Source organism: Rhodoferax sp. RT4P68 (genome assembly GCF_056521305.1).
Map to the genome: position 1 here is coordinate 1 of NZ_JBWMBB010000016.1, position 57,465 is coordinate 57,465.

A 57,465-nucleotide genomic window follows, 5' to 3' on the forward strand; every position below is an offset into this window, starting at 1 on the left:
GGTCTTGCCCTCTTCGCGCGCCAGCAGCGTGCCCAGCTCTTCCTTGCGCGCCAGGATTTCGTTGCCGATCTTGTCCAGCGCGTCGCTGCGCGCCTGGATGCCGCCCGTCGCCCAGGCTGGGAACGCAGCCGTGGCGGCGGCGACTGCAGCGTCCACCTGCGACGCGTCGCCCTGGGTGTACTGGCCCAGCACATCGGCCAGGTTGCTGGGGTTCACATTGGGGCTGTAGCTCTTGCCGGCGACCCATTCGCCGTTGATCAGGTTGTCATGGTTCTGCATCGAGAAAACTCCAGGTTCAGCGGACCATACAGGGCCGCTTGTTGTCGAACTTCCAGTTCGGAATGAGGTACTGCATCGCCACGCCGTCGTCGCGCGCGCCCAGACCGTGCTGCAGGTACAGCTGGTGCGCCTTCTCCACCTCGGCCATGTCCAGCTCCACGCCCAGGCCCGGCTTCTTTGGCACCTGCACGTAGCCGCCTTCGATCTTGAGCGGCTCCTTGGTCAGGCGCTGGCCGTCCTGCCAGATCCAGTGCGTGTCGATGGCGGTGACCTTGCCCGGTGCGGCCGCGCCCACGTGCGTGAACATGGCCAGCGAGATGTCGAAGTGGTTGTTCGAATGCGAGCCCCAGGTCAGCCCGAAGGCCTGGCACAGCTGCGCCACACGCACGCTGCCGGCCATGGTCCAGAAGTGCGGGTCGGCCAGTGGAATGTCGACCGACTGCAGCGACAGGCTGTGCACCATCTCGCGCCAGTCGGTGGCCACCATGTTGGTGGCCGTCGGCAAACCGGTGGCACGGCGGAACTCGGCCATCACCTCGCGCCCGCTGAACACGCCTTCGGCACCGCAGGGGTCTTCGGCATAGGCGACGACGCCGCGCATGCGCTGGCCCAGGCGGATCGCGTCTTTCAGCAGCCAACCGCCGTTCGGGTCCAGCGTGACGCGGGCCTCGGGGAAGCGCTCGTGCAGCGCGGTGACGGCGTCGACCTCTTCGTCGCCACGCAGCACGCCGCCCTTGAGCTTGAAGTCCTGGAAGCCGTAACGCTCCTGCGCGGCTTCGGCCAGGCGGACCACGCCCTCGGGCGTCATGGCCATCTCATGGCGCACGCGGAACCAGGCGTTGTCGGCATCGGGCTCGGTGCGGTAGGCCAGGCCGGTCTTCTTGGTATCGCCGACGTAGAACAGGTAGCCCAGCATCTGCACGGCATCGCGCTGCTGGCCTTCGCCGAGCAGGGCCGCCACCGGCACTTCCAGGTGCTGGCCCAGCAGGTCGAGCAGCGCCGCTTCAGCAGCCGTGACCGCGTGGATGGCCACGCGCAGGTCGAAGGTCTGTGTGCCGCGTCCGCCGCTGTCACGCTCGGCGAACTGGGTGCGCATCGCGTTCAGGATGGCTTGCCAGTTGCCGATGGACTGGCCGACGATCAACGCGCGCGCATCGTCCAGCGTCTGGCGGATCTTCTCGCCACCGGGCACTTCGCCCACGCCGGTGTTGCCGGCGTTGTCTTTGAGGATCAGGATGTTGCGGGTGAAGAACGGGCCGTGTGCGCCCGAGAGGTTCATCAGCATGTCGTCGTGGCCGGCGACGGGCACGACACGCAGTTCGGTGACGATGGGGGTGGACATCGGAGTCTCCTGAATTGGCGCAGGGCCCGCGGCAGCGGCGGGCCCCGAAGGACTGCAAGCTTAAGCTTACTGGGGGCCGAGCTTTTGGATCAGCACCGCCAGTGCTTCCATCTCGTTCGGCTTCAGATCGGTCAACGGTGCGCGCACCGGGCCGCCGTCGTGGCCGACGATCTTGGCACCGGCCTTGATGATGCTGACGCCGTAGCCTTCCACCCGGTTGCGGATGTCCAGGTAGGGCATGAAGAAATCCTTCAGCAAGCGGTGTTGCGTCGCCATGTCGTCGGCGGCCACGGCGTTGTAGAAGTCCATCGCCGTCTTCGGGATGAAGTTGAACACGGCCGATGAATACACCGGCGTGCCCAGCGCCTTGTAGGCCGCTGCATAGACCTCGGCGGTCGGCAGGCCGCCCAGGTAGGCGAAGCGGTCGCCCATCTTCATGAAGATGGAAGACATGGTCTCGATGTTGCCCACGCCGTCCTTGAAGCCCACCAGGTTCGGGCAGCGCTCGGCCAGGATGGCCAGCGAGTTCGGCGTCAGCTTGCAGCGGTCGCGGTTGTAGACGATCACGCCGAACTTCACGCTGGCGCAGACTTGGGCGACATGCTCGATCAGGCCTTCCTGCCCGGCTTCGGTCAGGTAGTGCGGCAGCAGCAGGATGCCGTGAGCACCCAGGCGCTCGGCTTCCTGGGCATGGGCGATGGCGGTGCGGGTCGGGCCGCCGGCGCCGGCAATGATCGGCACCTTGCCGCGGCAGGTGTCCACGGCCGTCTTGACGACCTGGCTGTATTCCTCGCCGGCCAGCGAGAAGTATTCACCTGTGCCACCAGCGGCGAACAGCGCGCTGGCGCCGTAAGGGGCCAGCCATTCCAGGCGTTCGATGTACGTGCCGGGGCGGAACTCGCCCTGCGCGTCGAAGTCGGTGATCGGGAACGACAGCAGGCCGGAGCCCATGATGGATTTCAGTTCTTGCGGGTTCATGCGAAACGCTCAGTCAGTGGTGAGGGGTTGAACAAAGTGGGAGGAACCGGTCAGTCCAGGCGGATGTTGGCGGCCTGCACCACGGTGGCCCAGCGGGCACGCTCCTTGGCGAAGAACTGCTCTTCCTCAGCCGGCGTCATGGTCACGACCTCGGCGCCCTGCCCGGCCAGGCGCGAGCGGATGTCGGCCGAGCGGATGACGGTGATCAGCGCCTGGTTCAGGCGCTGCACGGTCGCCTCCGGCGTGCCGCGCGCCACGCGCACGCCCTGCCAGGTGCCGGACTGATAGCCAGGCACGCCCTGCTCCGCAATCGTCGGCGTCTCGCCGATCAGCGGCATGCGGGTGGACTTGGACACGCCCAGCAGCTTGAGCTTGCCGCTCTGCACGTGCGGCAAGGTGGCCAGCATGCCGTTCATCAGCACATCGGTCTGGCCACCCACGGTGTCCTGGATGGCCTGCACGCCGCCCTTGTAGGGCACGTACACCCACTTGGCACCGCTGGCACGCTCCAGCGCCACGCCGGCCAGGTGCGGCGCACTGCCGGTGGCGGTCACCGCGAAGTTCAGGTCCTTGGTCTTGGACAGCGCGATCAGCTCCTGCAGGTTGTTCGCCTTGACCGAGGGATGCACCACCAGGAGGTGCGGGGAGTACGCCAGCATGGTCACGCCACGCAAATCCTTGGAGGGGTCGAACGGCAGCTTGGTGTAGACCGATGGGCTGATGGCCAGCGCGCCCACGTCGCACAGCAGCAGCGTGTAGCCCTCGGGCGCGGACTTGGCCACGAAATCGGCCCCCAGGTTGCCGTTGGCGCCGGGCTTGTTCTCCACGATCACGCTCTGCTTCAGCGCTTCGGACAGCGGCTGGCTGATGGCGCGCGCAATGATGTCTGACGAGCCACCGGGTGGGTACGGCACGATGATGCGGATCGGCTTGCTCGGCCATTTGTCGGCCTGGGCCAAGGCGGGGGCCGCCACGGCGGCGGCAGCAGCAGCGGCGCCGGCAAGAAGTTCGCGTCGGGTCACGGTCATGTGGGAGTCTCCTGGAGTCGAAATCCACTCGTCGGTCACGAGGTCAGTCATCGTACAACTAAACCCGGGGCGATGCAATGTGAATCGTGTGGGTGCCGTCAGGCCTGCGCGGGTGGCAGGCCGGCGGCTTCGCGTTGCGCCGCTTCCTGCGCCAGCCGCAGGCGTTCGCGGCTGTTCGTCAGGTGCAGGCGCATGGCAGCGCGGGCCGCATCGGGATCACGCCGGGCGATGGCCGCGTAGATCTCTTCGTGCTCGCGGTTCACGCGCACCAGGTATTCGCCGCGCCGATCGTGGTTGCGGATGGCGTTGACGCGGGTGCGCGGGATCAGATTGGTGCCCAGATGGCCCAGGATGTCGGCGAAATACGGGTTGCCCGTGGCCTGCGCGATGGTCAGGTGGAAGCGGAAATCCAGCCCCACTGTCTCGGCGCCAGTCGTCACGTTGCGCTCGAACGCGTCGAGCGCCTCACGCATGGCACGCAGGTGCTCATCGCTGCGGCGCAGCGCCGCGAGACCGGCCGATTCCGACTCCAGGCTGATGCGCAGTTCCAGCACCGCCAACACGTCGACGGTGGTGGCGATGTCGGTTGCGTCCAGGCGGAACATGCCGGCCGCGCGCGGTGGCAGCACAAAGGTGCCGACACCGTGCCGCGTCTCCACCAGCCCCGACGCCTGCAACTTGGACAAAGCCTCGCGCACCACCGTGCGGCTGACGCCGTAGGCCTGCATGATGGCCGACTCGGTCGGCAGCTTGTCGCCGGTGCGCAGCTTCTGGCTGCGGATCTTCTCGCCCAGGTCGTCCACCAATCCGTGGGCCAGGCCGCGGCCACGTTGGCGCGGTGCCAGCGTGGCGAACGGGGCCGCCGCCTCGGGTTCGGGCACGTCTTTGGAAAGCGTGGACAGGATCGCCATGCGGCCATCATAGTCCGCACCGTCGTTGTACGACAACTCACGACAAAACGACACACGCTGCGGCGTAAGGCGCGGCGCCACACGTCGGTCTGTGGCATCGTCGCGCCCTACGCTTATTTCCATGCACCGAACCTCATGACTGTCCAGCGCAAACGCGCCGCCACCATCCGCGATGTCGCCGAGGCCGCCCAGGTCTCCACCGCCACCGTGTCCAAATTCGTCAACGGCAACCAGCGCTTCACGGCCGAGGTCGAAGCCCGCATCTCGCTGGCCGTGCGCACGCTCGGCTATTCGCTGAACCCGATGGCGCGCGGCATGATCACCGGGCTGACGGGCAATGTCGGCATCATCATCCTGGACATCCGCAACCCCTACTTCACCAGCCTGGTGAAAGGTGCCTCGCGCATGGCTGCCAGCGCCGGGCTGAACCTGATCATCGCGGACGCGGCCGAAAGCACCTCGCCCGAACTCGGCGTGCTGCAGTCGCTGTGCCGCCGCGTCGATGGCCTGATCGTCAGCGCGCGCCTGCCGGCACCGGTGATCGAGGCGCTGTTCGAGATCGGCACGCCGGTGGTGTTCTATGGCCGGCCTTCGGCCTATGAGAAGAACCACAACGTGGGTTGCGACAACCACACCGCCGGCCTGATGCTGGGCCGCCATCTGCGCGAACTGGGCCACCGGCGCATCAGCTACCTGGGCTTTCCCGGTGCGCGCTGGAGCATCGAGCGCGAACGCGGCCTGCGCGATGCGTTTGCCGGCGTGGACGCCAGCTTTCGCCGTTTCGACGCCGCCGCACCCTCGACCGAGGAAGGCGAGCGCCTGGCTTCCACCATCCTGCTGTCGCAGGACATGGACGACGCCATCGTCGCCTACAACGACCTGCTGGCCATGGGCCTGCTGCTGGAGGCCAAGGCCCTGGGCATCCGCGTGCCGGAGCAGATCTCGGTGGCCGGTTTCGACAACATCGCCTACGGCCGCCTGGTGAGCCCGGCGCTGACCAGCGTGGACATGATGGGCGAGGCCACGGGCGAACTGGCCATGCGCAAGCTCGTCAGCGAGATCAAGGGCGAGCCGACCAGCTTCGACGACGACGTGGTGCACAGCCGGGTCGTCGCGCGAGAGTCCACCGGCGTGCGCCGACCTAGGGTAAACGATTAGCTCACGGGGATTGACGGCCTGGCCACCCTGCCCGACCATCACCCCTGTTCGCCTAGCGGCGTATTTTTTTCCAGATCAGTTAAACGTTTACCTTGTTTCGTGATGACAGGCGATGCCTGGAAACCCCTGGCACTGGCATTCAGATCAACACCTAAAACTCCTTGCTGCCCATGTCCACTCCAACGTCTCCCAGCGCCCCGGCGCCCCGCGTGCAACGCCTGCTCCTGACCGGCGCCGCCGGCGGCCTGGGCAAGGTACTGCGCGAACGGCTCATTCCCGTCGCCGGCACGCTGCGCGTGTCCGACATCGCCGCGCTGGGCGATCCGCAGGGCCCGCACGAAGAGGTCGTGCTGTGCAACCTGGCCGACAAGGCGGCGGTGGATGCACTGGTGGCCGGCTGCGACGCCATCGTCCACCTCGGTGGCGTCTCGGTCGAGCGGCCGTTCGAGGAGATCCTGGAGGGCAACATCAAGGGCGTCTACAACATCTACGAAGCGGCCCGCCGCCATGGCGCGCGCCGCGTGATCTTCGCCAGCTCCAACCACGTGATCGGCTTCTACAAGCAGGACGAGACGCTGGACGCGCATGTGCTGCGCCGGCCCGATGGCTACTACGGCCTGTCCAAATCCTTCGGCGAAGACGTGGCGCAGTTCTACTTCGACCGCTACGGCATCGAGACCGTCAGCATCCGCATCGGCTCGTCATTCCCCGAGCCCCTGAACCGCCGCATGATGAGCACCTGGCTCAGCTATGACGATCTGGTGCAGCTGATCGAGAAGTCGCTATTCACCCCGGGCGTGGGCCACACCGTCGTCTACGGCATGTCGGCCAACCAGAACGTCTGGTGGGACAACAGCGCCGCCGCCGTGCTGGGCTATGCGCCCAAGGACAACTCGGAAATCTTCCGCGGCAAGGTCGAGGCGCAGCCGCCCGTCGCGCCGGCCGACCCGAACGCCATCTACCAGGGCGGCGCCTTCACGGCCCAAGGCCCGTTCGGGGATTGATGACATGGCCCAAGCCGAGTTGATCCTCGACGCCCGCAACGGCACCGGCGAAAGCCCGGTCTGGCACGTGGGCGAGCAGGCTCTGTACTGGGTCGACATCCCGGGCAAGGCCATTCACCGCTGGTCGCCCGCAGAGGGCCACCGCCACTGGGCCACTCAGGAAATGCCGGCCTGCATCGCCGCCACGGCCACGCCCGGCCGCTGGATCGCCGGCATGGAGAGCGGCCTCTTCGCGCTGCAGCTGCACGACGACGGCACCGTGGCGAACACATGCCTGGCCGCCGTCGACCACGCCGCGCCGGCCATGCGCTTCAACGATGGCCGCTGCGACCGCCAGGGCCGCTTCTGGGCCGGCACCATGTGCCTGGACATGGCGGCCGCCATGCGCGCCGGCGCGCTTTACCGATTCGGCGAGGGCGACACCGCCCTGCCCGCGCAGCTGGGCGATCTGATTGTGCCCAACGGCCTGGCCTTCAGCCCGGATGGCAAGACCATGTACCTCTCGGACTCGCACCCCACGGTGCAGACCATCTGGGCCTTCGACTACGACACCGCGAGCGGCACGCCCTCCAACCGCCGTGTGTTCGTGGACATGAACCCCCTGCCCGGCCGCCCCGATGGCGCCGCCATCGACGTGGACGGCTGCTACTGGATCTGCGGCAACGACGCCGGCCTGGTGCACCGCTTCACGCCCGACGGCCGACTCGACAAATCGCTCTCCGTGCCGGTCAAGAAGCCCGCCATGTGCGCGTTCGGCGGGCCGCAGCTCGACATCTTGTACGTGACTTCGATCCGCCCCGGCGGCGATCTGTCCGACCAGCCGCTGGCCGGCGGCGTGTTTGCGTTGCGGCCCGGCACCCAGGGTCTGCAAGAACCATCGTTTTCATCCCTTTCCCCCACCCACCTCTGACCAACCCAAGGAGACACGCCATGTCCATGAACCTGCGCACCACCATCCTCTCGGCCGCCGTGACGGCCGCCGCACTGGCCACCAGCCTGAACGCCCAGGCGCAGACCGTCCTGAAGGCTGCCGACGTGCACCCGCCCGGCTACCCCACCGTCGTCGCCACCGAGAACATGGGCAAGAAGCTCGAAGCCGCAACCAACGGCAAGTTCAAGATGCAGATGTTCCCCAGCAGCGTGCTGGGTGACGAGAAGACCATGATCGAGCAGACCCAGATCGGCGCGATCCAGGTTCTGCGCACCTCGCTCGGCCCGGTCGGCACCGTGGTGCCCGAAGTGAACGTCTTCAACATGCCCTTCGTGTTCCGCAACGAAGCCCACATGCGCGCCGTGATCGACGGCCCCATCGGCCAGGAACTGCTGGACAAGGTCACCAACAGCCCGGCCCGTCTGGTAGGCCTGGCCTGGCAGGACGGCGGCTCGCGCAGCGTCTACACCAAGAAGCCGGTGCGCAGCATCGCCGATCTGAAGGGCCAGAAGATCCGCATGATGGGCAACCCGCTGTTCGTGGACACCATGAACGCGCTGGGCGGCAACGGCATCGCCATGGGCTACGGCGAGGTCTACAGCGCCCTGCAGACCGGCGTGATCGACGGCGCGGAGAACAACGCGCCCAGCATGTTCACGTCCAATCACTTCACCACCGGCGCGAAGTACTACACGCAGACCAACCACCTGATCATTCCCGAGATGCTGGTCATGTCCAAGGTCACCTGGAACAAGCTCACCCCTGAAGAGCAGACCCTGGTGAAGAAGCTGGGCCGCGAAGCGCAGCTGGAACAGCGCGCCCTGTGGGACAAGAGCGTGGCCGACAACAGCGCCAAGCTGAAGGCTGCCGGCGTGGAGTTCATCGAGGTCGACCAGAAGCCGTTCTACGACGCCACCGAAGCCGTGCGCGCCAAGTACGGTGCGGCGTACAAGGACCTGATGGCCCGCATCGCCGCAGTGAAGTAAGCGGCCGCAACCCCTGCCACCTCAAGCAACGATTCGATCGCCTCCCATGCGCTCCCCGCTGAACCGTGCCCTCGACGGGCTGTACCTTGCCTGCATCTGGATTGCAGGCCTGTCGATCCTGGCCATGAGCCTGATCATTCCTGCTGGCGTGTTCGCCCGCTACGTGTTCGGTGTGGGCGCGCAGTGGCCGGAACCGATCGCCATCCTGCTGATGGTGGTGTTCACCTTCATCGGCGCGGCGGCCGCCTACCGCGCCGGCGCCCACATCGCCGTGGCGATGCTGACCGACCGGCTGTCGCCACCGCTGCAGTGGCTGTGCGCCCGCCTGGTCGATCTGCTGATGCTGGCAGCCAGCGTGTTCATGCTGGTCTGGGGCGGCAAGCTGGCCATGGAGACCATGGGCCAGACCCTGGCCGAACTGCCCTGGCTGGCCGTGGGCTACACCTATCTGCCGGTGCCGCTGTCTGGCCTCATCACGATGCTCTTCGTGCTGGAGCAGATGTTCACAGGCCACCAGCACAACAGTGCCACGTCCACGTTCGACCACACCGTAGAAGAAGGGAGCGCCTGACATGGACGCCCTGGTACTGCTGGGCAGCTTCGGGCTGCTCATCCTGATCGGCATGCCGGTCGCCTATTCGCTGGGTGCTGCGGCGCTGATCGGCGCCCTGTGGATCGACCTGCCGATCGAGGCCGTGATGATCCAGATCGTCAGCGGCGTCAACAAGTTCTCGCTGCTGGCCATCCCGTTCTTCGTGCTGGCCGGGGCCATCATGGCCGAGGGCGGCATGTCGCGGCGACTGGTCGCCTTCGCCGGCGTGCTGGTGGGCTTCGTGCGCGGCGGGCTGTCGCTGGTCAACATCCTGGCGTCCACCTTCTTCGGTGCCATCTCCGGCTCTGCCGTGGCGGACACCGCGTCGATCGGCTCGGTGATGATCCCCGAGATGGTCCGCAAGGGCTACCCGCGTGCGTTCGCCACCTCGCTGACGATCAGCGGCTCGATCCAGGCGGCGCTGATTCCGCCCAGCCACAACGCCGTCATCTACTCGATGGCAGCGGGCGGTTCGATCTCGATTGCAGCGCTGTTCATGGCCGGCGTGTTCCCCGGCCTGCTGCTCGGCCTGACGCTGGCCATCTACTGCCTGTTCATCGCCAAGAAGCGCAACTTTCCCACCGGCGAATCCATCCCGCTGCGCCAGGCACTGAAGATCGCGGCCGATGCCATGTGGGGCCTGATGACCATGGTCATCATCCTTGGCGGCATTCTGAGCGGCGTCTTCACCGCCACGGAATCGGCCTCGGTCGCCGTGGTGTGGGCGTTCTTCGTCACGATGTTCATCTACCGCGACTACAAGTGGCGCGATCTGCCCAAGCTGATGCACCGCACCGTCAAGACGGTGTCCATCGTGATGATCCTGATCGGCTTCGCCGCCGCGTTCGGCTACATCATGACGCTGATGCAGATCCCGATGAAGATCACCACCGCGCTGACGGAATTCACCAGCAGCAAGATCGTGATCCTGCTGTGCGTGAACCTGCTGCTGCTGGTGCTGGGCACGCTGATGGACATGGCAGCGCTGATCCTGATCCTGACGCCCATCCTGCTGCCGGTCGTCAAGGCCGTGGGCGTGGACCCGGTGCACTTCGGCATGATCATGATCGTCAATCTGGGCATCGGCCTGGTCACGCCACCGGTGGGCACCGTGCTGTTCGTCGGCAGCGCGGTGGGCAAGTTGCCCATCGAGACGGTGGTCAAGGCGCTGATGCCCTTCTTCGGCCTGCTGCTGATCGTGCTGGCCATCATCACCTTTGTGCCCGAACTGTCGCTGTGGCTGCCGCGCGCCGTCGGCGTCTGATCGCCACCTGACCATCCCCCGCGCGGCGGCCCCACAGCGGGGCCGCCGCGCTTTCTGACCGAAGGACATCTCATGGAAGATCTGCGCGGCAAGACCGCTCTCGTCACCGGTGCCAGTACCGGCATCGGCGCCGCTGTCGCCACCGCATTCGGCGCGCGTGGCGCCAAGGTGGTGGTGCACTACAACCAATCGCGCGAGGCGGCAGACGGTGTCGTCGCCACCATCCGCGCGGCCGGTGGCGAGGCCATCGCACTGCAGGCCGAGGTGCGCGACAGCGAGGCCATCCGCCGTTGCGTGGCCGATGCCGTCGGCGCATTCGGCCGCATCGACATCCTGGTCAACAACGCCGGCAGCCTGGTGCAGCGCGCGCCGATTGCCGAGTTCACCGACGCGCTGTTCGACGACGTCATGCACATCAACGTGCGCTCGATGCTGGCCTTCTGCCGCGAGGTCGTGCCGCTGATGCGCCAGCAAGGCCAGGGCGGCAACATCATCAACGTCAGCTCGGTCGCGGCGCGCAACGGCGGCGGGCCGGGCGCGTACCTGTACGCCGGCGCCAAGGGCTTCGTCAGCACCGCCACGCACGGGCTGGCGAAGGAACTGGCGCCCGACCGCATCCGCGTGAACGCGGTGGCGCCGGGCGTCATCGCCACGCCCTTCCACGACCGCTTCTCCACACCGCAGATGCTGGAGAACTTCAAGGCCGGCATCCCGATGGGCCGCATCGGCACGCCGGACGAATGCGTGGGCGCGTTCCTGTTCCTGGCGTCCGACTTGCTGTCGGGCTATGTCACGGGGCAGATCCTGGAAGTCAACGGCGGGCAATACATGCCGTGACGGACCGCGTGCCGCTACGCATCGCCGTCATCGGCGCCGGCATGGCGTCGCCGCCTCACTTCAAGGCTCTGCACGACCTGCAGGACGAGGTCGAGGTCGCATGGGTCTGGGGCCGCGACGCGCAGCGCGTGGCCAGCTCCGACCTGCCGCAAGGCGCGGTGATCACCACCCGGCTGCAGGAGGTGCTGACCGACACCAGCGTGCAGGCCGCGCTGGTGCTGACGCCACCGCAGTCGCACCTGGACATCGTCGAGCAGCTGGCAGCAGCCGGCAAACACGTGCTGGTCGAAAAGCCGCTGGCGCTGACACTTGCGCAGGCCGAACGCATGGTGGTCACCTGCGAGCGCCATGGCGTGCTGCTGGCCACCGTGCTGCAGCACCGCGCCAGCCCGGCCGCACAGCACCTCTACGGCATGGTGCAGGCCGGTGCGCTGGGGGACCTGCTGAGCGCCAGCGCCAGCGTGCGCTGGTGGCGCCCGCAGAGCTACTACGACGTGCCCGGTCGCGGCACGCTGGCGCGCGATGGCGGTGGTGTGCTGATGACGCAGGCCATCCACACGCTGGATTTGCTGCTGCACCTCACCGGCCTGCCGGCGCGCGTGACCGGCCTGGTCGCCACCCGGCTGCACCGCATGGAGGCCGAGGACACGGCCGGCGCGCTGCTGCAGTGGGCGGGCGGCGCCATCGGCGTGGTGGATGCGACGACCGCCGCCTGGCCCGGCCACCCCGAGCGCATCGCGCTGAACTTCAGCGGCGGAACGGCGACGCTGGAGGCGGGCGCGCTGCGGCTGGACCGGCCGCGCGCCGAGCGTGTGCTGGTCGGCAAGCCCCAGGCCAGCGGCGCGGGCGCCAACCCGATGGGTTTCGACCACGCCGGCCACCGCGCCGTGCTGCAGGACTTCGTAGAGGCCATCGCGCACCAACGCGCGCCGCTGGCCAGCGGCCGCTCGGCGCTGGCGGTGCAACGGCTGATCGACGGGATCGTGCGCTCATCGCACGCGGGCACGGCCGTCGCGCTCTGAGCCTGCGGCCTGCCCGGCCACACCTGAGGCTCGCCCCCGCTCCTGCGCCGGCTGAATGCCCGGCGCGTGGGTCTGTAGCACGCACGCTTACATGTGTGCCGCCAACGTGGGACCACACATGGTTGCCGCTGAGCCATTCCTAGGTGGAAACCCATGATCGACGCGTTCATCGAACAATTGTGTTCGTTGATCGCACAGCGGTGCGCCGCAGCCATTGGCGCAACGCATCGCCATTTCTAGACTCGCGCTCCGTGAACTCCCTCACGCCAAGCCCGCCCAAGAAAGACACCATGCGCACACCCCAACCCCTCTTCCGCCCCCTCGTCCGTCTGCTGGCCGGCGCCTCGTTGGCGCTGTGCGCACTGGCTGCCCAGGCGCAGGACATCAAGGACCGCACCTTCAAGTTCGCCATGCAGAACACCGCCGGCAGCGCCCAGTACGACGCTGCCGTCAAGTTCGCCGAGCTCGTCAAGACCCGCAGCGGCGGCAAGCTCAAGGTGAGCGTGTTCGGCGGTGGCGTGCTGGGCAAGGACACGGCTGTGGTGTCGGCCATGCAGGGCGGCACCGTCGATCTGTGCGTGATGAACTCCAGCCTGCTCTCGGGCGTGGTCAAGGAAATGGGGATGCTGGACTTCCCGTTCGTCTTCGCCACGGAGAAGGAAGCCTACGCCGTGGTCGACAGCCCGTTCGGCGACAAGCTGCACGCCCTGCTCGAACCGAAAGGCCTGGTCGGCCTGTCGTACTGGGAGCTGGGGTTTCGCCACTTCCACGTCGGCAAGCGCCCCATCACCAAGCTGGAAGACATCCAGGGCCTGAAGATCCGCGTCATCGAGACCCCGGTCTACCTGGACTTCATGAAGGCCATGGGCGCCAACGCCGTGCCGCTGCCCTACCCCGAGCTGTATGGCGCGCTGGAGCAGGCCGCCGTCGATGGCGGCACCCAGCCCGTCATCAACATGACCACGGCCAAGCTGTACGAAGTGCAGAAGTACTTCTCGCTCACGGGCCACATGTACAACCCGCAGTCGGTCATCTTCAGCAAGAAGATCTGGGACACGCTGTCGGGCGACGAGAAGAAGCTGCTGCAAACCGCCGTGACCGAGGCGCGCGACTACCAGCGCCAGATCTCGCGTGAGCGCAATGCCGCCGGCGTCGCAGAACTGAAGGCCAAGGGCATGCAGATCAACGAGTTGCCCGCCGCCGACCGCGCCCGCATGAAGGAGAAGGCCCAGCCCGTGGTCGACAAGCACACGGCACGCATCGGCGAGCCCTTGGTCAAGGAGATGTACGCCGCCGTCGAGAAGGCGCGCGCCGCCGCCAAGTAAGGTTGCAGCGTCAGGGCACGCACGGGGGCTACCGGCGTCCCGTGTGTGACCGGCGCCGTCCTGGGGCTTTGTGCCTGCAGCCCACAATCAGGGAGCAAGCCACCTTCCACCCAAGGAGACCCCCCTGATGAACGGCGCCAAAAGCCTGGTCCACACCCTGCTCCAGTCCGGTGTGGACACCTGTTTCGCCAACCCCGGCACCAGCGAGATGCACTTTGTCGCCGCGCTCGACCAGATGCCCGGCACGCGCTGCGTGCTGGGCCTGCAAGAGAACGTGGTCACCGGCATGGCCGACGGCTACTGGCGCATGGCCGGCAAGCCGGCCAGCACGCTGCTGCACTGCGGCCCCGGCCTGGCCAATGGCCTGGCCAATTTGCACAACGCACGCCGCGCCCGCAGCGGCATCGTCAACATCGTCGGCGACCAGGCCACCTACCACCGCGCCCACGACGCCCCGCTGACGGCCGACACCGACGCGCTGGCGCGCACCGTCTCGGCCTGGGTGCACACCAGCACCCGCGCGGCCGACGTGGGCCACGACGCGGCACGCGCCGTGCAGGCCGCGCGCAGCGCGCAGGGCCAGATCGCCACGCTGATCCTGCCCTCCGACGCGTCGTGGGACGAAGGCGGCGTGGTCGCCGACGCACTGCCAGCAGTCAGTGCCCCCACCCTGGACCCGCACGCCATCGACAAAGCCGTGCGCGCGCTGCGCAGCGGCCAGCCCACGCTGGTGCTGCTGGCCAGCGGCGCCGTGCGCGGGCGTGCGCAGGCCCTGGCCTGGCGCGTGGCCCAGGCCACCGGCGCCACCCTGCTGGCCGACTACGTCACCTCCCATGTGGAGCGCGGCCAGGGCCGGCTGCAGCTGGAGCGCGTGCCCTATGTCGTCGATGCGGCGATCAAGGCGCTGAGCCGGTTCGCCCACATCGTGCTGGTCAACGCCAAGCCACCGGTCGGCTTCTTCGCCTACCCGGGCAAGCCCTCCACGCAGTACCCCGACACGGCGCAACTGCATGTGCTCTCGCGCGCCGACCAGGACCCGGTGGCCGCGCTGCAGGCCCTGGTCGATGCACTGCACGCGCCCGAGATCGCCCTGCCCGACCCCGGCCCGCGCCCCGCCATCGCCACCGGCGCGCCCACGCCCGAGGGCCTGGCGCAGACGCTGGCCGCCGTGATGCCCGAGGGCGCCATCGTGTCCGACGAAAGCGTTTCGTTCGGCCGCGGCTTCTACCAGCACACGCATGCCGCGCCGGCACATGACTGGCTGCACCTGGCAGGTGGCGCGATCGGCGACGGCCTGCCGGTGGCCACGGGCGCGGCCATCGGCGCGGGCGGCCAGCGCCGCGTCATCAGCCTGCAGGCCGACGGCTCGGCCATGTATTCGTTGCAGTCCCTGTGGACGCAGGCGCGCGAGAAGCTGCCCTGCACCACCGTGATCCTGGCCAACCGCAAGTACAACATCCTGATCGGCGAATACGCGGGCGTGGGCGCGACGCCGGGCGACACGGCCATGCGCATGCTGGACCTGGGGAATCCGGATCTGGATTGGGTGAAGCTGGCAGGCGGCATGGGCGTGGAGGCTGCGCGGGCGACGACGCTGGAGCAGTGCGCGGATCTGATGCGCCAGAGCTTCGCGCGGCCGGGGCCGTTTTTGATCGAGCTGGTGATCTAGGCGCTGGGGCTGCGCGAGCCGATGGAAGCGCGGCTCTTGCTCGCGCCGTCGGTGGCCAGAATCAGGTCGTGTGCCGGCCCGACCAGTGCAGCATCCCCGACCCGACTCCATCTGGCTTGATGGAATGACGGGCGCCGGCCAGGGAAGTCCAAGGCGACCGCAAAGGCGCGCACGACCTTGAAAGAGGGCGTGCGCAAAGAGCGCGGAGCTTCCTGGCTACGCGAACTCTTGATCGAGCTTGAAGACGCCCACCACGCGGGCCAGATGCGCGGCCTGCTGCTTCAGGTTGTCGGATGCCGCGGCGCTTTGCTCCACCAGCGCGGCGTTCTGCTGCGTCGAACTGTCAAGCTGCGTCACGGCATTGGTGACATCGCCGATGCCGGTGGTCTGCTCGAGGGTGGAAGCGCTGATGTCGCCGATCAGCACAGAGACGCGCCGGACCTGCGCGACGATGTCGTCCATCGACGCGCCTGCATCGCCGACGAGCTTGGAGCCGGCCTCCACGTTCTGCACACTGCTGCTGATCAGCGCCTTGATTTCCTTGGCGGCCTCGGCGCTGCGTTGCGCAAGACTGCGCACTTCGCTCGCCACCACCGCGAAGCCCCGGCCTTGCTCTCCGGCACGGGCTGCTTCGACGGCTGCGTTCAGTGCCAGGATGTTGGTCTGGAAGGCAATGCTGTCGATGACGCCGATGATGTCGGCGATCTTCTTGGAGCTGCTGGTGATGTCGTTCATCGTGGCCACGACGCGGCCGACCACTTCACCGCCCCGCTCGGCGGCTGCGCTGGCCGAGGTGGCGAGCTGGGTCGCCTGACGCGCGGTGTCGGCGTTGCCTTTCACGGTCGTGTTCATCTGCGCCATCGCCGACGAGGTTTGCTGCAGGCTGCTGGCCTGCTGCTCCGTGCGTTGCGAGAGATCGCAATTGCCGTTGGCGATCTCCACCGACCCGGTGGCGATCGAGTCGGACGCACTGCGCACCTGCCCCACCACACTGGCCAAACTGGTCTGCATGGCGCCCAGCGACGCCAGCACGCTGCCGGTCGGCGCCAGCGCCGCGCCCGGCACTTCGCTCAGGTCGCCCTTGGAGACACGCCGCGCGGCGTCGCCCAACGCGTCGGGTTCGGCACCGAGCTGCTTGATGATTCCGCGCGAGATCGCCATGGCCAGGCCAATGCCGATGGCGAGCGCCACGGCCAGTGACGTCAGCATGACGGCGCGAAAGCCTGTGGCTTGCGCAATCGCGATCTGGTTCTTCTCCTGGATCCGGGCTTCCTCAAAATCGATCAACCTGTTGATCGATGCCAGCCACTGCACGTACTGCGGCTTCGCCTGAGACCACAGCAGCGTCTGCGCGGCGGCGGTGTCCCCGCTGTCAACCGCGGCAACGATGGCCTTGGTGGTGGCGACCGCCTGGCTCTCGATGAGCTTGATCGCGGCATACAGCTTGCTCAGCTCGTCGGAGTCGCCGCCGGCGCCGATCAGCCGTTCCAGTGGCGCGGCGGAGTCGGCATAAAACTTCGCCAGCGCATCGATGGCTGCCACCTCCCTTTGGCGCTCGGCGGGGGTGCCTGCCAGCACGACGTCTCGCGCGGCGATCGAGCGGTCGTGCGCGGACCCACGGAAGTTGATCGCAAAGCGCTGGATGGCGACGTGTTCTTCGCTGTTGGCGCGCAACGCCGCTTCGATGGCCTGGACCTTGAACATGGCCAGCACCGTCACGATCGCCAACACCGCCAAGATCAGGCCGAAGCCTGTATGCAGCCGTTTGCCGACTGTCATTCGAGAAAAATTCACGCACGTCTCCGGAACTGATCAGCTGGGGTAGGTGGTTGGCGACGTCGGAAGGACCGCAGGCGTCAAGTGAATCGTTCGAGCTGAAGTTGCCAACGAAGTCGCACCAGGACTATATCCATCTTCGGCACATTAGATTACTACTTGAGACAAATAGTCGCCGTGATTAGCTTGCATTTCAGACGTATTTATACCGCCTTCGCCGCCCTCTCATGCCGCCCTTGCGAACACCAGCAGCAAGTTGTTCGCCGGCATCTCCACCCGCTGCGCCAGTCGCAGCCCGGCCGCTGCCGCCTCGGCCTGCACATCCTCCCGCGCCCGAATGCCCCACGCCGCGTTGCGCCGGCGCAGGTCGGCATCGAATGCCAGGTTGCCCTGCGACGTGGCCACGCCTTGCTCCAGATAGGGGCCGTAGGTCACCAGCACACCACCCGGCGCCAGGTGGCGGGCCGCGCCCTGCATCAACCCGGCGCAGCAGGCCCAGGGCGCGATGTGCAGCATGTTGGCGCAGTAGATTGCGTCCAGACTGGCGGGCGCCAATGCCTCGCCCTGCCCCGGCCACCTCGGCGCGGTGACATCCAGCAGCACCGGCGCCCGCACGTTGGCCACCTCCAGCTCTGCGCACCAAGCGGTGATCGAGCCAAAGGCCCCATCCGTCACATCGCTGGGCTGCCAGGTCCATTGCGGCAGCGCTTGCGCGAAGAAGGCCACATGCTGCCCCGTGCCGCTGGCGATCTCCAGGGCCGCGCCACGGGCCGGCAGCACGCGCAACAGCACGTCCAGGATGGGCTGCTGGTTGCGCTCCGATGCAGGGCTGCATTGCGCCATGGCGCGCGCGGTGTGGGGCATGGTGGGGCGTGTGGATGGTGGGGTGGTCATGGGCTGGATCATGCGGTGTCCTTGCCGCGTGCGGATGCCGGCGTGGCCGCGCCCTGCTGCGCGAAAGCGGCGGTCAGGAAATCCACGAACGCCCGCACCCGCGCTGCCAGCTGGTGGCGCTGCGGGTACACGGCGTAGATGTCCGCATCCGGCGTGAAGCACTGCGGCAGCACCTGCACCAGCCGGCCACTGCGCAGATGGCGCGCGATGTCCCATTCGGCCCGCATCAGGATGCCGTGGCCGTCCAGCGCCCAGTTGACGGCGATCTCGCCATCGTTGGTCGTGAGGTTGCCACGCGTCTTCACGGCCTCGGTCTTCGCGCTGCGCCCCTTGCCACTGGCCAGGCGCCAGACGCCATAGGCCTCCTCCCCCTGGCGGATGCCGATGCAGTTGTGCCGCGTGAGGTCGTTCGGCACCTTGGGCACGCCATGCCTTGCCAGGTAGGCCGGCGCCGCGCACAGCAGCCGGCGGTTGGCGCCGAGGTTGCGCGCGATGACGCGGCTGTCCGGTGGCGCGCCGAAGCGCACACAGACGTCGAACAGGTCATCGCTGGGCGGCGGCGGGCTGACGGACAGCTGCAGTTGCACCTGCACGTCCGGGTGCTGGCGCACGAACCTGGAGATCAGCGGCGCCACATGGCTGCGCCCGAAGCCCAGCGTCGCGTTGACGCGCAGCAGGCCCTGCGGCGTGGCCTTGGAGACGCCCAGCAGCTCGCCCATGCCGTCGATCTCGGCCAGGATGCGGCGCGCGTGCTCCAGATAGATCTCACCCTCGGGCGTGAGGCTCATGCGGCGCGTCGAGCGGTTCACCAGCAGCACGCCGATGCGTGCTTCCATCTGCGCCAGGTGCTTGCTGACGGCTGGCGTCGTCACACCCAATTCGCGGGCTGCGGCGGAGAGGCTGGCGGCGCTGGCCAGTGTCGAGAAAAAGCCCAGGTCGGCCGGCAGGATGGGGGCAGTCATGTCGGGTTCAGTGTTGACCTGAAGTGAAAGATGGATTCACTTTAGCCGTGATCCAACGCTGCGCTGCGTCCGTACAGTCCGCACATCACGCAACCCACACCGCCAGCAACTGTCTTGAAAGTCAAGCCAAATGAAGCGCCGAATTGAATGGCTGGCCCATGGCATTGAGGATGGTCAGCAGCTTGCGGGCACAAGCGGTGATGGCCAGCTTCTTGGGCTTGCCGGCGGCCAGCAATCGCTCGTAGAACGCCTTGATGACCGGGTTGAATCGCGTGGCAACCAAAGCAGCCATGAACAGCACCTTGCGCACGTAGGGTCGCCCGCCGAAGATGGTTCGCTTGCCGCGCATGGCACCCGAATCACGGTTGATCGGAGCCAGTCCCACGAGGGCGCTGACCTCGCGCCCACTCAGCTTTCCCAGCTCGGGCACCTCCGCCAGCAAGGTGCTGATGGTGGCCTGACCGACGCCCTTGACCTCGCCCAGCAGCTTGGCCAACTGCGCGTGGTGCGCCCCGATGAGCGCCTGAATGTCCTTGTCCAGGCGGGCGATCTCGCGCTCCAGCGCCTTCAAGATCGTGCGCATGCTGCGCAGCATGCGCTGGTCCGGCCCGCTGGCGCGTTGCTGCTCGGCGATGTGCATGGCCTGCAGCTGGCGCCTGCGCGTAAGCAGCGCCTGGAGGCGGCGTTGGGTCTCGTCGGGCAGCGGCTTGATGAGCTTGTGCAGATCATCGCGCTGCACCAGCGTCTGACCCATGTGCGCCAGCACACGGGCATCGAGCCGGTCCGTCTTGGCCAGGCGGCCCATGGAGCGGGCGAAGTCGCGCGACTGGCGCGGGTTGACGATCACCACCGGATGGCCGGCCAGCTGCAGCGCGCAGGCCACATCCATCTCCAGTCCACCGGTGGCCTCCAGCACGATCAAAGCGACCGTGCGGCCCTGCTCGCGCAGGGTGGCCAGGTGCGCCAGCAACGCGGCGTGGCCGGCCGCGTCGTTGGATGGCGCAAGCGCTGCGGCGCCATCGCTGAAGGCCACCTCCAGCGAGGCCTTGGCCACATCCACGCCGATGGTCAGCGCGGTCTCGTTCGGTCGGTTCGGCTGGCTCGTCATCGCCCCTCCTTTTACATGCGAAGTGAAGTGTTCCTACAACTGTTCGGGCTGATCCCAAGCGGCAGGGGGCGTGCACCAAATGCTGGTGTGCGGGCTTGCCGGCGAACCGGCCAACCCCTGGAGACAACGGGTTGCACGCCCCTGCCTAACCGACCACGCGGGGGTCAGGCTGTGGACATGTGGACGATGCGCTGGCGCGCACCGGTGACCGCCGTGGACAACTCTTGCGAGTTGCCCACCGCGGCCACCTTCGACCACATGCCCACAGCCTTCTACCACCACGTTCATTTCCTTTCAAACCACTGAAACCGAAGATAAAAGGAGACACCCCATGAAGACGTACAAGATCGCCACCATCCCCGGTGACGGCATCGGCAAGGAAGTCGTGCCCGCAGGCCGCGAAGTGCTGCAGGCCCTGGCCTCGGCCAGCACCCGCTTTGCATTCGACTTCGAAGACTTCGGCTGGGGCGGCGACTGGTTCCGCGCCCACGGCGAGATGATGCCGGCCAACGGACTCGACGCGCTCAGGGACAAGGACGCGATCCTCTTCGGCTCGGCCGGCGACCCGCACATTCCCGACCACATCACGCTGTGGGGCCTGCGCCTGAAGATCTGCCAGGGCTTCGACCAGTACGCCAACGTGCGGCCCACGCGCATCCTGCCCGGCATCGACGGCCCGCTCAAGCGCTGCGGCCCCGATGATCTGAACTGGGTCATCGTGCGTGAGAACTCCGAGGGCGAGTATTCCGGCGTGGGCGGCCGCGTGCACCAGGGCCACCCGATCGAGGCCGCGACCGACGTCTCCATCATGACCCGCGCCGGTGTCGAGCGCATCATGCGGTTCGCCTTCAAGCTGGCCCAGTCGCGGCCCCGCAAGCTGCTGACCGTCATCACCAAGAGCAACGCCCAGCGCCACGCCATGGTGATGTGGGACGAGATCGCGCTGCAGATCAGCAAAGAGTTCCCGGATGTCACCTGGGACAAGGAACTGGTCGATGCATCGACCGCCCGCATGATCAACAAGCCCGCCACGCTGGACACCATCGTTGCGACCAACCTGCACGCCGACATCCTCTCCGACCTGGCCGCCGCGCTGGCCGGCAGCCTGGGCATCGCGCCGACCGGCAACATCGACCCCGAGCGCCGCTACCCCAGCATGTTCGAGCCCATCCACGGCTCTGCCTTCGACATCATGGGCAAGGGCCTGGCCAATCCGGTCGGCACCTTCTGGTCGGTCGTGATGCTGCTGGAGCACCTGGGCGAGTTCGACGCAGCCCAGCAGGTGATGGCGGCCATTGAGCAGGTCACCGCCGACAAGACGCTGCACACGCGTGACCTGGGCGGCACGGCCACCACGGCCGACGTGACGCGCGCGGTCTGTGCCCTGGTCGGCGCCAGCCAGCAGCGCAAGGCCGCTTGAGCCCGGCGGGCCTGGCCCGCCTCTGCCGACTTCCCCGCTTCGCCCCACCAGGCAGCCGCAAAGCGCTCCAGGGGTGCCCCCTTTTTCTCTCTTTTCCGAAGACACGCATGAACCGACGCAACCTGATCACCACGCTGACCCTGGCCCTGGGCTGCACCCTGGCCTCGGCACAGGCCTTTCCGACCAAGCCCATCACGCTGATCGTGCCGTTCCCGGCCGGTGGCAGTTCGGACGCGCTGGCGCGCTCGCTGAGCACCCCGCTGTCCCAGGCCCTGGGCCAACCCGTCGTCGTCGAAAGCCGGCCCGGCGCCGGCGCCACCATTGGCGCGGACTACGTGGCCAAGGCCAAGGCCGACGGCTACACGCTGCTGATGGGCGCGGTGCACCACACGATTGCGACCAGCGTCTACAAGAAGCTGCCCTACGATTTCGAGAAGAGCTTCGCGCCCATCACCACCGTGGCGCTGGTGCCCAACGTGGTCACGGTCAACAGCAAATCGTCGGCCACCGACGTGAAGGGCCTGATCGCGCTGGCCAAGGCCGCGCCCGGCAAGCTGGCCTATGGCTCGAATGGCAACGGCACGGTGCAGCACCTGATCGGCACGCAGTTCTCCACCATGGCTGGCGTCGAGATGGTGCACGTGCCCTACAAGGGCAGCGCGCCGCTGACCACCGACCTGCTGGGCGGCCAGATCGACCTGTCGTTCGACACGCTGACGCCGATGGTGCAGCACATCAAAGGCGGCAAGCTGCGCGCGCTGGCCGTGACCACGGCCAAGCGCTCCAGCACGCTGCCGGACGTGCCCACGTTGGCCGAGGCTGGCCTGCCCGGCTTCGACCAGGGCACCTGGTTCGGCATCCTGGCGCCGGCCGGCACGCCCAAGGACGTCGTCGCCAAGCTGAATGCCGAGATGGTCAAGATCATCGCGTCGGCCGACTTCAAGAAGCGCATGGAAGAAATCGGCGCCGAGCCCGTGGGCGACACCCCCGCGCAGATGGCCGAGCAGATCAAGGCCGACACGGCCAACTACGCCCGGCTGGTCAAGGATGCGAAGGTGACGATCGACTGAGGTTCACCAACCAGTTCAGGGCTGCCCTGTGGCGGTCACCAGGCACTGCAGCGTGATGACGACGCTGCCGCCGACTGGCAGGACCGGAATGGTCACGCCCACGGGGCCCTGCAGATTGGCCACGGGCACGGTGGCGCCCGGGCAGGCCGCGCCACCGCTGGCGCTGCAGCTGGCGGTTGGGCCTGGCGTGGTGCAGTCCAGTCCGGCGCCCGGCACATCACGGATGACAGCCCCATTGGCTGCGCTGGGCCCGCCGTTGGTGCCCGTCAGCGTGTAGCTCACCACGGCCCCGGCGCGAACGTTGGCGGCACTGCCCGACTTCACGACGGTGAGGTCGGCCCGTGGGACGGCCGCATTCGAGAACGTGCAGGTGAGGTCGTCGCCGATGGCCGGCGTCAGACTGAAGCTGACCCCAGCGCCCGTGGGGGTCTGGCCGCCTGAAAGGGCGTTGCTGCAGCTGTAGGTGCTGGTGTAGTCGGCCACGTTGGCGCCGACTGCCCCGGCTTCGGCCAGTGTGTAGGTGCTGCCGGCGGTTGCGTTGCCGAGAGTGGCGACTTCCACCGGCGCATTGGTGCTGCCGGTGGTCGTCACGGCCACCGCCCCCCCCACCCCCGCAATGCTGAGCGTGAACTGGTCCGAGGGCACCAACCGGCCGCCCGGCAACACCTTTTGCAGGCGAAGCGCCGCCACGCCCGTGTTCACGACCGTGCAGGCGATGTCGCTGGTGTCCGTGACGGCGGCCGCATTCAGGGTGAAGCTGTTGCCACTCACCACAACCGCTCCACCGGCGCCCATGCCCGTGCAGGTGACGCTGGTCAGATTCCAGCCGGCTGGCAGCACTTCCGTGAGGGTGGTGGCGACGCCGGAGGCCGTGAGCACCTGGGCCGCACCGGCCACGCCCACACCCGCACTTGTCGTCGTGATCGACTGGCTGCTCCATCCGTTGGTGCCGGTGAAGGTGAAGGCGCCGGTCCCGCCATTGGTCACCTTGGTCAGGGCCAGAGACCGGCAAACAACGGTGAAGTTCGCGCTGGCGCTGTTGTTGGTGGTGTTGATGTCCCCGAAGCCGTCGGTGGCCGAGAAATCGGCCGTGGCGGTGTTGCCGACCGTCGCGCCGCAGGTGGCGCCCGCTGCCACGGTGCCCGTGATGGTGAAGCTGAGCGTGCCGCCCGGCGCCATCGTGTAGCCGCCGGTGATCGCGAGGTTGCCCGTCCCGCTCGCGGCGGGGCAGGTCGATCCCACGCTCGCGGCGCAAGTCCAGGTCACACCGGTCAGCTGCGCCGGCAAGGTGTCCACGATGTCGGGGGCGTTCACCCCATCGATGGTGGGCGCCTGGTTGCCGGCATCGATGGGATTGATGTCGTTGTTGCTGACGACCAGGGTGTAGGTGGCCTGCTGTCCGCGCTGCACAGTGCTGGGCGCAACCGTCTTGGTGACCGCGATGTCGGCCGGCACCGAGACGGAGACATTGCGAACTTCATGGATGTTGGTCGAGCCGCCCGTGGAACCGGCGATGCCGATGCGCAACTGGGCCGGCGCGACGTACGGGAAATTCAGCGCGTTCAGGATGTTGGCCGGCGCAGCGCCCGCCAGACCCAGGCCCACCGTGACCCGAAATCCGCCCAGGCCGTTGGGCACCAGAAAGTACCGCACCCTGTTGGCCGTCGGCCGTGCCGTGGCACTGGGCGCGTCGATCCCCGCCCCGACGCTGGCGCCACTGATGTACGGGTTGTTGGCAGTCTGGGGGCCACGGACCACCACGGAATCCGGCTGCTGCCCCGGCCCGTCGTTGTTGGGACAACGACCGGTCGCGCCATCGCTCGAGAAGTTGCCAAACTCGTCCAGGCCGATGCCCAGATAGCCCCCCACCCCGGCGCAATAGCCCAACGACGCGCCCGCTGCAGCACCGGCCATGGTGGTGGCTGCGTCGTAGAGGAAAAAGCTCAGGCCGTCGGCACCCGTCCCGCCCCACGTCACGTATTCGAACTCGACCACCACCCCCTGCGTCGACGGGAAGCTGCCGCCGGTGTACCGCGCCGTGCCGGCCTGGTCGTTTTCATTGGTGGTCAGGCGCAGCCAGCCGCTGCCATTGGCATCGTTGACGTTGTTGGGAATCGCCCCGCGGTTGCCCGTCAGGACGCCGCTGTCATTGGGGCCAGGATTGTTGGTACCCGTGATCGTCCAGCCCGGCGCGGCACTGCTCGCGAAGGTTTGCGAGACCTTGAACTGTGCGTGGGCCGGCGCGGCGCACACGGCCAGCGCCGACACGCAAAGGCCGGCGAAGGCGCTGCGCCACCGCGCCGGCCCCCCCAGCTTCGGCAGGCAGGCCGACGCCCGTTGCCTGAGCACGGGCACACCCACGGGCCAGAGGGCATCGGATCGTGAAGTTGAGTTCATGGCGATGGTGGGCGTAGTGCGACGGACTTGGCGAGCGGCGGTACCTCAGTACGAGCCCACGATGTTGAGAAAGAACCCCCGGTACGTGTAGCCGAACCGGGTCAGGTCGTCGCTGAAGTCGGTGAAGTTGTAGCCGATGCCCACGCGCAGGTTCTTGCCGATGTCGCGGTCCACGCCGACCAGCCAGCCCTGGCGCGTGCCACCGTCCTTCACGAACAGCGTGCGGTACTCGGCCAGTGCGTGCCACTTCTCGGGCAGCTCGTAGCGCACCTGGCCACCCAGGTAGGTGGTGGCCGAGTCGAACCAGGGGCCGGTGCCGCGACCGAAGCGGGCCTCGCCCTCGCGGCGCGCGGCCTTGGCTGCGAACTCCCAGTTCAGGTCGTGCTTGTAGACTCCTTCGAGCGAGACGACCTGCGAGCGCTGGTCGTACTGCGCGCCGCCCACCTGGCCCAGCGTGGCCAGGTCGTAGAGGTAGGTGTAGCGGCCCAGCAAGGCATAGCGCGTCTCACCGAACGGGCGCCAGGCGAAACCCAGCCCGCCTTCGGTGTATTTGGCGCCGGCAGCCGCGTTGAGCTTGTCCTTGGTGTTGGCGTAGTTGAACTTGGCCGACACACGCCAGCTCTCGTTCAGCTTGTGCTGCACGCGGTTGGTCGACACCCACTGCGTGCGCTGCTCGGCACCGCTGTCGCGCCGCCATTCGAGCTTGCTGGCCCAGGTGGTGCTTGGGGCCGTGCGGCCCGCGCTCAGGCTGACGGCACGGCGCTGCACCTGGCCGTTCGGCCCGTCGAGCTCGCCCTGCTGCAGCGTGAAGCCGGCGTTCCAGCCCAGGGCCGGATAGAAGTCCATGCCGAAGGTGTTGGCCAGGCCGTTGCCGGCGTTCGGGTCTTTCAGGTATTGGGACTCGTTGAACAGGTTGGATTTTTCGGTCAGGCGCCAGCGCTGGCCCAGCGTCCAGCCGCCCTGCTGGCGCGGGTTGAACACCGAGTCGTAGGCGCTGTTGTCGGTGGTGACGGTGTAGGCGCCGTAGAGCGTGTGCTCGGGCGAGAGCCGGTACTCGGCACTCGCCGTGGCCGCATTGCCCCGGTCGCCGTGCGTGCCCTCGATGCCCACGCGCGACAGGTCGCCGAAGCGGTAGCTGGCGCCCAGCGTGTAGGCGTCGTTGTCGGCGTAGCGGCCGCCGTCGTCGTCCAGTGTCTGCTGCACGATGCCGTAGGCGTCCAGGTTGGTGGTGATGCGGCGCGCGTACTTGACGGCGCCCAAAGTGCCGTTGATGTCGCCGAAGCTGCTGTTCTGCGTGATGCGGCGGATCTCGGCGCTCACGGTGTCCTCGTCGGTCGGCCGCCACTGCGCGGTGAACTGGGTCTGGTCCAGCGATTCGGCGCCGCGCTCCACGCGGCTGTGCAGGGCGTAGATCGACACGGTGTCGCTGACCTGACCGCGCACCTGGGCGCCCCATTCGCGGCTTTGCAAACCGATGTCGCGGCGCGCCACCGAATAGCCCGCATCCACATCGCGCCACCAGGTGCCCAGCGTCCAGTTGCGTTGTGTCCAGCCCAGCTCCTTGAGGTTGGCCTGCGCCTGCAGCGCCGTGGCACTGCCTTCGCGCCAGCCGATCCAGGCGTTGCGCTGCTGGAACGTGAAGCCGCCGTTGGTGGAATAGAAGACCGGCACGCCGGTGGCTTCGGTCTTGCTGTGCTCCAGCTTCAGGAAGGTGCCGCGCCCGGCCTGCAGCGTCAGGTCGACACCGGTCAGGCTGTAGTTGTCGCCCGCGCGCTTTTCCTCGACCCGAGTGCCGCCGACAGCCACGTGGTCGCCCAGCCACTGCTTGGCGCGGATGCCGGCCGCCAGGTTGCCGGCGCTGAAGTCGCTGGGCACCCATTCGTAGTCGACCAGCAGGCGCTGCTCGTAGCCTGACAGCGGCGTGTCGCGCGTGATGCTGGGCACGTTCTCGCTCGTGACCTGGGCCAGCGGCCGGGTCAGCAGCACGCGGCCCTGCAGCTCGTTGATCGTGTAGTCGATGCCGCGCACGAGCGTGACGCGGTTCTCCACGCTGCCGGTGGTGGGGTTGCTCAGTTCCAGCGTGACGATGTCCGAGCCCGGCAGCAGGTCGGTGTGCCGCAGGTAATACAGGCTGCCGCCGGTGCCGATGAACTCGCTGTGGCCGGCCGCGCTCTGCACCTCGGACGCGAAGCCACGCACCTGGCTGCGCGCCTCGCCCCAGGGGTTGGTGCGCGCCCCGCGCCAGCTGATGCCTGCGCCGTACAGCGAGCGCACGTACTGCGCGTACTGCGTGCCCGTGAAGCCGGTGCTGTAGTTGCCCCACAGCGCGGTGTTCTTGTCCCAGTCGGCGCGCAGGTAAAAGCGGCCCTGGGTGTCGACGTCGCGGTAGGTGACGGAATCGTCGCCGTAGACCAGGTAGTACTGGTCCGGGTCGAGCCGGCGGAACACGTCTTGCGGGTCGGCTCTGGTGAAGCCGGAGAACAGGTCGCGGATGTCACGCTCCTGCGTGTCGGCCTGCGCGGTGATCAGGTACTTGCCGTCGATCTTGGCCTTGCCGTAGAAGGCCAGGCGCCCGTTGGTGAGCAGGTCATCGTTGCGGCCATTGAGCACCAGGCCCTGGCCCGGCCCCGTCGCCCGGTTCTGGAACACCGTGAGGTCGGCAATGCCGATGCCGAAGAAGTATTTGCCGGTGACGTCGATCTCCAGCGCGTGCGCCAGCACGGGCTTGCCGTCCTTGTCGCGCAGCGCCAGCGCGTAGCGGTGCGGGCCGATGGGCTCCAGGAACTCGGCCACGAACTTGCGCTCCAGGTCGACCGGGTAGTCGTCGCCGTTGATCGACAGCGTGTGGTCGGCCGGCAGGTTGCGGCCCTGGATGCGGATGCGCGAACCGTAGATCGCGATGTTCTGCTGGCGCAGGCCGTTGCCGCTGAAGACGCGGTCGAGCTGGCTTTGCGCCTGGGCCTGCTGCGTCGTGAGCGCGGTGCCCAGCGCGCGTTCCACGCTGTCGCGCAGCAGGGCCGCGCCACGCTCGGCCTCGTCCGCGCGCACCAGTTGCAGCGTGCGAGGCGCCGTCTCGTCGACGGCGCCATCGTCGCCGTAGGCACGCACCACGTAGATCAGGTCGTCGCCCGCCCGCAGCGGGAAGCGCGGCGTCATGGCGCCGCTCCAGGTGGTGCGGCTGACGGCTGCCACCGGCATGGGCAACGTGGCCAATGGTTCGGTGAGGTCGGTGTCGGTCGCGCGGAAGATCGCAAGCTCGATGCGGCGGATGAAGCCTGGGTAGTTGCTGCGCAGGTAGAACTGCACTGGCGTGGTGATGGCGCCGTTCTCGAATGCGACCAGCGACGGGCCGGACACACTGAGCTCGGGCATGCCGAGCGTCGGGTCTTCCGTCGCCCAGACCACGCCGCCATCGGGCAGTTGCACCGAGAACTTGCCCGACGCGACCGCCATGCCGGGCCGGGTGGGCGCGGGTTGCGCCGCCACGCCGGGCTCGGCCAGCTCGACGGTCACGCGGCGGTCGGGCTGCAGCGCCTGGTCGCCGGCCTGGTCGGTGGTGCCGGTGGTGGCCGGCGCGCGCTCGCCGCGGGTCTGCAGGCGAAACAGCAGGCCCTCTTCGTTGCGGCAGCCGGTCTCGCCGCACTCAGCTGCCTTCTGAGCCGGCTGGGTCGGGCCGGGCGCCGGGCCGGCGGGGGTCTGCGCCCCCGCCCACGAGCAGGCGCTGGAGAACAGGGTGAGCAATGCGTAATCGAGAAGTTTCATTTGCATGATGGGTTCCCGTTACGGCCTCTCGGTGCGCACGGTCTCAACGCGCACCTGTGTGCGCAGAGCGGCTGGCAGTTCGGCCACGATGGCTTCGAACACCGCCTGCGCCCGCCGCAGACCCAGATCCAGGTTGTAGGCATCGGACGCCCGCTGGTCGGCATGGCCGACGATGCCGACCACGCCGCCGCCGCGCGAGCGCAATCGCTCGGCCACCTGCGCGATGAGCCCCTTGAACTCGGGCCGGATCACCGCCTTGTCGGTGTCGAACAGCACGGTGCCCAAGAGGATCTGGCCGGCCTGCACGCCCACCACGGTGCTGCCCAGCTGCTGGACCTCGGTGCGCGAGGTGATCCGCGTGGCGCCGGCAGCCGCTGGCGACAGCAGCGGCTGCAGCGCCGCCTGCACCGCCTCCAGCCGGCCGAGCGCGAGCGCCTGGGTTTCGCCGTTGGCCCGGATCACGAGTTCACCGCCACCGTAGGCGTTGACCTTGGCCGCCATCTTCTCGACCACCGGCCCGTGCTCGGGGCGCAGCGCACGGCTGCCGGGTGCGAACAGGAACTCGCCCAGCTCGATATCGACCGACTCGCGGCCTTGCAGCGTGGCGATCGGCAGCCGGCTGCCGAAGTCAAAGCGCACCGGCAGGCCGGGCGTGATGCGCCGCACCAGCGGGTTGGCCGTGGTGAACACCGCGCCGGCCGGCAGCGTGGAGGGGTCGACCTTCAGGATGAAGTTGCGCCCCCGGTGCATGTCACCGCCGGAGACGCCGATCAGGTGGTAACGGCCGAACTGGTCGGTCTCGATCAGCAGGCCCTCCACGGAGGCGACGCGCACGCCGGGGATGCCGCGCTCCTCGATGCCGGTGTTGCGGATCACATAGTCGACCGTGTAGCCACCGTCCGCCGGCGCCACGCGGCGCTCCACGGTGGGCATGGCGCCGTTCAAGCCCTTGGCTGCGTCGCCGCTCTTCTCGACCGTCGTCTGGCCGGCCGCATTCATGCGCACGGTGACGCCCTGCGCGTTGCGCAGCACGAAGTCATCGGTGAAGGCGGGCTCGCGCAGGCGCTGGCGGATGACGACCTGGTGCCGCGTCTCGGGCTCGGCCTGCGACTGCCGGCCGGCGATGGCGCCCAGAGACAAACCACGCAGCATGGGCGCGCTGGCATCTGGCTGCGGCTGCGGCCCCTGGCCCCGGTCCACCGTGGTGGAGCCCGACACGTAAGCCCCCGGTGCGAAGCCGCCCTGCACGCGCACGTCGCTCAGCGCGGCCGGGTCTTGCCAGCCGTCACCGTCGCGGTCGTCGAACACGGTGCCCAGGATCAGCGACTCGTCGACCAGCGGGTCGGCGACGATGTTGACCTGCGCCGTTGCGGTGTTGGAGATCGCGCGCCCCAGGCTGTTGCGCGTCACCGCCTGGTTGACGTGCAGGCCCTGGCGCACGCCGGCACCCACGCGCAGCAGGTAGCTGACGACGGCCTGCCGGCCGGCGGCCACGTCGATGCCGTCCACCTGCAGCGGGTAGGCGCCAGGGCTGACCGTGAACGCGCCGTCACCGTCGAGCACGGCCACCGAGCCGGCGACCGCGGTGAAGCCCATGGGCGGCGTGTCGACGATGCGCGCGTTCACCACGTCGGTGCCGCCCAGGTTGGTCAGCGTCAGCGTGTAGCGCACCAGGTCGCCGATGCGCGCCTCGCGCACGGCCACGGTCTTGATGATGCTGAGCTGGTTCGGGTTCTCGACCGGAATACTGACCGTGCAGGCTGCAGCGCAGGCCGGGTCGATGTCCCCGCCGTTGATCACGTTCGCCACCTCGGACATGCCGGCCGGCAGGGTGCTGGCCATGGCGAACGTCACGGTCACGACCGTGCTGCCGGAGGCGGGCACGCTGGGCACCACCAGGTTGACGGCGCCCGGGCCCACCAGTGGTCCGCCGAAGCCACTGGCGCCCGTGACGGCGGTGAGCGTGGCGCCCGCGGGCACGTTCTCGGTGAAGCGGAAGTTGTTGAATGCCGAACCGCCGCTGTTGTTGAACGTGATGGTGTAGGTCAGCTGCTCGCCGGGCTCACCGGTGCCCGCGATCGCGCCGCTCTCGGCCGTCAGTTGCTTCTGGGGCGCGACGATTGCAGCGGTCGGCGTCTGCACGCAGTTCGCGCTGGGGCACGCCGGGTCGGGCGCACCGGTCGGCTTGGCGATGTTGCGCACGGTGGCGGTGACCACCGGCACGTTGACGCGCACGACCACGGTGATCGGCAGGCTGCCCCCTGCGGGGACCTGCAGGCCGGTCCAGTTCGTGACCAGGCCGTTGTTGACGCCGGCCGGGCTGGACGAGACGTAGGTGAGGCCCGGCCGCATCGTGTCCGTCAACGCGTAACCGGTCAGCGGCTGGGCGCTCTGGTTGCCCAGAAGGATCGTGTAGGTCAGCGTTTCGCCAGGCTCGGCCAGGCCGGCCCGCGTGCCGCTCTCGGCCGTCAGCGCCTTGGTCAGCGAGACGGCGCCAAGCGGGTGGATGGTGCTGCAGGCCCCGGGGGTGGCGCAGTCGGCCCCGGTCACGGCGTTGTTCACCGCACCCATCGCCCCGCCGTTCACGGTGGCCGTGTAGCGCACGGTGAAGGTGCCCACCGCCGTGCCTGCCGGCAGGGTGAAGCGGTGCACGGCGCCACTGCCCTCCACCGTGAACGGTCCGGCGGCGAGCACCGAGCCGAAGCTCATGTTCTCGCTCAGCGTGTCGGTCAGCACGGTCGGGGTCGTGGTCGGCCCGCCCGTGACGAGGGCGGTGATGGTGTAGCGGATCGTCTGGCCGGGCAGCACCGTCGAGCCGGTGGCGGGGTCGGCGGTCTTGGACACGATGGTCACCGTGGGGGCCGTCGGCGTCACCACGCAGCTGATGCCGGGGCAGATCGGATCGGGCTCGCCGGTGCGCTTGGCAATGTTGCGCACGCTGGGCGTGGTGATGGGCGTGTTGACGCGTGCGTTCACCGTCACCACCAGGCTGGCGGCGGCGGGGATCGTGAGCCCGGTCCAGGTCGTCGTCTGGCCCACGTTCACGCCGCCGTTGTCAGCCGAGAGGAAGGTGAGGCCGGCGCCCAGCGTGTCGGTCAGCGCGTAGCCCGGCACGGGTGTCAGCGTCTGGTTGGCCAGGGTGATGGTGTAGGTCAGCGTCTCGCCGGGCTCGGCCAGGCCGCTCAACGTGCCGCTTTGCCCCGTCAGCGCCTTGGTCACGGACACCAGGCCGACAGGGTTGCTGGTGGTGCAGGCACCGGCCACCGTGCAGGGTGCGCCGGTCACGGCGTTGTCGACCGTGCCCGTGGCCCCCAGGTTCACGCTGGCGGTGTAGGTCACCGCGTAGGTGCCGGCCACCATGCCGGCCGGCAGGCTGAAGGTGCGCACCTGGCCGCTGCCACCAGCCGTGTACACCCCGGCCGATGTCACGGCGCCGAACGTGAGGTTGGCACCCAGCGTGTCGGTCAGCACCGTGGGCGCGGTCGTCGCGCCGCCGCTGACGGTCGCAGTCAGGGTGTAGCTGAGCGACTGGCCGGCCACCACGGTCGAGCCGGCGATCGGGTCCACGCTCTTGACCACGGTGACCGCGCTGGCCGTCGGCGTCACGACGCAGCCGATGCCCGGGCAGACCGGATCGGGCTCACCGGTGCGCTTGGCGATGTTGCGTACGCTGGGCGCTGTGATCGGCGCGTTCACGCTCGCGCGCACGGTGACCACCAGAGTGCCCGAGGCCGGAATCGTCAGGGCCGCCCAGGTCGTGGTCTGGCCCGCGTTCACGCCGCCGTTGTCGGTGGACAGGAAGGTCAGGCCCGCGCCCAGCGTGTCGGTCAGCGGATAGCCGGACACGGGTGCCAGCGTCTGGTTGGCCAAGGTGATGGTGTAGGTCAGGGTTTCGCCCGGCTCGGCGATGCCGCTCTGCGTGCCGCTTTCGGCGATCAGCGCTTTGGTGACCGCCACCGTGCCCACCGGGTTGGCGGTCGTGCAGCCGCCGGTGAAGGTGCAGGGGGCACCGGTCACGGCGTTGTTGACGGAGCCCGTTGCGCCTGGGTTCACGTGGGCCGTGTAGCGCACCGCGTAAGTGCCGGCCACCGTGCCAGCCGGCAAGGTGAAGGTGCGCACCTGACCACTGCCGCCGGCCGTGTAGACCCCGGCGGAGGACACCGCGTCGAACGTCAGGTTGGCGCTCAACGTGTCGATCAGCACCGTGGGCGCCGTGGTCGCCGGCCCGGTGACCGTCGCGGTCAACGTGTAGGTTAGCGTCTGGCCCGCCACCACGGTGGAGCCGGCCACCGGGTCCACGCTCTTGGCCACGGTCACCGTGCTGACGGTGGGCGTGACGACGCAGCCGATGCCGGGGCAGATCGGATCCGGCTCGCCGGTGCGCTTGGCGATGTTGCGCACGCTGGGCGTGGTGATCGGCGCGTTGACGCGGGCATTCACGGTCACCACCAGGGTGCCTGACGCCGGGATCGTGAGGGCCGCCCAGGTTGTCGTCTGGCCCACGTTCACGCCGCCGTTGTCGGTGGACAGGAAGGTGAGGCCGGCGCCCAGCGTGTCGGTCAACGGATAGCCAGGCACCGGCGCCAGCGTCTGGTTGCTCAGCGTGACGGTGTAGGTCAGGGTTTCGCCGGGCTCGGCGATGCCCGGCAACGCGCCGCTTTCTGCGGTCAGGGTCTTGGTCACGGACACCACGCCGATGGGGTTGGCCGTGGCGCACCCGCCGGTGAAGCTGCAGGGCGCGCCGGTCACGGCGTTGTCGACCGAGCCCGTGGCCCCGGCCTTCACGCTGGCTGTGTAGGTGACGACGTGCGTGCCCACCGCAGCGCCCACCGGCAGGGTGAAGGTGCGCACCTGGCCGGTGCCTGACACCGTGTACGGCCCGGGCGAGGTGACGCTGCCGAACGTGAGGTTGGCCCCCAGTGTGTCCGTCAGCACGATGGGGGTGGTCGTCGTGGCGCCGGTGACCGTCGTCGTCAGCGTGTAGGTGAGCGTCTGACCTGCCACCACGGTCGAGCCGGTGATGGGATTGACGCTCTTGGCCACCGTCGCGGCCCAGACCGCCACGTCGGCCGTGGATGTGTTGTTACCGGAGCAGGTCGGCGGCAGAGCCGTGGTGCACCCCCCCGTCGGGTCGACCACGCCGGTCGGCGGCGTGATGGTCGCCGTGTTGCTGACAGAGGTTGCAGCGAACGCGGGGGCAAGCGTCAGGAGGCACACCCACAGCAGCAAGCCACGGACCCAACACCAGCCAACAGTCTCTTTCATCGTCATGTCCGACGTACCTCCGGGATGTTGTCTGACAGACATGGCAGCCTGCTTGTTGGTCAACCGACGCCTCGCCGCCTGGGTGGACTCTAAACATGTAACTAATCCCGATCAAGTGAAAAGTGGCTTTCGCTCGAATTTCGTGCACATTCGTGTGCGCCAGGGGCCATCGATGCGTACTGGGTCGGGCCCTGCCATCAACGGCATGTCAGTCGTATAGCTGATCGATGACGTCCAGATCCGTGCTGTTCATGCGCGTTAGCGACATCGAGGTGCCGCACCTGCGGTGAGCGCGGCATGACAGGCGGTCGCTGAGCCCCGGTGGGAGCACACCCGCCGCTGTGCGTTGCCGCCCTGCACGCAGTCGTCAGCGTGCCGTACGCGAGGTTGTCAGGGCGTTGCTGCCCTTGGATCGGACATCCAGAACAGCCAGCGCAGCTCACCCACGTGGAAAGGCCAGCCGAACGGTTGGCCGGGCCGCATCCAGTCGCTATGGGCGCGCGCCACCCATCTGCTGGCCGCTTCCGAATCGCCCACACAGCGCGCGGCGACGGCTGCCGCCGCCCACCAGAAGCCGTCAGGGTCGACGATGCGCCGTGACCAATCCCGCGTCCCCTGCCAGGGCACAAGCGCGCGGCGCCAGGCAGCCGGCGCCTCGCCAGCCGAGGGGCCCTGCAAGCCCCACAGCAGCGGCCAGGCCTGGGCCACCGTGTGGGGATACCAGCGCGAAAAGTTCGGTGCGCCCTGCCCGGCCGCCACGCGCCAGCTCTGGCTGGCCGCATGCCACAGGTGCTGGCGCGCGGCGTTCTCGGTGCGCAGGGCCTGCGCGCGGCTGTTGCCGGCGCTGGCGGCGTCGCCGTATGCCAGCTCCTGCAGACGGGCCCAGGCGTGCCAGCCGGCCGCCACCTCGGCGGCATCCATCACGTAGGCGACGCGAAACTCGGGCTTGGCCCAGGTCAGGCCATCGGCCCTGCCCAGCGCGTACAGCGTGGTGGACGAAACCTCCAGCGCGGCGCGCACCGCGGGTTCACGCAACAGCGCCAGATCGCCGGTGGCCGCGCGGTAGCTGTCGGCCATGATCAGCATGGACGCGGCCGTGCTGTCGTAGGAATCGACATCCGGGCACTGCCGGGCCGGCCCGCCGGGCGGGCACTCCGCCACGCGCAGGTCGGCCGCACGCACCCAGTGGTCGAACACCACACCCTGGCGCCAGCGCGTGGAGCGGATGTGCCGCGCCTGCCAGCGCAACCAGTTTGCCGCCACCGGGGCCAGGTGGGGCGCGATGCGCAGCGCCTCGGTCATGGTCAGGTTGACGTGGTAGGCCTGGATGAAGTGCCACGCCTGGCCCTGCGGATCGATCAGCCCGGGCGAGTGGTGCAGCTTGATGGCGCCATGCGCGGCAAGGCCCGGGGCATGCACCACCAGTTGCGACAGCATGGCCAGCGCAGCGTCGCGAAATTCTGCGTCCACCAGCCCGCCCTTCTCGCACGTCGGGCCCGCAGGGGGCGACGTGCCGGCGACCGCGGTGCCATCGACGGCTTGCGCCTGTTCCAGCGCTGGGGCGGCCTCCATCGTTGGATCGCCCCCGCCACACCCAGTCAGCAGCGCCACGGTGGCCAGCAGCACACCAAGCACACGCATCGATCCAGACCCCATGATCGCCTCCACGCTGCGGCCGAGATAGTCCGGCCAGATCTTCACGCGCGGCGCGCGCCGTCGGCCCACAGAGCGCGGCCGTCGCTACCGTGCACGCGGGCCGGCGCGCGCGGCACCGAAAGACCGCTGCGGGCACAGCGCAGGCACAGGGTGCGTGGCCGGCAAGCTTATCGAAGCCGATTCGTCGCGTTCATGATTTTTGAACCGTCGCAACGATTTGATTGAACTTGCCTGGGGCCGACAACTCTAGACTCTGCTTCATGCTGCCCGCTCGTCCGGGCGCCGCCACTCCACAAGAATCGAACCGGCCTTGAACACCACACCGCTCCCATCGTCGCGCTACACCGGCACCGCCATCGCCCTGCACTGGGTGCTGGGCCTGGCCCTCATCGGCATGTTCGCAGTCGGCCTGTACATGACCAGCCTGCCGTTTTCGCCGCAGCGCCTGAAGCTCTACAACTGGCACAAGTGGGCCGGCGTGACAGTGCTGACCCTGTCCGCGCTGCGGTTGCTGTGGCGCCTGACGCACCGCCCACCCGCGCTGCCGGCGGCAGTGCAGTCCGCCATGCCGCGCTGGCAACACCTTGCGCACCACGGCACGCACTTCCTGCTGTATGCGCTGTTCTTCATCGTGCCGCTGCTCGGCTGGGCCTACAGCTCGGCGGCGGGGTTTCCCATCGTCTGGTTCGGCATGCTGCAGTTGCCCGATCTGCTGCCGACCGACAAGGCGTTGGCAGATGCCATCAAGCCGTTGCACGGCTACGCGGCATACGCCCTGGCTGCCCTGGTCGTGCTGCATGTGGCCGCCGCACTGAAACACCAGTTCGTGGACCGCGACGGCCTGCTGACCCGCATGCTGCCCGGGCGCGGCTGATCCTTTTCTTGAACGGAGTTCCCATGAAGATGTCGACCACCCTCGGCGGCGTGCTGCTGGCCGCCACCACCGTGCTGGCGCAGCCGGCCCTGGCCCAGCAGGCGCTGGTGCCTGCGCAAAGCGAGATCGCGTTCGTCAGCCGGCAGATGGGCGTGCCCGTCGAAGGCCACTTCAAGAAGTTCAGCGCGCAGGTCGCGTTCGACCCGGCCAAGCTGGCGACCAGCAAGGTGGCCTTCACGGTCGACATGGGCAGCGCCACGCTCGGCACCCCGGAGATCGACGTCGAACTGCCCCGCCCCAACTGGTTCAACGCGGCCAAGTTCCCGCAGGCCACCTTCCAGTCCACCGCCATCAAGGCGCTGGGCGGCGGCAAGTTCGAGGTGGCCGGCAAGCTGTCCGTCAAAGGCAACGCGCAGGACATGGTCGTCCCCGTGACGCTGGCCCAGACCGGTGCCAACACCGTGGCCAGCGGCGCCTTCACGATCAAGCGCCTGGCCTTCAAGATCGGCGAGAACGAGTGGGCCGACACCTCCATGGTGGCCGACGACGTGCAGGTCAAGTTCAAGCTGGCGCTGACGGGCGTGCCCAAGATCTGATCCTCTTTTCTTTCCCCTGACCCTTCCCAACCCACCGGAGATTCCTCGATGCAACTTACCGCCCTCACCGCCCTGGCCACTGCCGCCGCCTCGCTGATGTTCGCTGCCGGCAGCGCCCACGCGCAGAGCGCCACCTATGCCGTCGAGCCGACCCACACCTTCGCCACCTTCGAGATCGACCACTTCGGCGCCGCCGTGAACCGCGGCCGCTTCGAGAAGAAGGAAGGCCAGATCACGCTCGACAAGGCGGCCAAGACCGGCAAGGTCGAGATCACGTTCCAGATCGGCTCCATCAGCACCGGCGTGGCGCCGTTCGACAAGCATCTGCAGAGCGCCGACATCTTCGACGCGGCGCAGTTCCCCACCGCCACGTTCGTCGGCGACAAGTTCACCTGGAACGGCGACAAGGTCAGCGAAGTGGCCGGCACCATGACCATCAAGGGCAAGGCCCAGCCGGTCACCTTCAAGGCCAAGCAGTTCAACTGCTACCAGAGCCCGATGCTCAAGCGCGAAGTGTGCGGCGGCGACTTCGAGACCACCATCGACCGCACGGCCTTCGGCGTGGACTACGGCGTCTCGTTCGGCATGTCCAAGAACGTGCGCATCGTGGCGCAGATCGAGGCGGTCAAGCAGTAAGCGGTCTGGCGCTGAACGAAAAAAAGGGGGCTGCGGCCCCCTTTTTTTTGATCCGAACAACGCTATTTGACGAGTGCGTGCACCGCCTTGAACTGCGGGTGCTCGGCTGTCTCCAGCCACTCGAACAGCACCATCTCGGTGGTGACCAGCTCGGCACCGGCGCCGGCCAGGCGGTCGAAGGCGGCGTCGCGGTTGCGCTCGGTGCGCGAGCCGCAGGCATCGGTGACGACCCACACTTCCAGCTCTTCCTCCAGCAGCTCCAGCGCGGTCTGCAGCAGGCAGACATGGGCCTCGCAGCCGGCCACCACGATGCTGCCGCGTTCGGCCGCCGGGGGCTTTTGCAAATGCTTGGGCAGGCTGCGGGCGTTGCCGGCTGGCGCCTTGGCCAGCGGCGGCTGCAGCCACTCGCCCAGGCCTTCGGCCACGCCGCTGAACTGCATTTTGGCCAGCGTGCGCTGACACAGCGCGCGCAGCTCGGGCGCATTGGCGCCGAGCTTGGACGGGTTCTGCTCGGTACCCCAGACCGGTACCGCCAGCAGCTGCGCCGCACGCGCCAGCCGCAGGGCATTGGCCAGCACCTCGTCATGGCCGGCAATGGCGGGCATCAGCCGTTCCTGGTAGTCGACCAGCACGAGTTGCGAGGAAGAGGCTTCGAGCAGCATGGGATGGGCCGGTAGTCCGAGAGGGGCCGATGATAGAAGCTCACTGCTGCGGTTGGGCTGGAAACAACGAAGCCCCGCATTGCGGGGCCTCGGTGGGTCAACGCGGAAGCGATCAGCTCTTGCGGCCGGCCTGCCTGCGGCGCTGGCGCATCGCGAATGCCAACCCTGTGAGCGAGATGCCGAACAGTGCGATGCTGCCTGGCTCAGGCACGTCGTTGCGCGTTGCGAACCGATAGCCGGCGATCGCCAACTCATCGAAACCAGGGGTCATGTCGCGCAGGGACATCTGCACGACGATGGAGTCGGTCGCCAGAAATGCGCCCCCGTACAGATCGAAGGTCGGGAAGACCACGAAGTAGTCGGGCTTGCCGCTGCCGTTGGTGGTCCAGGTGTAGGTGTCGTCGCTCGGCGTGTCGACCAGGATGTTGCAGGCACCGAGCGGCAGGTCCGGGTTCTGCCCAACGGTCGGGCTGCCGCACGAGGTCACGCGGCTGTTGATGTCGAAGGTGCCGTTGGCCATTGTGTCGATCGAGAACTCTTGCAGCAGCGTGATCCCGCGGTAAATCGAAACGCGCCCCGAGACCAGCAAGTTGGGATCTCGTTGGTTTTCGTTGTGGTCGAACACGAACAGGGGTTGGTAAGCGGTGCCACCCACGGTCAGCAGGGTGCGCAGTGCGCCCACGGTGCCCGGCTCGCCCAGGCCCCAGGTGCCGTCGAAATCGCCGCTGCCACCGGCATTCATCGGCTCAGCGAACGGCGAGGGGTTGGCCACTCCGTTGTTCGAATAGACGATGACGTCGAAGGTGCCGGAGCCGACCGCGAAATCGAACACGCTGGTGTTACCGGGAATCAGACCCGCCGTCTGTTGCTGGGCCAGCAGGGAAGACGAATAGACCAAGGCTTCGTCGAACTGCTGAGGACCGATGCCATCGATGGTCCCCGTCGGCAGGGTGAGAGTAGGAATGGCGTAAGCGCTGGCTGCCGCAAGCGCCAGACCACTTGCAACCAATACTGATCGAAACTTGTGAAACATCGCGTCTCCTTGGGGTTGGGGGTTGTTGTGGCGTGGTATGACGCATCAACCGTGCCATCGCGTGCTGTGACAAATGTCACACTCTGGCACGCTTACGACCAGCCCACGCGCTCCCTGCTCACCCCGCCGTACCTGTCAATATCGCCGACACATATGTTGCGGCTATATGCGCAGATTTCGGACGAATACCATGTAGTCAATTGCCGGGTCTTAGCCTCAGCAGTTGGCCCTCTCGGCTGTCAGTCAACACATAGAGCAGTCCGTCGGGGCCCTGGCGCACGTCGCGGATGCGCTGGCCCAGCGCTTCGAGCAGGCGCTCCTCGCGCACGATCTGGCCCTCGTCCCCCAAGGCCAGGCGGTGCAGGCGGTTGAACTTCAGCGAGCCGACGAACAGGCTGCCTTGCCAGCCCTTGCCGTAGCGGTCACTGGTCAAAAAGACCATGCCCGACGGCGCGATGGACGGCACCCAGTGGTGCAGCGGCTGCTCCATGCCTTCCTGTCGGGTCTGGCCATCGCCGATGCGGCCGCCGCCGTAGTTCTCGCCGTAGGTGATGACGGGCCAGCCGTGGTTGCGGCCGGCCTCGGGGCGGTTGATCTCGTCGCCGCCCTGCGGGCCATGCTCGTGCGTCCACAGTCGGCCGTCCGGCGCCAGCGCGGCGCCCTGGCCGTTGCGGTGGCCGTAACTCCAGATCTCGGGCAGCGCGCCGGCACGGGTTGCGAACGGGTTGCCGGCCGGCACGCTGCCGTCCTTGCCTACGCGCACGATCTTGCCGTGGTGGGTGTCCAGCGTCTGCGCGTCCTGCATGCGGCTGTAGCGGTCGCCCAGCGTCAGGAACAGGCTGCCGTCGGGGCGTCCGTCGACACGCCGCTCGACGATGCGGCAGCCGAAATGCAGGCTGCTGTTGACCTTGGGCTTCTGGCTGAACAGCACCTGCACCTCCTGTAGAGCGCTGCGGTCCGGCGCCAATGTGGCGCGGGCCAGCGCCGTGCTGCTGCCGCGCCCGCCCTCACCCGGTTCGCTGTAGCAGAAGTAGACGTGCCGGTTGCGCGCGAAATCGCTGTCGGCGATGACGTCCAGCAGGCCGCCCTGGCCCCCGGCGGCGATGGGCGGCAAGCCGGCCAGCGGTGGCCCGACCTTGCCATCGGCCTGCAGCACGCGCATGCGGCCCGCACGCTCGGTCACCAGAAAGCGGCCCTCGGGCAAAAAGGCCACTGCCCAGGGGTTCTGCAAGCCCGAGGCCACCACCTGCGGTGCCACGGACTGCGCATGCGCAGGAAGGCCTGCCGCCAACAGGCAACCCAAGGTCAGGGCCAGCGGTGCCAGCAGGGCACGGGAAGCGGAAACGTGCATCGACAGGAGCTTTCTGAAAAGGGCGCTGGAGGCGGCGCGCGTGCAGGGATGGAGCTGGATCGCTCCAACGCGGAGCGCAAATCAGCCGGCGAAGGAGCAGATTTGTCGTGGCGTTCGTCTGCTGAATAAGCGAATGGTTCAGTCGCGCAGGCGACCCCAAACCGCCCGTCGAACGGCAAACGTTACATCTTTTTCCACCTTCTCATTCAGAATCAACGACTTACGCGCTATCCTCCAGTTCACCTACAAGCACTTGAGACATTGCCCTCGCCACACATGACCCGCTGGACTGCTTTTCTCACCGCCCTGCTGCTTTCCAGCGCCGCCCACGCCACCCCGCCCGCCAGCGCCGATCCAGAAGATCTGGATCGTCTGTTGGCCGAGCGCAGCCTGTTCAACCAGACCATCGGCCAGATCGAGCAGGTCGGCCAGACAGTGCGCGACAAGACGTCTGATCTGGTCGGCAACGCCATGGGCTTTTTGGGCGTGCCCTACCGCCGGGGCGGCACTTCGGCTGAGACCGGGTTCGATTGCAGCGGTTTCGTGCGCGCGACCTACGCCAAGACCATTGGCCTCATGCTGCCGCGCCGTGCCGACGAGCAAGCCGCCGCCACCGACAAGATCGACAAGAGCGAGTTGAAGCCGGGTGACCTGGTGTTTTTCAACACCATGCGGCGCGCCTTCAGCCACGTGGGCATCTACCTGGGTGACGGCAAGTTCATCCACTCGCCGCGCACCGGTGCGCAGGTCCGCGTGGAAGACATGGGCACCAGCTACTGGGCGCGCCGCTTCGACGGCGCGCGCCGTGTCGAAGGCGTCAGCGCCGCGCTGGGCGCAAGCACGGCGGCGCTGGGCGCGCGCAGCGACCGCCAGAACTGACGCGCGAGCGTCACGCGCTGCCAGCTCGGCGTGGCAAGGCCTTGCACGTCGCACCCTGTAGACTTCGCGGTTTTTTCGATCTGGCGACATGGTGCAGGTGGCAAGGCGCGCAGGCTTCACGGATTCGGCGCTCGTTCGCCTGCTGGCCCGGTTGACCGAACATGACCCCCGCGAATCGGCGCAGGGCTTTGCGGACCGGCTGAGCGACTGGCTGCGCTGGACGGACGCAATGTCCCTGTTCACCGCCCTGCAGGACGGCCCGGACACCCCGCCGCCCGCTGCACCAGCCGCCAACCTCGCGAGCGACCCGGCCTGCCAGCGCGTGCGCGAGGCGCTCGCCCAGGCCCTGGCCGATGACAGCGCCCACCTCTCCGACCAGCCCTTGGGCCGCCCCGCCCGCAGCCATCTCGCAGCCCCCGCCACTTTGGAATTGCCCGTGGACTTTTCGCCCTACCGCCGGCACTACCAGGACAGCCAGATCGCCATGGAGACGGCGATCGCGCCCGTGCGGGCCGAACTGCGTGCCCGGCTGGCCGGCGCCTCGCCGGACATGGCGCGGCTGGCGCAGGTGGACGCTGTCATGGAACAGGTGCTGGCCCCGCACGAGCGGCGCCTGCTGTCCACCCTGCCCACGCTGCTGCAGCGGCGCTTCGAGCGCGAACGCGATGCCGCAAGCAAGGCCGCTGCGTGCAGTGCCGATGCGGCGCCCGGCGCGGCAGCGGGCGCCGCCATCCCCGCGTCGGCCCTGCCTGGTGCACCTGCCGCGCGCGCTCTCGACACCACCTGGCGACACGCCTTTCGCCAGGACCTGCACGCCGTCTTGCAGGCCGAACTCGAACTGCGCTGGCAGCCTGTCGACGGCCTGCTCGCCACCCTTGCCCACGAGACCGCATGAACCGTTTCCTCTCCATTACCGCGTTTGCTGCGGGCCTGGCCAGCGTCGGCTGGGTCGGCGCCAGCTATTTCGGCCAGAACCCCCTGGCCTTGGCCGTGACGCTGGTGATCGGCGCCTTCTATCTGATGGGTGCGCTGGAACTGCGGCGCTACCAGCAGGCCACCGACACGCTGACCAACGCCGTGGCCGCACTGGCCGAACCGCCGCCTGCGTTGGGCAGCTGGCTGGAGCGGCTTCACCCCTCGCTGCGCAACGCCGTGCGCTTGCGCGTGGACGGCGAACGCGTGGGCCTGCCAGGCCCGGCGCTGGCGCCGTACCTGGCGGGCTTTCTGGTGCTGTTGGGCATGCTGGGCACCTTCGTCGGGATGGTGGTGACGCTGAACGGCACCGGCGTGGCATTGGAAAGCGCGACCGACCTGGCTGCAGTGCGCGCCTCGCTCGCAGCACCGGTGAAGGGGCTGGGCGTGGCCTTCGGCACCTCGCTGGCGGGCATTGCCACCTCGGCCATGCTGGGCCTGCTGTCGGCCCTGTGCCGGCGCGAGCGCCTGCGCGCCGGCCAGCTGCTGGACACGCGCATCGCCACCACGCTGCGCGGCTTCTCGCAGGCACACCAGCGCGAGGAATCGTTCCGGCTGCTGCAGCGCCAGGCCGACGTCATGCCCGCCCTGGCAGACCGGCTGCAGGCCATGATGGACGCGATGGAGCGCCAGAGCCTGGCACTGCATGAGCGGCTGGCCAACGGGCAGGATGGATTCCAACGCAGCACCGAGGCGGCCTACGCCGGCCTGGCCGGCGCGCTGGACCGCTCGCTGAAAGACAGCCTGAGCGAAAGCGCCCGGCTGGCCGGCGCCACCATTGCACCGGTGGTGGAGGCGACGATGGCCGGCATGGCGCGCGAGACGGCGGCGCTGCACGACAGCGTGGCGCAGGCCGTGCGCCAGCAGCTGGACGGGTTGACGACGCGCATCGACGCCGGCACCCGGGCCGTGGCCCAGACCTGGACGGCTGCGCTGGCCGAGCACCGCCAGACGAGCCAGGCGCAAGTGGCGGACCTGCGCGGCACGCTGGGGCAGTTCACCCAGACTTTCAATGACGGCTCGGCGGCGCTGGTCGACGGCGTGGCGGCGCGGCTGGAGAGCGCGGTCGACCAGGTGTCCGGCCAATGGCGCGATGCGCTGGCCGGCCACACCGGCGCGCTGGCCGAGCAGCGCGCCAGCCACCAGGCGCTGGCGACGGCGTTGGACGGCACGCTGGCCGGCTTCGCGCAGACCTTCGAGCAGCGCTCGGCAGCGCTGGTCGACGGCGTCACCGGGCGGCTGGAGGGCGCGGTCACGCAGGTGGCGGACAGCTGGCGCGATGCGCTGGCCCAGCACGTGCAGACCAGCCAGGCGGTGTCGGCCGATACGCAGCGCGCGCTGAGCGCGGCGGCTGCGGGCTTCGAGCAACAGGCCGGCGCCTTGGTGCAATCGGTCAGCGCCGCGCACGGCACGCTGCACAACGCCCTTGCCGAGCGCGACGAACAGCGCCTGACCGGCTGGACCACGGCCTTGGCCGGGATGGCCGAGGCGCTGCGTGCGCAATGGCAGAAGGCCGGCGCCGATGCCGCGCGCCAGCAGGCCACCATCTGCGAGACGCTGGAGCGGACCGCGCAGAGCATCGCCACGCACGCCGAGCGGCAGTCGCGCGCCACCATCGCCGAAATCGGCCTGCTTGTGCAAGCCGCGGGGCAGGCCCCGAAGGCTGCGGCCGAGGTGATCGCCGAGCTGCGCCAGAAGCTGACCGACAGCATGGCCCGCGACCACGCCATGCTGGAGGAGCGCACCCGCATGCTGGACACGCTGAACACGCTGCTGGATGCGGTGAACCATGCTTCGACCGAGCAGCGCGCGGCCATCGACGCGCTGGTCGGCGCATCGGCCCAGGTGCTGGAGCGCGTGGGCACGCAGTTCACGCAGCAGGTCGAGACCGGCACCGGCCAACTGGCCGAGGTCGCTGCGCAGCTGGGTACCGGGGCGGCCGAAGTGGCCAGCCTGGGCGAGTCGTTCGGGTTTGCGGTGCAGCTGTTCAGCCAGTCCAACGAGAAGCTGGGCACACAGCTGCAGCGCATCGAGGCCGCGCTGGGCCAGTCGATGCAGCGCAGCGACGAGCAGCTGGCCTATTACGTGGCGCAGGCGCGCGAGGTGATCGACCTGTCCATCATGTCGCAGAAGCAGATCGTCGATGACCTGCAGCAGATCGCCCGCAGCCAGGCCGCCGTGGCCAGCGAAGCATGATGTTGGAAGACGCCGACGCCGGCCTGGACCAGGGCGCCCCGGTATGGGCGGTCTTCGGCGATTTGATGGCCGGGCTGCTGGGAGCCTTTGTGCTGATCCTGGTCGGCGTGCTGGGCATGCAGCTGGAGCTGAGCGGCCGGCTGGAGACCGAGGTGCAGCAGCGCCAGGCCCAGACGCTGCGCCTGCAGTCGCTGGAGCAGGCACTGGCCGGCCCGCTGGCCGCCGGCCGCGTGACGCTGAACGACGGGCGCATCGGCATCAGCGGCAGCCTGTTGTTCGACCTCAGCTCGGCCGAGCTGCAGCCCGAGGGCCGGCAGCTGCTGCGCAGCATGGCCGCGCCGCTGGCGGCCTACCTCGCGGCGCGCGACGAAATCCTGATGGTCAGCGGCTTCACCGACAACCGCCAGGTGCGCGGCGGCAGCCGGCAGTTTGCGGACAACTGGGAGCTGTCGGCCCAGCGTGCGCTGACGGTAACGCGCACGCTGGTGGAAGATGGCGTGCCGTCCTCGGCCGTGTTCGCCGCAGCGTTCGGTGCCGAACAGGCCGTGGCTTCGAACGCCGACGCCGAGGGGCGCGCGAAAAACCGCCGCGTCGAGATGGCGCCGACGCCGCGCGGCACGCAGGCCAAGCCCCGTGGCTGAACGGGCTCGCGGCGGCCTGTACACGGGCGTGCCGACAGCTGCGGCGTATGCCGCTGCGGCACCGCCCGCTGCGGGACATGCTGCGGCATGTCATACCGCTGTGCCACACCCCGCTGCGGCAACACCCGCTGCGGCATTCACCTCTAACGGACATCCCATTGAGGCACAACCTGATGCGGCAAGTCCCCTCTCAGCACTGCAGGCCCTGCGCCAGCGCGGTGCCGCGCACTACGACCCGGTGCGCTTCCACGGCATCGAGTCGCTGGCGCGCCGCGCCGAAGCCCGGCACGGCCACGCCCGTACGCTGATCGACGCGCGCGTCATGGCGCTGCTGGCGGCCTATGGCGCCGACTTCGAGCGCAGCGCTGGCCCACTGGCCCCAGCAGCACCGTCCACGCGCGCACCCGGCCCGCTGGCCGTACTGCTGGAGGAGTTGTCCGGCCAGACCGCCTGGAGCCTGCCTGCGGCTGGCGCCACCACTCCCGGCGCGCAGGGCCTGGCCCATGCGCCCGAGCTGAAATCCCTGCACTACTTTCGCGGCACCTGGTCGCGCCTGAGCGCCGAGCGCAAGTTGTCACAGTCACAGGCCAAGCTGCCCGACAACGCCGGCCCGCTGCATTCGCACCGGCTGATGCACCGCGCGCTGACGCTGATGCGCACGCTCTCGCCGGCCTACCTGGAGCGCTTCATGGGCTATGTCGAGACGCTGCAGTGGCTGGATAAAGCGCAGGAGGCCCCCGCGCCGGCCGCCAAGGACAGCCCGCGCCCGAAGGCGGCGCGCAAACCGGCGCGCGGCGCCAAGCGCTGAGAGCTTGAGCCCCCTGCGAAGCGGGGAACACGCGGTCGCGTGACCGCCCCCCAGCTGCTGTCGCGCAGGCGGCTGGATGCTGCTTCAACGCGACGTATCGTCTGCGGCCCGAGCGAATCACGCCACTGGAGACCACCCACATGACCCTTCGCCGCCGCACCGCGCTGGCCGCAGCCGCCGCATCCTGGCTGGCCGCCCTGCCCACGCAAGCCCAGGACGCCACGCACAAGCCGATCCGTTTCGTCGTGCCGTTCCCGCCCGGCAGTGGCACTGACACCTCGGCCCGCTACTTTGGCCGCAAGCTGTCAGAGCTGACCGGCCAGCCCGTGGTGGTCGAAAACCGCGCCGGCGCCAATGGCTTTCTGGCGGTGCAGGCCGTGCTGGCGGCGCCGGCCGATGGCACCACGGTGTTCATCGGCAGCAACTCCACATTGGCGGTGAACGTGGCGCTGTTCAAGCAGTTGCCCTACGACCCGGTGGCCGACTTCACGCCGCTGAGCATGATGATGCGTTCGCCCGCCCTGCTGATCGTGCCCGGCAACGCGCCGAGCAAGACGCTGGCCGAGCTGATCGCCGCGGCCAAGGCCAGGCCCGGCGCGCTGAACTACGGCGCCGGCTCGGCGGGCTACCAGCTGATGGCCGAGGCGTTCAACGATGCGGCCCAGGTGCAGACCACACACGTGCCATTCAAGGGCGCGAACGAGGCCGTGGCCGCCGTCGCGTCCGGCACGGTCGACCTGGCCTTTGCCGAGATGACCAGCGCGCAGGAGATGGTCAAGAGCGGGCGCATCCGTGCGCTGGCCGTGGCCTCGCAGCAGCCCACGGTCGCGCTGCCCGACGTGCCGATGGCCAGCGCCGCCGGCCTGCCGGGCTTCACGGCCTACACCTGGGTCGGCGCCATGGTGGCGGCCAAGACGCCCAAGGCCGAGGTCGACCGGCTGGCCGAGCTGCTGACGCGCATCGAGCGCCTGCCCGAGACGCGCACCTTCTACGAGCGCATCGGCGCCGAGGTGATGCAGGGCGGCCCGCAGGAGATGCGCGAGTTCCAGGCCGCCGAAATCCAGCTGTGGAAGCGCATCGCCACCCAGGCCAAGGTGCCGCAGCAATGAGCCTCGCCCGGCCGCCCGAAGAGGCTCGCTCCGCAGGCGAAGCCGAAGGCAGTGGAGTGAGCCACGCCCGGCCGCCCGAACAGGCTCGCTCCGCAGGCGAAGCCGAAGGCAGTGGAGTGCGCCACGCCCGGCCGCCCGAAGAGGCCCGCTCTGCAGCCCAAGCTGAACCTGGTGCACGGGGCGAGCATCCTCCAGGCGCGCTGGCCGGCATCCGCGTGCTGGACCTGTCCCGCGTGCTGGCCGGCCCCTGGGCCGCACAGCTGCTGGGCGACCTGGGTGCCGAGGTCATCAAGGTCGAGCGTCCCGGCACGGGCGACGACACGCGCACCTGGGGGCCGCCGTTCGTGCGCGACGGCGCGGGGGCGCCGACGACGGACGCGGCCTACTACCTCTGCACCAACCGCAACAAGCGCTCGATCACGGTGGACATGCAAACCCCCGCCGGCCAGGCTCTGCTACGGGACCTGGCGTGCCAGTGCGACGTGGTCATCGAGAACTTCAAGACCGGCAGCCTGGCAAAGGTCGGGCTGGACCAGGTGTCGCTGCGGGCACTGAACGCGCGGCTCGTCTACTGCTCCATCACCGGCTTCGGCCAGACCGGGCCGTATGCGCAGCGCGCCGGCTACGACTTTCTGATCCAGGGCATGGGCGGGCTGATGAGCATCACCGGCCAGCCCGATGGCCAGCCCGGCGCCGGGCCGATGAAGGTGGGCGTGGCGCTGACCGACATCCTGACCGGCCTGTACGCGGCCAATGCCATCCAGGCCGCGCTGCACGCGCGCACGCGCACCGGCCAGGGCCAGCACATCGACCTGGCGTTGCTCGATGTGGGCGTGGCCTGCCTGGGAAACCAGGCGATGAACTATCTGCACAGCGGTGTGGCGCCCACGCGCATGGGCAATGCGCACCCGAACACTGTGCCCTACCAGGACTTTCCGACGGCCGATGGCCACATGATCCTGGCGACCGGCAATGACGGGCAGTTCGCGCGCTTTTGCGAGGCGGCCGGCCACGCGGAGTGGGCGACGGACCCGCGCTTCGTGCGCAATACCGACCGGCTGCAGCACCGCGACGCCCTGGTCCCTCTGTTGCGCACGGCCACCGTGCAGCGCAGCACGGCCGAGTGGATCGCGCTGCTGGAGCAGGCGGGCGTCCCGTGCGGCCCCATCAACAGCATTGCGGACGTGTTCGCCGACCCGCAGGTGCACGCGCGCGGGTTGCAGATCAAGATGCCGCACGCGGGCGGCGCCGACGTCGCGCTGGTGGCCAACCCGATCCGCCTGTCGGCGACGCCCGTGCAGTACCGTGAGGCGCCGCCGCAGCTGGGCCAGCACACGCGTGACGTGCTGCACGACGTGTTGAACCTGCGTGAGGAAGACATCGATGCATTGCAAGCGAAAGGAGCGTTGGGATGAGCGCCCTTGACTCCCTGACCCTGACCGCGGTTCCGCCCGAAGACGCGGCGCTGCGCGAACCCGTGCGCGCCTTCCTGGCGGAAGCTTTGAAGGAAGTTCCGGCCCATGTCCGCGCCAAATCCTGGAGCGGCTACGACCCGGACTTCAGCCGCAAGCTGGGCGCCCAGGGCTGGCTGGGCATCACGCTGCCGCCCGCGTATGGCGGCGGCGGGCGCAGCGCCTTCGCGCGCTACGTGCTGGTCGAGGAGTTTCTGAATTGGGGCGCACCGGTCGGCTCGCACTGGATTGCGGACCGCCAGAGCGCGCCGCTGATCCTGCGCTACGGCAGCGAGGCACAAAAGCAGCGCTACGTGCCGCCCATCTGCCGAGGCGAATCCTTCTTCTGCATCGGCATGAGCGAGCCGGGCGCCGGCTCGGACCTGGCCAGCGTGCGCACGCGCGCCACACCGAACGCAGACGGCTGGCTGCTCAATGGCCAGAAGATCTGGACCACCAACGCCCACCACTGCGGCCACATGATTGCACTGGTGCGCACCTCGGGCGCGGCCGAGGATCGGCAAAAGGGCTTGTCACAGCTGATCGTGGACCTGAAGGCGCCGGGCGTGCGCGTGCGGCCCATCGTCGATCAGTCCGGCGACGCACATTTCTGCGAGGTGTTCTTCGACAACGTGCAGCTGGGCGCCGACGCGCTGATCGGCGAGGAAGGCCAGGGCTGGGCGCAGGTCAACGCCGAGCTGGCGTTCGAGCGCAGCGGGCCGGAGCGGCTGTTCTCCAGCATCGTCGTGTTCGACCAGTGGGTGGCCTGGGTGCGCACACCGCAAGGGCGCACGCGCGAGGCCGAGCGCCTGGCCGGCCGCATCGTCTGTCAGCTGGCGCCGCTGCGCGCGATGTCGGTGGCGGTGACGGAAAAGCTCACGCGCGGTGAGAGCCCCATCGTCGAGGCCGCGCTGGTCAAAGACCTGGGCACCGGTGTGGAGCAGCTGATCCCGGCCGCCATCGCCGACGACCTGTTTTCGCGCGAGGAAGGCAGCGTGCCACTGGCGCTGCTGCAGACGCTGGATTACGTGACGCAGGTCGCGCCCTCGTTCTCACTGCGTGGCGGCACGCGCGAGATCCTGCGCGGCATGATCGCGCGCGGCCTCGGCCTGCGCTGAGAAGGAAGACGAGACCATGGACGATCTATTCGAAGACGCGGCCGCGCAGCTGTTGCGCGACCTCTCCACGCCCGACGCCGTGCGCGCCATCGAGGCGGGCGGCGAATACCGCACGCTCTGGCAGGCCATCGAAGACGCGGGCTTCACCGACGCGCTGGTGCCTGAGGCCCAGGGCGGCGCCGGCCTGGCACTGCACGAGGTCTTCGGTGTGCTCACGCTGTGCGGTACGCATGCGGTGCCGGTGCCCCTGGGTGAGACGCTGCTGCTGCGGGGATGGCTGGCGCGCGCGGGCGCTGCGCTGCCGGGCGGCAGCATCGTGTTCGGCGAGGCCGAAGACCAGCCGGGCGAGCTCGTGTGCCCCCTCGTGCGCATGGGCCGAGTGGCCGACCAGGTGCTGGTCGCGCGCGGCGGCGCACTGCGGTTGCTGCCAGTGGCCACGGCCCAATCCACGCCAGCAGGCTTCGTGCTCGATGTCGCGCTGCGCTGGCCCGCCAGCGCCTGGGACGCCGCCACACCGGTGGCCGGCGACGCGCAGCAGCTGCGCACACTGCAGGCTGTGCAATACGCCGCCCAGCTGGCCGGCGCGCTGCGGGCGGTGTTCGACCGCACGCTGGCCTATGCCAACGACCGCCAGCAGTTCGGCCGACCGATCGGCAAGTTCCAGGCGATCCAGCACCAGCTGGCCGTGATGGCCGAGCAGGTGTTCGCCGCCCGCATGGCAGCGCAGATCGGCTGCCGCGCCGCCGATCTCGTGCCAGAGCGCTTGCACGCCGCCATCGCCAAAGCACGCACCAGCGAAGCCGCGCTGGAAGTGGCCAGCCTGGCGCACGCCATCCACGGCGCCATCGGCTTCACGGCCGAGTTCGACCTGCAGCTCTTCACGCGCCGGCTGCACGCCTGGCGCCAGGCGGCGGGCAGCGAGTCGTATTGGCACAGCGTGGCCGGACGGCTTCACCTGGACAGCCCACATGCCCTGGTGCTGGACACCCTGCGCAGCGCCACCGAAACACACTGAGGACAACCATGAGCTTTCTGACCACCGAGCGCGACGGCGCCATCCTGACCCTGACCATGAACCAGCCGGCCACGCGCAACGCGTTGACCGGCAACACGGCCGTCGACGAGTTCGTGCAGGCCTGCGCCGACATCGCGCGCGACACCTCGGTGCGCGCTGTGATCATCACCGGCGCCGGGCCGGTGTTCAGCTCGGGCGGCAACGTGAAGGACATGCAGCGCTTCTTCGGCAGCGCGCTGTCGCCCGAGGTGATCCGCGAGGAATACCGCAACGGCATCCAGCGCATTCCCAAGGCCTTGTACAACCTGGACGTGCCGACCATCTGCGCCATCAACGGCCCGGCCATCGGCGCCGGGCTGGACCTGACCTGCATGTGCGACATCCGCATCGCGTCCGAGACGGCCACCTTCGCAGAGAGCTTCGTCAAGGTCGGCATCGTCGCAGGCGATGGCGGCGCCTGGCTGCTGCCGCGCGCGGTCGGCATGTCAAAGGCCTGCGAGATGGCGTTCACCGGCGAAGCATTGAACGCGCAGCAGGCGCTGGCCTGTGGCCTGGTCTCGCGCGTGGTGGCGGCCGACGTGCTGATGGACGAGGCGCGCGCACTGGCCGCCAAGATCGCTGCCAACCCGGGCGGCGTGCTGCGCATGACCAAGCGGCTGCTGCGCGAAGGGCAGAACAGCACGCTGGAGTCGCTGCTGGAAATGTCGGCCGGCTACCAGGCCATCGCGCACAAGACGGCCGACCATGAGGAAGCCGTGCGCGCCTTCATCGAGAAGCGGCCGCCATCGTTTTCCTGATCAGTCGAACAGGCCCGGTTCGCCGAAGCGCGCCCGCTCGATCAATAGCATGCGCAGTTTGGTGTCCACGCCGCCGGGCGCCGAAAACCCGCCCGACCGGGCACCAGCCGCCACGATGCGGTGGCACGGCATGATGGGCGCGAACGGGTTCAGGCCCAGCGCCTGGCCCACGGCGCGCGCCGCACCCGGGTCGCCGAGGTCGGCCGCCAGTTCGCCATAGGTGAGGGTCTCGCCGGGCGGGATGGCGCGGGCCCGGGCGTACACGCGCTGGTGGAACGGCGCGATGCCGAGCATGTCCAGCGCCACATCCTGCAAGTCATCGCGCTCGCCCTGCAGCAGCCGCCGAGTGCGCTCGGCCGCATCGCGCACCGTGGGCGGCGGCGTTGCCATCGGCGCGCCGGGCACACGCTGGCGCAACCGGGCCAGCAGCCGCGCGTCGTCGCGATCCGGCAGTTGCACCGAGGCGATGCCGCGCGCTGACCAGCCGATGCCGCAGCGGCCGATAGGGGTGTCGAACAGGTACAGACCGGCCGCGTCCACGACGGGCGCCTCGGCGGATCAGGCCAGGTTGACCGGGCCTGCTGGCGCCGTTGGCGCGCCCAGGGGCGTGACGCGCCAGCCATCGCCGTCGCCATGGCGGTCGAAGCGCAAAGGCTGCGCGTTGGCCAGCAGGCTGGCGTCGGCCGCCACGCGCAGCGCAGCCGCCAGCACGTGCAGCGTGCCGCCGTGGGCCACGACCAACACGGGTGCCGGGTGCGCTACCGCGTCTGCCAGGGCAGCCAAGGTGCGGGCGACGAACTGGTCCAGCGTCTCGCCGCCGGCGGGTGCGCAATCCCAGTCAATGTCAGCAGACGAGCTGCCGATCAGCGCGCCGAAATGGCGCTCGCGCAGGCCAGCGTGCGGCAGGGGTTCGCGCTGCAAGCGGCGCGCGACGGCCAGGGCCGTGGTGTGCGCGCGCGGTGCATCGCTGCACACGATGTGGACGCCAGCTTCATCGGCCAGTTCGGCAGCCAATAGCTCGGCGGCACGCTCTGCCTGGGCCAGGCCGTTGGCGTTCAGCGGCTCGTCGATGTTCTGAAAGATGCGCAGCGCGTTGCGTGCCGTCTGGCCGTGCCGCAGGAAGTAAAAGCGCCGAACTGGCAGCGCGATGTCGCAGCCCGCTGCGCAGAGCGTCGGCAGGCGCTCCAGCCCGCGACCCAGCGCGTGTTGGCCACCGGTGCTCATGGCCTACTTGCTGTCGGCCTTGGTGTCGGTGAACCGGCCGTAGCTTTGCAGCCGGTCATAGCGCCTGTCCACCAGTTCCTTGACCTTGAGGTCGCTGACCTGGCGGTACGCATCGTTCAGGCCACGCTTCAGGAATGCGGCCATCTGTTTGTGGTCGCGGTGCGCGCCGCCGACCGGCTCGTTCACGATCTTGTCGACCAGACCCAGCGCCTTCAAGCGGTGCGCCGTGATGCCCAGGGCATCGGCCGCGTCCTGGGCCTTGTCGGAGGTCTTCCACAAGATGGACGCGCAGCCCTCGGGGCTGATGACCGAATAGATCGAGTACTGCAGCATCAGCACCTGGTCGGCCACCGAAATCGCCAACGCGCCGCCAGAGCCGCCCTCGCCGATGATGGTGGTGATGATCGGCACTTCGAGCTGCGCCATCTCGTAGATGTTGCGGCCGATGGCCTCGGACTGGCCGCGCTCCTCCGCGTCGATGCCCGGATAGGCGCCGGGCGTGTCGACGAAGGTGAAGACCGGCAGCTTGAATTTTTCGGCGGTCTTCATCAGCCGCAGGGCCTTGCGGTAGCCCTCGGGCTTGGTCATGCCGAAGTTGCGCAGCGCACGCTCTTTCGTGTCGCGCCCCTTTTGCTGGCCCAGCACCATGCAGGCATGGCCGTTGAAGCGCGCCAGGCCGCCGACGATCGACAGGTCGTCGGAGAAATGCCGATCGCCGTGCAGCTCGACGAAATCCGTGAAGATCTCGTTCACGTAGTCCAGCGTGTAGGGCCGCTCGGCATGGCGTGCGATCTTGGTGATCTGCCAGGGCGTGAGCACGCCGTAGATGTCCTTGGTCAGCTGCAGGCTCTTCTTGCCGAGCTGGTCGATCTCTTCGGAAATGTCGACGGCCGATTCGGTCTGCACGTAGCGCAGCTCTTCGATCTTGCCTTCGAGGTCCGCGATCGGCTGTTCGAAATCGAGGAAGGTTCGTTTCGCCAACGCCGTTCTCCTTATGCTGTCAATACCCGACCGGTAGCGGGTCGAGGGAGCGCCAAATATACCAAGTGGCCACGCTGCAGAAAGGCGCCCAGGCGGCCGCGACTTCGCGTGCGTCGCTGCGGCTGACGGGGTCGCCCGAGAAGTAGTTGTGGCTGATGCCGTTGATGAGCCCGACATCATCCAGCGGCAGCACATTGGGCCGCATCAGATGGAAGATCAGGAACATCTCGGCCGTCCAGCGGCCGATGCCGCGAATGGACACCAGCTCGGTGATGATGGACTCATCGTCCATCTCGTCCCAGCTGTCCACATGCAGCACGCCGCTGTCAAAATGCAAGGCCAGGTCGACCAGGTATTCGACCTTGCGCGCCGACAGGCCGGCCACGCGCATGTCGTCCACCTTGAGCTTCAGCACATTGGCCGGCGTCATCTTGCGTGGCAGCTGGTCGAAGCGGTCCCAAACCGTCTGCGCCGCCTTGACCGAGATCTGCTGGCCCACGATGCTGCGCGCCAGCGTGATGAAGGCATCGCCGCGCGTCTGCAGGCAGGCATCGCCGAACTGCGGGATCAACCGCTTCATCACGCGGTCCTTGCGGACGAGGTGTTTGCGCGCGTCTTCCCAATAGTGCGGCGTGAAGAGCTCGACGACGGGCTCGCTGACGACTTTTCTAGCCACCATGGACCATCCTCGCCGCGCCCGAGCGCGGCGCCTGGGAAGCGTGCGTCACTGCGCGGACTCCCAGGTCGTGCCAGAGGGCGAGTCCTTCAGGACCACACCCTTGTCGAGCAGCGTCTTGCGGATGCTGTCGGCTTCGGCAAAGTTCTTCGCGACCTTGGCGGCGGCGCGCTGCGTGATCAGCTCGGCGATCTGCATGGGCGTCAGCGCAGCGGCTTGCGACGCAAGCGCCACGTCTGCGCCAGCCGGGCGCCACTGCTTGAACGCCAGCGGATCGCCCTGCAGCAAGCCCAGCGTGCCAGCCAGCGCCTTCAGCAAACCGGCGGTCTCGGCCGAGCGCGTGCGGTTGACGTCGGCGGCCAGCTCGAACAACACGGCCACGGCTTCAGGCGTGCCGAAGTCTTCGTCCATCGCGGCCTTGAAGCGCGCTGCGGCCGGGTGCGCCCAATCGAGCGCCACCGACGCTGGCGCCACCAGCTCGAGGGCCGTGTACAGGCGGCGCAAGGCGCCTCGAGCGTCGTCAAGGTGCACGTCGCTGTAATTGAGCGGACTGCGGTAGTGGCTGCGGACGACAAAGAACCGCAATGTCTCCGCGTGGTACTGGTTCAGCACTTCGCGGATGGTGAAGAAGTTACCCAGCGACTTGGACATCTTCTCGTTGTCGATGTTCACGAAGCCGTTGTGCATCCAGACCCGCGCCAGGGGCACGCCGTGGGCGCCCTCGCTTTGCGCAATCTCATTTTCGTGGTGAGGAAACTGCAGATCGGCGCCACCACCGTGGATGTCGAAGGTCTCGCCCAGCAGCGCGCAGCTCATCGCTGAGCACTCGATGTGCCAGCCGGGGCGTCCCGGGCCATAGTCGCTGGCCCACTGCGCGTCGGCGGGCTCGTCGGGCTTGGCGGACTTCCACAGCACGAAATCGAGCGGGTCCTGCTTGCTGTCCAACACCGCCACGCGCTCGCCTGCGTGCAGTTCATCCAGCGACTTGCCTGACAACTTGCCGTAGCCGGGAAACTTGCGCACGGCGAAGTTCACGTCACCGCCGTCGACGCGGTAGGCCAGGCCCTTGTCTTCCAGCGTCTTGACGATGTCCAGCATCTGCGGCACGAAATCTGTCGCGCGCGGGTCATGCGTTGGACGTTCGATGCCCAGCGCATCGAAGTCGCGGTACATCTCCGCGACCATGCGATCGGTCAGCTGCCGCACGGTCTCGCCGTTCTGCACCGCGCGACGGATGATCCTGTCTTCGATGTCAGTGATGTTGCGCACGAACTCGACGGCGTATCCCGACGCGCGAAGCCAACGCTGCACCACATCGAACGCCACATTGGCACGCGCATGCCCCACATGGCAAAGGTCGTAAACGGTGATGCCGCACACGTACATGCGCACGTGGCCTGTTTCGATCGGGACGAAAACGTCCAACGCACGCGTCAGCGTGTTGTAGATGCGCAAGCTCATGAAATTTGGGGAAAACACAGGATCGTCGAGAAACATCCTGAGACTGTGGGACCGCTCGTCACTGGGGATCGAGGTCGGCGCGATGCCAGACCGCACAACCCCCTCGGCTACAATGCCCGGCAGTATATAGCCGCGTGCAAGGGCTGTCTGTACGCTTTCCGCAAGAGGTTTTATGAAGCAAGCGCTGTCCCGCATCCTGCCCTTGGCTCGCCTCATGATGGTCGCGCTCGCCGCGGTCGCTGCCCCCCAGGCCTACGCCGACGACTATGCCGATGTGGCCCAAATGATTCGCTCGGGCAAGCTGGCCGAGGCCCAGGCCAAGGCCGACCAATACCTCGGCGCCAAACCGCGGGATCCGCAAATGCGCTTCCTGAAGGGTGTGATCCAGACCGAGTCCGGCAAGCCCGCCGAAGCCATCGAAACGCTGACCGGCCTGACCCAGGAATTCCCCGAACTGCCCGAGCCGTACAACAACCTGGCGGTCCTGTACGCCAGCCAGAATCAGTACGACAAGGCCCGCACGGCACTGGAAATGGCGGTCCGCCTGAACCCCTCCTACGCCACCGCGCACGAGAACTTGGGCGACGTCTACGCCAAGCTGGCTAGCCAGTCGTATGGCAAGTCGCTTCAGATCGACGGCAACAATGCACAGGCCCAGCAGAAGGTGTCCACCTTGAGCAGCATGCTGGCTCCCAAGACCGGCAAGCCGGCCAAAGCGACCCGCTGATTTCCACAACGGTGGGGCTGCGGTGCAATGGCCCGCACAGCCACCGCATTGGCCCTGCGCAGTTCGCCGGGCCGACTTCCCGACGGACTCACATGCCCATGATTGCTGTTTCATCCACCCGCCGCGCCCTGCTGCTGGCGGCCGCCCTGGGGCTCGGTGCTTCGGCCCATGCCGCCGATGCGCCCCAGGTCCTGTTCAGGACCAGTGCCGGCAACTTCACGGTCGAGGTTTATCCGGACAAGGCGCCCCAGACAGTTGCGAACTTTCTGCAGTACGTGCGCGACAAGCACTATGACGGCACGATCTTCCACCGCGTGATCCCGACCTTCATGGTGCAGGGCGGCGGCTTCGATGCCAAGTACCAGCAAAAGCCCACGCGCGCACCGGTGGCGCACGAAGGTCGGCAGGCGCTGGCTAAGGGCGGCGACCGCAACGTGGTGGGTACCGTTGCCATGGCGCGTACCAGCGAGCCGAACTCCGCCACGTCGCAGTTCTTCATCAACGTGGCGGACAACGCGCCACTCGACCCAGTGCTGATCCCCGACGGGGACCCAGTGCGGCGCTTCGAGTACCAGGGCCGTGTGTTCGAGAACGTACCGCGCGACAGGCTGTTGAACGCCCA

Annotated in this window: 48 protein-coding genes (1 of these 48 only partly in view); 27 read left to right on the top strand and 21 right to left on the bottom strand. The window is 68.4% G+C overall.

The genetic code is table 11. From position 1 onward, the window contains the following. From AC099J_RS26935 to AC099J_RS26955, 5 genes are all read right to left on the bottom strand, one after another. Positions 1–279: aldehyde dehydrogenase family protein (locus tag AC099J_RS26935; protein WP_479618381.1), on the bottom strand; the 279-nt coding region annotated here is incomplete at its 3' end. Between the two features lie 16 nt (positions 280–295). Then, positions 296–1,621: a glucarate dehydratase gene (gene gudD, locus AC099J_RS26940; protein ID WP_479618382.1), complete on the bottom strand. Its 1,326-nt coding sequence runs from the start codon at positions 1,619–1,621 to the stop codon at positions 296–298. Between the two features lie 66 nt (positions 1,622–1,687). After that, positions 1,688–2,599, bottom strand: a complete 912-nt coding sequence (gene kdgD, locus AC099J_RS26945; protein WP_479618383.1) for a 5-dehydro-4-deoxyglucarate dehydratase — start codon at positions 2,597–2,599, stop codon at positions 1,688–1,690. Positions 2,600–2,649: 50 nt separating this feature from the next. Then, positions 2,650–3,627, bottom strand: coding sequence for a Bug family tripartite tricarboxylate transporter substrate binding protein (locus tag AC099J_RS26950; protein WP_479618384.1), 978 nt, complete (start codon positions 3,625–3,627; stop codon positions 2,650–2,652). Between the two features lie 98 nt (positions 3,628–3,725). Further along, a complete protein-coding gene (locus AC099J_RS26955) occupies positions 3,726–4,538 on the bottom strand; it encodes a FadR/GntR family transcriptional regulator (protein ID WP_479618385.1) in 813 nt (270 codons plus the stop codon). Between the two features lie 135 nt (positions 4,539–4,673). Between AC099J_RS26955 and AC099J_RS26960 the strand changes: the two genes are divergently transcribed. From AC099J_RS26960 to AC099J_RS27005, 10 genes are all read left to right on the top strand, one after another. Further along, positions 4,674–5,696: a LacI family DNA-binding transcriptional regulator gene (locus AC099J_RS26960; protein ID WP_479618386.1), complete on the top strand. Its 1,023-nt coding sequence runs from the start codon at positions 4,674–4,676 to the stop codon at positions 5,694–5,696. 170 nt (positions 5,697–5,866) lie between these two features. Then, on the top strand, positions 5,867–6,700 hold the full coding sequence (locus AC099J_RS26965) for an NAD-dependent epimerase/dehydratase family protein (RefSeq protein WP_479618387.1): 834 nt from the start codon (positions 5,867–5,869) through the stop codon (positions 6,698–6,700). A gap of 4 nt (positions 6,701–6,704) precedes the next feature. Continuing rightward, positions 6,705–7,610, top strand: coding sequence for an SMP-30/gluconolactonase/LRE family protein (locus AC099J_RS26970; RefSeq protein WP_479618388.1), 906 nt, complete (start codon positions 6,705–6,707; stop codon positions 7,608–7,610). A 20-nt stretch (positions 7,611–7,630) separates the two neighbouring features. Then, positions 7,631–8,617 (top strand): TRAP transporter substrate-binding protein, encoded by a 987-nt coding sequence (locus AC099J_RS26975; RefSeq protein ID WP_479618389.1) that lies wholly within the window; start codon positions 7,631–7,633, stop codon positions 8,615–8,617. Positions 8,618–8,663: 46 nt separating this feature from the next. After that, positions 8,664–9,188: a TRAP transporter small permease gene (locus AC099J_RS26980; RefSeq protein ID WP_479618390.1), complete on the top strand. Its 525-nt coding sequence runs from the start codon at positions 8,664–8,666 to the stop codon at positions 9,186–9,188. Position 9,189: 1 nt separating this feature from the next. Continuing rightward, positions 9,190–10,473 (top strand): TRAP transporter large permease, encoded by a 1,284-nt coding sequence (locus tag AC099J_RS26985; RefSeq protein ID WP_479618391.1) that lies wholly within the window; start codon positions 9,190–9,192, stop codon positions 10,471–10,473. Positions 10,474–10,545: 72 nt separating this feature from the next. After that, complete coding sequence (locus AC099J_RS26990; protein WP_479618392.1) at positions 10,546–11,310, top strand: SDR family NAD(P)-dependent oxidoreductase; 765 nt, start codon at positions 10,546–10,548, stop codon at positions 11,308–11,310. Next, complete coding sequence (locus AC099J_RS26995) at positions 11,307–12,332, top strand: Gfo/Idh/MocA family protein (RefSeq protein WP_479618393.1); 1,026 nt, start codon at positions 11,307–11,309, stop codon at positions 12,330–12,332. The genes AC099J_RS26990 and AC099J_RS26995 overlap by 4 nt, the downstream gene beginning before the upstream one ends. Positions 12,333–12,622: 290 nt before the next feature. Then, on the top strand, positions 12,623–13,657 hold the full coding sequence (locus tag AC099J_RS27000) for a TRAP transporter substrate-binding protein (protein ID WP_479618394.1): 1,035 nt from the start codon (positions 12,623–12,625) through the stop codon (positions 13,655–13,657). A gap of 127 nt (positions 13,658–13,784) precedes the next feature. After that, positions 13,785–15,326, top strand: a complete 1,542-nt coding sequence (locus AC099J_RS27005) for an acetolactate synthase large subunit (protein WP_479618395.1) — start codon at positions 13,785–13,787, stop codon at positions 15,324–15,326. Between the two features lie 216 nt (positions 15,327–15,542). On the opposite strand, the gene AC099J_RS27010 is transcribed toward AC099J_RS27005, so the two are convergent. From AC099J_RS27010 to AC099J_RS27025, 4 genes are all read right to left on the bottom strand, one after another. Then, entirely contained in the window at positions 15,543–17,105 is a 1,563-nt protein-coding gene (locus tag AC099J_RS27010; protein WP_479618396.1) for a methyl-accepting chemotaxis protein, read from the bottom strand. 222 nt (positions 17,106–17,327) lie between these two features. Further along, positions 17,328–17,966 (bottom strand): DUF938 domain-containing protein, encoded by a 639-nt coding sequence (locus AC099J_RS27015; protein ID WP_479618397.1) that lies wholly within the window; start codon positions 17,964–17,966, stop codon positions 17,328–17,330. A gap of 38 nt (positions 17,967–18,004) precedes the next feature. After that, positions 18,005–18,958: a LysR substrate-binding domain-containing protein gene (locus tag AC099J_RS27020; protein ID WP_479618398.1), complete on the bottom strand. Its 954-nt coding sequence runs from the start codon at positions 18,956–18,958 to the stop codon at positions 18,005–18,007. 121 nt (positions 18,959–19,079) lie between these two features. After that, positions 19,080–20,066 (bottom strand): IS110 family RNA-guided transposase, encoded by a 987-nt coding sequence (locus tag AC099J_RS27025; protein ID WP_479618399.1) that lies wholly within the window; start codon positions 20,064–20,066, stop codon positions 19,080–19,082. 331 nt (positions 20,067–20,397) lie between these two features. On the opposite strand from AC099J_RS27025, the gene AC099J_RS27030 reads away from it, so the two are divergent. Both AC099J_RS27030 and AC099J_RS27035 read left to right on the top strand, forming a co-directional pair. Then, on the top strand, positions 20,398–21,486 hold the full coding sequence (locus AC099J_RS27030) for a tartrate dehydrogenase (protein WP_479618400.1): 1,089 nt from the start codon (positions 20,398–20,400) through the stop codon (positions 21,484–21,486). Positions 21,487–21,593: 107 nt separating this feature from the next. Continuing rightward, the gene (locus AC099J_RS27035) at positions 21,594–22,556 is read left to right on the top strand and encodes a Bug family tripartite tricarboxylate transporter substrate binding protein (RefSeq protein WP_479618401.1); all 963 of its coding nucleotides are present in this window, start codon (positions 21,594–21,596) and stop codon (positions 22,554–22,556) included. 15 nt (positions 22,557–22,571) lie between these two features. On the opposite strand, the gene AC099J_RS27040 is transcribed toward AC099J_RS27035, so the two are convergent. The 4 genes from AC099J_RS27040 to AC099J_RS27055 all read right to left on the bottom strand — a co-directional run bounded on the left by AC099J_RS27040 (position 22,572) and on the right by AC099J_RS27055 (position 35,681). Continuing rightward, positions 22,572–24,953 carry a prealbumin-like fold domain-containing protein gene (locus AC099J_RS27040; protein ID WP_479618402.1) on the bottom strand — a complete coding sequence of 794 codons (2,382 nt, stop codon included), beginning with the start codon at positions 24,951–24,953 and terminating at the stop codon, positions 22,572–22,574. Between the two features lie 45 nt (positions 24,954–24,998). Then, positions 24,999–28,721, bottom strand: coding sequence for a hypothetical protein (locus tag AC099J_RS27045; protein WP_479618403.1), 3,723 nt, complete (start codon positions 28,719–28,721; stop codon positions 24,999–25,001). 12 nt (positions 28,722–28,733) lie between these two features. Continuing rightward, positions 28,734–33,980: an isopeptide-forming domain-containing fimbrial protein gene (locus tag AC099J_RS27050; protein WP_479618404.1), complete on the bottom strand. Its 5,247-nt coding sequence runs from the start codon at positions 33,978–33,980 to the stop codon at positions 28,734–28,736. 390 nt (positions 33,981–34,370) lie between these two features. Continuing rightward, on the bottom strand, positions 34,371–35,681 hold the full coding sequence (locus AC099J_RS27055) for a hypothetical protein (RefSeq protein WP_479618405.1): 1,311 nt from the start codon (positions 35,679–35,681) through the stop codon (positions 34,371–34,373). Positions 35,682–35,946: 265 nt separating this feature from the next. Here AC099J_RS27055 and AC099J_RS27060 point away from each other — a divergent pair, with 265 nt between their 5' ends. The 3 genes from AC099J_RS27060 to AC099J_RS27070 are packed head-to-tail and all read left to right on the top strand — an operon-like array spanning position 35,947 to position 37,742. Beyond that, positions 35,947–36,510 carry a cytochrome b gene (locus AC099J_RS27060; protein WP_479618406.1) on the top strand — a complete coding sequence of 188 codons (564 nt, stop codon included), beginning with the start codon at positions 35,947–35,949 and terminating at the stop codon, positions 36,508–36,510. A gap of 23 nt (positions 36,511–36,533) precedes the next feature. Further along, positions 36,534–37,106, top strand: a complete 573-nt coding sequence (locus AC099J_RS27065; protein WP_479618407.1) for a YceI family protein — start codon at positions 36,534–36,536, stop codon at positions 37,104–37,106. A 48-nt stretch (positions 37,107–37,154) separates the two neighbouring features. Beyond that, positions 37,155–37,742 (top strand): YceI family protein, encoded by a 588-nt coding sequence (locus tag AC099J_RS27070; protein ID WP_479618408.1) that lies wholly within the window; start codon positions 37,155–37,157, stop codon positions 37,740–37,742. A gap of 62 nt (positions 37,743–37,804) precedes the next feature. Here the strand turns inward: AC099J_RS27070 and AC099J_RS27075 are convergent, their stop codons facing one another. From AC099J_RS27075 to AC099J_RS27085, 3 genes are all read right to left on the bottom strand, one after another. After that, positions 37,805–38,404, bottom strand: coding sequence for an isochorismatase family protein (locus AC099J_RS27075; protein WP_479618409.1), 600 nt, complete (start codon positions 38,402–38,404; stop codon positions 37,805–37,807). A 112-nt stretch (positions 38,405–38,516) separates the two neighbouring features. Continuing rightward, a complete protein-coding gene (locus AC099J_RS27080) occupies positions 38,517–39,437 on the bottom strand; it encodes a PEP-CTERM sorting domain-containing protein (protein WP_479618410.1) in 921 nt (306 codons plus the stop codon). A gap of 196 nt (positions 39,438–39,633) precedes the next feature. Beyond that, positions 39,634–40,788 carry a PQQ-dependent sugar dehydrogenase gene (locus tag AC099J_RS27085; RefSeq protein WP_479618411.1) on the bottom strand — a complete coding sequence of 385 codons (1,155 nt, stop codon included), beginning with the start codon at positions 40,786–40,788 and terminating at the stop codon, positions 39,634–39,636. Between the two features lie 276 nt (positions 40,789–41,064). On the opposite strand from AC099J_RS27085, the gene AC099J_RS27090 reads away from it, so the two are divergent. The 10 genes from AC099J_RS27090 to AC099J_RS27135 all read left to right on the top strand — a co-directional run bounded on the left by AC099J_RS27090 (position 41,065) and on the right by AC099J_RS27135 (position 51,774). Further along, positions 41,065–41,667 (top strand): C40 family peptidase, encoded by a 603-nt coding sequence (locus AC099J_RS27090; protein ID WP_479618412.1) that lies wholly within the window; start codon positions 41,065–41,067, stop codon positions 41,665–41,667. A gap of 88 nt (positions 41,668–41,755) precedes the next feature. Beyond that, positions 41,756–42,562, top strand: a complete 807-nt coding sequence (locus AC099J_RS27095) for a DUF3348 family protein (RefSeq protein ID WP_479618413.1) — start codon at positions 41,756–41,758, stop codon at positions 42,560–42,562. Further along, entirely contained in the window at positions 42,559–44,835 is a 2,277-nt protein-coding gene (locus AC099J_RS27100) for a DUF802 domain-containing protein (protein ID WP_479618414.1), read from the top strand. Before AC099J_RS27095 ends, AC099J_RS27100 begins: the two co-directional genes overlap by 4 nt. Continuing rightward, positions 44,835–45,476: an OmpA family protein gene (locus tag AC099J_RS27105; RefSeq protein WP_479618529.1), complete on the top strand. Its 642-nt coding sequence runs from the start codon at positions 44,835–44,837 to the stop codon at positions 45,474–45,476. Before AC099J_RS27100 ends, AC099J_RS27105 begins: the two co-directional genes overlap by 1 nt. A gap of 100 nt (positions 45,477–45,576) precedes the next feature. Beyond that, positions 45,577–46,284, top strand: coding sequence for a DUF2894 domain-containing protein (locus tag AC099J_RS27110; protein ID WP_479618415.1), 708 nt, complete (start codon positions 45,577–45,579; stop codon positions 46,282–46,284). Between the two features lie 140 nt (positions 46,285–46,424). Continuing rightward, positions 46,425–47,393 carry a Bug family tripartite tricarboxylate transporter substrate binding protein gene (locus AC099J_RS27115; protein ID WP_479618416.1) on the top strand — a complete coding sequence of 323 codons (969 nt, stop codon included), beginning with the start codon at positions 46,425–46,427 and terminating at the stop codon, positions 47,391–47,393. Next, positions 47,390–48,808 (top strand): CaiB/BaiF CoA transferase family protein, encoded by a 1,419-nt coding sequence (locus tag AC099J_RS27120; protein ID WP_479618417.1) that lies wholly within the window; start codon positions 47,390–47,392, stop codon positions 48,806–48,808. The genes AC099J_RS27115 and AC099J_RS27120 overlap by 4 nt, the downstream gene beginning before the upstream one ends. After that, the gene (locus AC099J_RS27125) at positions 48,805–49,962 is read left to right on the top strand and encodes an acyl-CoA dehydrogenase family protein (RefSeq protein WP_479618418.1); all 1,158 of its coding nucleotides are present in this window, start codon (positions 48,805–48,807) and stop codon (positions 49,960–49,962) included. Before AC099J_RS27120 ends, AC099J_RS27125 begins: the two co-directional genes overlap by 4 nt. Positions 49,963–49,978: 16 nt before the next feature. Next, positions 49,979–50,977 (top strand): acyl-CoA dehydrogenase family protein, encoded by a 999-nt coding sequence (locus tag AC099J_RS27130; RefSeq protein WP_479618419.1) that lies wholly within the window; start codon positions 49,979–49,981, stop codon positions 50,975–50,977. Between the two features lie 8 nt (positions 50,978–50,985). Beyond that, on the top strand, positions 50,986–51,774 hold the full coding sequence (locus AC099J_RS27135) for a crotonase/enoyl-CoA hydratase family protein (RefSeq protein ID WP_479618420.1): 789 nt from the start codon (positions 50,986–50,988) through the stop codon (positions 51,772–51,774). Here AC099J_RS27135 and AC099J_RS27140 read toward each other — a convergent pair whose 3' ends face one another. Genes AC099J_RS27140 through cysS form a run of 5 tightly spaced genes read right to left on the bottom strand, consistent with a single transcriptional unit; the run spans position 51,775 to position 56,116 of the window. After that, complete coding sequence (locus AC099J_RS27140; RefSeq protein WP_479618421.1) at positions 51,775–52,314, bottom strand: methylated-DNA--[protein]-cysteine S-methyltransferase; 540 nt, start codon at positions 52,312–52,314, stop codon at positions 51,775–51,777. Positions 52,315–52,332: 18 nt separating this feature from the next. Continuing rightward, positions 52,333–52,998 carry a histidine phosphatase family protein gene (locus AC099J_RS27145; protein WP_479618422.1) on the bottom strand — a complete coding sequence of 222 codons (666 nt, stop codon included), beginning with the start codon at positions 52,996–52,998 and terminating at the stop codon, positions 52,333–52,335. A 3-nt stretch (positions 52,999–53,001) separates the two neighbouring features. Then, positions 53,002–53,979, bottom strand: a complete 978-nt coding sequence (locus tag AC099J_RS27150; protein ID WP_479618423.1) for an acetyl-CoA carboxylase carboxyltransferase subunit alpha — start codon at positions 53,977–53,979, stop codon at positions 53,002–53,004. 19 nt (positions 53,980–53,998) lie between these two features. Next, positions 53,999–54,658, bottom strand: a complete 660-nt coding sequence (locus AC099J_RS27155; protein ID WP_479618424.1) for a DNA-3-methyladenine glycosylase family protein — start codon at positions 54,656–54,658, stop codon at positions 53,999–54,001. 45 nt (positions 54,659–54,703) lie between these two features. Continuing rightward, a complete protein-coding gene (cysS, locus tag AC099J_RS27160) occupies positions 54,704–56,116 on the bottom strand; it encodes a cysteine--tRNA ligase (RefSeq protein ID WP_479618530.1) in 1,413 nt (470 codons plus the stop codon). Positions 56,117–56,288: 172 nt separating this feature from the next. On the opposite strand from cysS, the gene AC099J_RS27165 reads away from it, so the two are divergent. Both AC099J_RS27165 and AC099J_RS27170 read left to right on the top strand, forming a co-directional pair. Continuing rightward, a complete protein-coding gene (locus tag AC099J_RS27165; RefSeq protein ID WP_479618425.1) occupies positions 56,289–56,843 on the top strand; it encodes a tetratricopeptide repeat protein in 555 nt (184 codons plus the stop codon). 92 nt (positions 56,844–56,935) lie between these two features. Further along, a protein-coding gene (locus AC099J_RS27170; protein ID WP_479618426.1) for a peptidylprolyl isomerase crosses the window boundary here: on the top strand, positions 56,936–57,465 show its 5' portion. Its footprint extends 154 nt past the window's final position; only the first 530 of its 684 coding nucleotides appear in the window; its start codon is at positions 56,936–56,938; the stop codon falls past the right edge of the window.

Excerpts from the sequence above, each read along its gene's own strand:
- gudD (WP_479618382.1), bottom strand. The coding sequence starts at position 1,621 with ATGTCCACCCCCATCGTCACCGAACTGCGTGTCGTGCCCGTCGCCGGC.
- kdgD (WP_479618383.1), bottom strand. The coding sequence starts at position 2,599 with ATGAACCCGCAAGAACTGAAATCCATCATGGGCTCCGGCCTGCTGTCG.
- AC099J_RS26950 (WP_479618384.1), bottom strand. The coding sequence starts at position 3,627 with ATGACCGTGACCCGACGCGAACTTCTTGCCGGCGCCGCTGCTGCTGCC.
- AC099J_RS26955 (WP_479618385.1), bottom strand. The coding sequence starts at position 4,538 with ATGGCGATCCTGTCCACGCTTTCCAAAGACGTGCCCGAACCCGAGGCG.
- AC099J_RS26960 (WP_479618386.1), top strand. The coding sequence starts at position 4,674 with ATGACTGTCCAGCGCAAACGCGCCGCCACCATCCGCGATGTCGCCGAG.
- AC099J_RS26965 (WP_479618387.1), top strand. The coding sequence starts at position 5,867 with ATGTCCACTCCAACGTCTCCCAGCGCCCCGGCGCCCCGCGTGCAACGC.
- AC099J_RS26970 (WP_479618388.1), top strand. The coding sequence starts at position 6,705 with ATGGCCCAAGCCGAGTTGATCCTCGACGCCCGCAACGGCACCGGCGAA.
- AC099J_RS26975 (WP_479618389.1), top strand. The coding sequence starts at position 7,631 with ATGTCCATGAACCTGCGCACCACCATCCTCTCGGCCGCCGTGACGGCC.
- AC099J_RS26980 (WP_479618390.1), top strand. The coding sequence starts at position 8,664 with ATGCGCTCCCCGCTGAACCGTGCCCTCGACGGGCTGTACCTTGCCTGC.
- AC099J_RS26985 (WP_479618391.1), top strand. The coding sequence starts at position 9,190 with ATGGACGCCCTGGTACTGCTGGGCAGCTTCGGGCTGCTCATCCTGATC.
- AC099J_RS26990 (WP_479618392.1), top strand. The coding sequence starts at position 10,546 with ATGGAAGATCTGCGCGGCAAGACCGCTCTCGTCACCGGTGCCAGTACC.
- AC099J_RS27000 (WP_479618394.1), top strand. The coding sequence starts at position 12,623 with ATGCGCACACCCCAACCCCTCTTCCGCCCCCTCGTCCGTCTGCTGGCC.
- AC099J_RS27005 (WP_479618395.1), top strand. The coding sequence starts at position 13,785 with ATGAACGGCGCCAAAAGCCTGGTCCACACCCTGCTCCAGTCCGGTGTG.
- AC099J_RS27010 (WP_479618396.1), bottom strand. The coding sequence starts at position 17,105 with ATGACAGTCGGCAAACGGCTGCATACAGGCTTCGGCCTGATCTTGGCG.
- AC099J_RS27015 (WP_479618397.1), bottom strand. The coding sequence starts at position 17,966 with ATGCCCCACACCGCGCGCGCCATGGCGCAATGCAGCCCTGCATCGGAG.
- AC099J_RS27020 (WP_479618398.1), bottom strand. The coding sequence starts at position 18,958 with ATGACTGCCCCCATCCTGCCGGCCGACCTGGGCTTTTTCTCGACACTG.
- AC099J_RS27025 (WP_479618399.1), bottom strand. The coding sequence starts at position 20,066 with ATGACGAGCCAGCCGAACCGACCGAACGAGACCGCGCTGACCATCGGC.
- AC099J_RS27030 (WP_479618400.1), top strand. The coding sequence starts at position 20,398 with ATGAAGACGTACAAGATCGCCACCATCCCCGGTGACGGCATCGGCAAG.
- AC099J_RS27035 (WP_479618401.1), top strand. The coding sequence starts at position 21,594 with ATGAACCGACGCAACCTGATCACCACGCTGACCCTGGCCCTGGGCTGC.
- AC099J_RS27040 (WP_479618402.1), bottom strand. The coding sequence starts at position 24,953 with ATGAACTCAACTTCACGATCCGATGCCCTCTGGCCCGTGGGTGTGCCC.
- AC099J_RS27045 (WP_479618403.1), bottom strand. The coding sequence starts at position 28,721 with ATGCAAATGAAACTTCTCGATTACGCATTGCTCACCCTGTTCTCCAGC.
- AC099J_RS27050 (WP_479618404.1), bottom strand. The coding sequence starts at position 33,980 with ATGAAAGAGACTGTTGGCTGGTGTTGGGTCCGTGGCTTGCTGCTGTGG.
- AC099J_RS27065 (WP_479618407.1), top strand. The coding sequence starts at position 36,534 with ATGAAGATGTCGACCACCCTCGGCGGCGTGCTGCTGGCCGCCACCACC.
- AC099J_RS27070 (WP_479618408.1), top strand. The coding sequence starts at position 37,155 with ATGCAACTTACCGCCCTCACCGCCCTGGCCACTGCCGCCGCCTCGCTG.
- AC099J_RS27075 (WP_479618409.1), bottom strand. The coding sequence starts at position 38,404 with ATGCTGCTCGAAGCCTCTTCCTCGCAACTCGTGCTGGTCGACTACCAG.
- AC099J_RS27080 (WP_479618410.1), bottom strand. The coding sequence starts at position 39,437 with ATGTTTCACAAGTTTCGATCAGTATTGGTTGCAAGTGGTCTGGCGCTT.
- AC099J_RS27085 (WP_479618411.1), bottom strand. The coding sequence starts at position 40,788 with ATGCACGTTTCCGCTTCCCGTGCCCTGCTGGCACCGCTGGCCCTGACC.
- AC099J_RS27090 (WP_479618412.1), top strand. The coding sequence starts at position 41,065 with ATGACCCGCTGGACTGCTTTTCTCACCGCCCTGCTGCTTTCCAGCGCC.
- AC099J_RS27095 (WP_479618413.1), top strand. The coding sequence starts at position 41,756 with ATGGTGCAGGTGGCAAGGCGCGCAGGCTTCACGGATTCGGCGCTCGTT.
- AC099J_RS27100 (WP_479618414.1), top strand. The coding sequence starts at position 42,559 with ATGAACCGTTTCCTCTCCATTACCGCGTTTGCTGCGGGCCTGGCCAGC.
- AC099J_RS27105 (WP_479618529.1), top strand. The coding sequence starts at position 44,835 with ATGTTGGAAGACGCCGACGCCGGCCTGGACCAGGGCGCCCCGGTATGG.
- AC099J_RS27115 (WP_479618416.1), top strand. The coding sequence starts at position 46,425 with ATGACCCTTCGCCGCCGCACCGCGCTGGCCGCAGCCGCCGCATCCTGG.
- AC099J_RS27120 (WP_479618417.1), top strand. The coding sequence starts at position 47,390 with ATGAGCCTCGCCCGGCCGCCCGAAGAGGCTCGCTCCGCAGGCGAAGCC.
- AC099J_RS27125 (WP_479618418.1), top strand. The coding sequence starts at position 48,805 with ATGAGCGCCCTTGACTCCCTGACCCTGACCGCGGTTCCGCCCGAAGAC.
- AC099J_RS27130 (WP_479618419.1), top strand. The coding sequence starts at position 49,979 with ATGGACGATCTATTCGAAGACGCGGCCGCGCAGCTGTTGCGCGACCTC.
- AC099J_RS27135 (WP_479618420.1), top strand. The coding sequence starts at position 50,986 with ATGAGCTTTCTGACCACCGAGCGCGACGGCGCCATCCTGACCCTGACC.
- AC099J_RS27145 (WP_479618422.1), bottom strand. The coding sequence starts at position 52,998 with ATGAGCACCGGTGGCCAACACGCGCTGGGTCGCGGGCTGGAGCGCCTG.
- AC099J_RS27155 (WP_479618424.1), bottom strand. The coding sequence starts at position 54,658 with ATGGTGGCTAGAAAAGTCGTCAGCGAGCCCGTCGTCGAGCTCTTCACG.
- cysS (WP_479618530.1), bottom strand. The coding sequence starts at position 56,116 with ATGAGCTTGCGCATCTACAACACGCTGACGCGTGCGTTGGACGTTTTC.
- AC099J_RS27165 (WP_479618425.1), top strand. The coding sequence starts at position 56,289 with ATGAAGCAAGCGCTGTCCCGCATCCTGCCCTTGGCTCGCCTCATGATG.